General features: G+C 57.5%; 55 protein-coding genes (1 of these 55 running past the window's edge). 32 read left to right on the top strand and 23 right to left on the bottom strand.

Annotated elements, in window-relative coordinates:
- The 9 genes from CWM61_RS14695 to CWM61_RS14735 all read left to right on the top strand — a co-directional run.
- Positions 1–956: phage tail protein (locus CWM61_RS14695; protein WP_100631453.1), on the top strand; the 956-nt coding region annotated here is incomplete at its 5' end.
- Between the two features lie 148 nt (positions 957–1,104).
- On the top strand, positions 1,105–2,277 hold the full coding sequence (locus CWM61_RS14700) for a phage tail sheath protein (RefSeq protein WP_100631454.1): 1,173 nt from the start codon (positions 1,105–1,107) through the stop codon (positions 2,275–2,277).
- A gap of 9 nt (positions 2,278–2,286) precedes the next feature.
- Positions 2,287–2,802 carry a phage major tail tube protein gene (locus CWM61_RS14705; protein WP_100631455.1) on the top strand — a complete coding sequence of 172 codons (516 nt, stop codon included), beginning with the start codon at positions 2,287–2,289 and terminating at the stop codon, positions 2,800–2,802.
- Positions 2,803–2,854: 52 nt separating this feature from the next.
- Positions 2,855–3,154: a phage tail assembly protein gene (locus CWM61_RS14710; RefSeq protein ID WP_100631456.1), complete on the top strand. Its 300-nt coding sequence runs from the start codon at positions 2,855–2,857 to the stop codon at positions 3,152–3,154.
- Between the two features lie 14 nt (positions 3,155–3,168).
- Complete coding sequence (locus CWM61_RS14715) at positions 3,169–3,288, top strand: GpE family phage tail protein (RefSeq protein ID WP_002896220.1); 120 nt, start codon at positions 3,169–3,171, stop codon at positions 3,286–3,288.
- Complete coding sequence (locus CWM61_RS14720) at positions 3,281–5,911, top strand: phage tail tape measure protein (RefSeq protein WP_100631457.1); 2,631 nt, start codon at positions 3,281–3,283, stop codon at positions 5,909–5,911. The genes CWM61_RS14715 and CWM61_RS14720 overlap by 8 nt, the downstream gene beginning before the upstream one ends.
- The gene (locus CWM61_RS14725) at positions 5,908–6,393 is read left to right on the top strand and encodes a phage tail protein (RefSeq protein ID WP_100631458.1); all 486 of its coding nucleotides are present in this window, start codon (positions 5,908–5,910) and stop codon (positions 6,391–6,393) included. The genes CWM61_RS14720 and CWM61_RS14725 overlap by 4 nt, the downstream gene beginning before the upstream one ends.
- Before the next feature lie 5 nt (positions 6,394–6,398).
- Complete coding sequence (locus tag CWM61_RS14730) at positions 6,399–7,484, top strand: phage late control D family protein (RefSeq protein WP_413773465.1); 1,086 nt, start codon at positions 6,399–6,401, stop codon at positions 7,482–7,484.
- Between the two features lie 87 nt (positions 7,485–7,571).
- On the top strand, positions 7,572–7,790 hold the full coding sequence (locus CWM61_RS14735) for an ogr/Delta-like zinc finger family protein (protein ID WP_004223962.1): 219 nt from the start codon (positions 7,572–7,574) through the stop codon (positions 7,788–7,790).
- A gap of 220 nt (positions 7,791–8,010) precedes the next feature.
- Here CWM61_RS14735 and CWM61_RS14740 read toward each other — a convergent pair whose 3' ends face one another.
- On the bottom strand, positions 8,011–9,696 hold the full coding sequence (locus CWM61_RS14740) for an aspartate:alanine antiporter (protein WP_008805810.1): 1,686 nt from the start codon (positions 9,694–9,696) through the stop codon (positions 8,011–8,013).
- A 267-nt stretch (positions 9,697–9,963) separates the two neighbouring features.
- Between CWM61_RS14740 and ybjM the strand changes: the two genes are divergently transcribed.
- The gene (gene ybjM, locus CWM61_RS14745; RefSeq protein WP_008805811.1) at positions 9,964–10,347 is read left to right on the top strand and encodes an inner membrane protein YbjM; all 384 of its coding nucleotides are present in this window, start codon (positions 9,964–9,966) and stop codon (positions 10,345–10,347) included.
- Positions 10,348–10,353: 6 nt separating this feature from the next.
- Here ybjM and CWM61_RS14750 read toward each other — a convergent pair whose 3' ends face one another.
- A complete protein-coding gene (locus tag CWM61_RS14750; RefSeq protein WP_002896352.1) occupies positions 10,354–10,617 on the bottom strand; it encodes a GrxA family glutaredoxin in 264 nt (87 codons plus the stop codon).
- A 202-nt stretch (positions 10,618–10,819) separates the two neighbouring features.
- Here CWM61_RS14750 and CWM61_RS14755 point away from each other — a divergent pair, with 202 nt between their 5' ends.
- From CWM61_RS14755 to CWM61_RS14810, 12 genes are all read left to right on the top strand, one after another.
- The gene (locus CWM61_RS14755) at positions 10,820–11,107 is read left to right on the top strand and encodes a YbjC family protein (RefSeq protein ID WP_074386444.1); all 288 of its coding nucleotides are present in this window, start codon (positions 10,820–10,822) and stop codon (positions 11,105–11,107) included.
- Positions 11,091–11,813, top strand: coding sequence for a nitroreductase NfsA (nfsA, locus tag CWM61_RS14760; protein WP_074386443.1), 723 nt, complete (start codon positions 11,091–11,093; stop codon positions 11,811–11,813). The genes CWM61_RS14755 and nfsA overlap by 17 nt, the downstream gene beginning before the upstream one ends.
- Positions 11,814–11,927: 114 nt before the next feature.
- Positions 11,928–12,830 (top strand): 30S ribosomal protein S6--L-glutamate ligase, encoded by a 903-nt coding sequence (gene rimK, locus CWM61_RS14765; protein ID WP_061155214.1) that lies wholly within the window; start codon positions 11,928–11,930, stop codon positions 12,828–12,830.
- Between the two features lie 88 nt (positions 12,831–12,918).
- Positions 12,919–13,398, top strand: a complete 480-nt coding sequence (locus CWM61_RS14770) for a YbjN domain-containing protein (RefSeq protein ID WP_061155213.1) — start codon at positions 12,919–12,921, stop codon at positions 13,396–13,398.
- Positions 13,399–13,746: 348 nt separating this feature from the next.
- Positions 13,747–14,859 (top strand): spermidine/putrescine ABC transporter substrate-binding protein PotF, encoded by a 1,113-nt coding sequence (gene potF / locus CWM61_RS14775; RefSeq protein WP_074386442.1) that lies wholly within the window; start codon positions 13,747–13,749, stop codon positions 14,857–14,859.
- Between the two features lie 163 nt (positions 14,860–15,022).
- The gene (potG, locus tag CWM61_RS14780) at positions 15,023–16,156 is read left to right on the top strand and encodes a putrescine ABC transporter ATP-binding subunit PotG (RefSeq protein ID WP_074386615.1); all 1,134 of its coding nucleotides are present in this window, start codon (positions 15,023–15,025) and stop codon (positions 16,154–16,156) included.
- Between the two features lie 10 nt (positions 16,157–16,166).
- On the top strand, positions 16,167–17,120 hold the full coding sequence (gene potH / locus CWM61_RS14785) for a putrescine ABC transporter permease PotH (RefSeq protein WP_061155211.1): 954 nt from the start codon (positions 16,167–16,169) through the stop codon (positions 17,118–17,120).
- On the top strand, positions 17,117–17,962 hold the full coding sequence (gene potI / locus CWM61_RS14790) for a putrescine ABC transporter permease PotI (RefSeq protein ID WP_002896372.1): 846 nt from the start codon (positions 17,117–17,119) through the stop codon (positions 17,960–17,962). Before potH ends, potI begins: the two co-directional genes overlap by 4 nt.
- Before the next feature lie 57 nt (positions 17,963–18,019).
- Positions 18,020–18,508, top strand: a complete 489-nt coding sequence (locus tag CWM61_RS14795) for a YbjO family protein (RefSeq protein WP_008805817.1) — start codon at positions 18,020–18,022, stop codon at positions 18,506–18,508.
- 41 nt (positions 18,509–18,549) lie between these two features.
- Complete coding sequence (gene rlmC / locus CWM61_RS14800; RefSeq protein WP_100631460.1) at positions 18,550–19,677, top strand: 23S rRNA (uracil(747)-C(5))-methyltransferase RlmC; 1,128 nt, start codon at positions 18,550–18,552, stop codon at positions 19,675–19,677.
- Between the two features lie 78 nt (positions 19,678–19,755).
- Positions 19,756–20,472 carry a response regulator transcription factor gene (locus CWM61_RS14805; RefSeq protein WP_025712995.1) on the top strand — a complete coding sequence of 239 codons (717 nt, stop codon included), beginning with the start codon at positions 19,756–19,758 and terminating at the stop codon, positions 20,470–20,472.
- Positions 20,469–21,941 carry an ATP-binding protein gene (locus CWM61_RS14810; protein ID WP_061155208.1) on the top strand — a complete coding sequence of 491 codons (1,473 nt, stop codon included), beginning with the start codon at positions 20,469–20,471 and terminating at the stop codon, positions 21,939–21,941. Before CWM61_RS14805 ends, CWM61_RS14810 begins: the two co-directional genes overlap by 4 nt.
- Positions 21,942–22,024: 83 nt before the next feature.
- On the opposite strand, the gene artJ is transcribed toward CWM61_RS14810, so the two are convergent.
- From artJ to yahO, 7 genes are all read right to left on the bottom strand, one after another.
- On the bottom strand, positions 22,025–22,756 hold the full coding sequence (gene artJ / locus CWM61_RS14815) for an arginine ABC transporter substrate-binding protein ArtJ (protein WP_100631461.1): 732 nt from the start codon (positions 22,754–22,756) through the stop codon (positions 22,025–22,027).
- Between the two features lie 183 nt (positions 22,757–22,939).
- Positions 22,940–23,608: an arginine ABC transporter permease ArtM gene (artM, locus tag CWM61_RS14820; RefSeq protein ID WP_008805822.1), complete on the bottom strand. Its 669-nt coding sequence runs from the start codon at positions 23,606–23,608 to the stop codon at positions 22,940–22,942.
- Entirely contained in the window at positions 23,608–24,324 is a 717-nt protein-coding gene (artQ, locus tag CWM61_RS14825; RefSeq protein ID WP_023288989.1) for an arginine ABC transporter permease ArtQ, read from the bottom strand. Before artQ ends, artM begins: the two co-directional genes overlap by 1 nt.
- Positions 24,325–24,330: 6 nt before the next feature.
- Entirely contained in the window at positions 24,331–25,062 is a 732-nt protein-coding gene (gene artI, locus CWM61_RS14830) for an arginine ABC transporter substrate-binding protein ArtI (RefSeq protein WP_002896390.1), read from the bottom strand.
- A gap of 20 nt (positions 25,063–25,082) precedes the next feature.
- Positions 25,083–25,811, bottom strand: coding sequence for an arginine ABC transporter ATP-binding protein ArtP (artP, locus tag CWM61_RS14835; RefSeq protein WP_012968630.1), 729 nt, complete (start codon positions 25,809–25,811; stop codon positions 25,083–25,085).
- Between the two features lie 226 nt (positions 25,812–26,037).
- Positions 26,038–26,553 carry a lipoprotein gene (locus CWM61_RS14840; protein WP_025712993.1) on the bottom strand — a complete coding sequence of 172 codons (516 nt, stop codon included), beginning with the start codon at positions 26,551–26,553 and terminating at the stop codon, positions 26,038–26,040.
- Positions 26,554–26,806: 253 nt separating this feature from the next.
- The gene (gene yahO / locus CWM61_RS14845; protein ID WP_008805825.1) at positions 26,807–27,079 is read right to left on the bottom strand and encodes a DUF1471 family periplasmic protein YahO; all 273 of its coding nucleotides are present in this window, start codon (positions 27,077–27,079) and stop codon (positions 26,807–26,809) included.
- 361 nt (positions 27,080–27,440) lie between these two features.
- On the opposite strand from yahO, the gene CWM61_RS14850 reads away from it, so the two are divergent.
- Positions 27,441–28,580 (top strand): GGDEF domain-containing protein, encoded by a 1,140-nt coding sequence (locus CWM61_RS14850; RefSeq protein ID WP_100631462.1) that lies wholly within the window; start codon positions 27,441–27,443, stop codon positions 28,578–28,580.
- A 31-nt stretch (positions 28,581–28,611) separates the two neighbouring features.
- Positions 28,612–29,442 carry an N-acetylmuramoyl-L-alanine amidase gene (locus CWM61_RS14855; protein WP_100631463.1) on the top strand — a complete coding sequence of 277 codons (831 nt, stop codon included), beginning with the start codon at positions 28,612–28,614 and terminating at the stop codon, positions 29,440–29,442.
- On the opposite strand, the gene CWM61_RS14860 is transcribed toward CWM61_RS14855, so the two are convergent.
- From CWM61_RS14860 to poxB, 4 genes are all read right to left on the bottom strand, one after another.
- Entirely contained in the window at positions 29,439–30,452 is a 1,014-nt protein-coding gene (locus CWM61_RS14860; protein WP_008805828.1) for an NAD-dependent epimerase/dehydratase family protein, read from the bottom strand. The two genes, CWM61_RS14855 and CWM61_RS14860, sit on opposite strands and share 4 nt — an antisense overlap.
- 87 nt (positions 30,453–30,539) lie before the next feature.
- Complete coding sequence (locus tag CWM61_RS14865; RefSeq protein WP_100631464.1) at positions 30,540–31,982, bottom strand: SDR family oxidoreductase; 1,443 nt, start codon at positions 31,980–31,982, stop codon at positions 30,540–30,542.
- A 10-nt stretch (positions 31,983–31,992) separates the two neighbouring features.
- Complete coding sequence (ltaE, locus tag CWM61_RS14870) at positions 31,993–32,994, bottom strand: low-specificity L-threonine aldolase (protein WP_100631465.1); 1,002 nt, start codon at positions 32,992–32,994, stop codon at positions 31,993–31,995.
- Positions 32,995–33,032: 38 nt separating this feature from the next.
- Positions 33,033–34,751 carry a ubiquinone-dependent pyruvate dehydrogenase gene (poxB, locus tag CWM61_RS14875; protein ID WP_100631534.1) on the bottom strand — a complete coding sequence of 573 codons (1,719 nt, stop codon included), beginning with the start codon at positions 34,749–34,751 and terminating at the stop codon, positions 33,033–33,035.
- A gap of 151 nt (positions 34,752–34,902) precedes the next feature.
- Here poxB and CWM61_RS14880 point away from each other — a divergent pair, with 151 nt between their 5' ends.
- Positions 34,903–35,337 carry a DoxX family protein gene (locus CWM61_RS14880; protein WP_074386433.1) on the top strand — a complete coding sequence of 145 codons (435 nt, stop codon included), beginning with the start codon at positions 34,903–34,905 and terminating at the stop codon, positions 35,335–35,337.
- 207 nt (positions 35,338–35,544) lie between these two features.
- On the opposite strand, the gene hcr is transcribed toward CWM61_RS14880, so the two are convergent.
- The 4 genes from hcr to aqpZ form a co-directional block, all read right to left on the bottom strand.
- Positions 35,545–36,513: an NADH oxidoreductase gene (gene hcr, locus CWM61_RS14890; RefSeq protein WP_074386432.1), complete on the bottom strand. Its 969-nt coding sequence runs from the start codon at positions 36,511–36,513 to the stop codon at positions 35,545–35,547.
- A 10-nt stretch (positions 36,514–36,523) separates the two neighbouring features.
- Positions 36,524–38,176 carry a hydroxylamine reductase gene (gene hcp, locus CWM61_RS14895; RefSeq protein ID WP_100631535.1) on the bottom strand — a complete coding sequence of 551 codons (1,653 nt, stop codon included), beginning with the start codon at positions 38,174–38,176 and terminating at the stop codon, positions 36,524–36,526.
- A gap of 143 nt (positions 38,177–38,319) precedes the next feature.
- Positions 38,320–39,219, bottom strand: coding sequence for a lysine exporter LysO family protein (locus tag CWM61_RS14900; RefSeq protein WP_100631466.1), 900 nt, complete (start codon positions 39,217–39,219; stop codon positions 38,320–38,322).
- A gap of 115 nt (positions 39,220–39,334) precedes the next feature.
- Positions 39,335–40,030, bottom strand: a complete 696-nt coding sequence (gene aqpZ / locus CWM61_RS14905; RefSeq protein ID WP_002896434.1) for an aquaporin Z — start codon at positions 40,028–40,030, stop codon at positions 39,335–39,337.
- A gap of 419 nt (positions 40,031–40,449) precedes the next feature.
- Here aqpZ and CWM61_RS14910 point away from each other — a divergent pair, with 419 nt between their 5' ends.
- The 3 genes from CWM61_RS14910 to macB all read left to right on the top strand — a co-directional run bounded on the left by CWM61_RS14910 (position 40,450) and on the right by macB (position 45,298).
- On the top strand, positions 40,450–42,108 hold the full coding sequence (locus CWM61_RS14910; protein WP_100631467.1) for an ATP-dependent endonuclease: 1,659 nt from the start codon (positions 40,450–40,452) through the stop codon (positions 42,106–42,108).
- Positions 42,109–42,245: 137 nt separating this feature from the next.
- Positions 42,246–43,361: a macrolide transporter subunit MacA gene (gene macA, locus CWM61_RS14915; protein WP_061155198.1), complete on the top strand. Its 1,116-nt coding sequence runs from the start codon at positions 42,246–42,248 to the stop codon at positions 43,359–43,361.
- On the top strand, positions 43,358–45,298 hold the full coding sequence (gene macB / locus CWM61_RS14920) for a macrolide ABC transporter ATP-binding protein/permease MacB (RefSeq protein WP_061155197.1): 1,941 nt from the start codon (positions 43,358–43,360) through the stop codon (positions 45,296–45,298). The genes macA and macB overlap by 4 nt, the downstream gene beginning before the upstream one ends.
- Before the next feature lie 75 nt (positions 45,299–45,373).
- Here the strand turns inward: macB and cspD are convergent, their stop codons facing one another.
- Positions 45,374–45,595: a cold shock-like protein CspD gene (gene cspD, locus CWM61_RS14925; RefSeq protein ID WP_002896516.1), complete on the bottom strand. Its 222-nt coding sequence runs from the start codon at positions 45,593–45,595 to the stop codon at positions 45,374–45,376.
- A gap of 325 nt (positions 45,596–45,920) precedes the next feature.
- Between cspD and clpS the strand changes: the two genes are divergently transcribed.
- Together clpS and clpA are read left to right on the top strand one after the other, a co-directional pair.
- Positions 45,921–46,238 (top strand): ATP-dependent Clp protease adapter ClpS, encoded by a 318-nt coding sequence (clpS, locus tag CWM61_RS14930; RefSeq protein WP_002896520.1) that lies wholly within the window; start codon positions 45,921–45,923, stop codon positions 46,236–46,238.
- 30 nt (positions 46,239–46,268) lie between these two features.
- Positions 46,269–48,548, top strand: coding sequence for an ATP-dependent Clp protease ATP-binding subunit ClpA (gene clpA, locus CWM61_RS14935; RefSeq protein WP_061155196.1), 2,280 nt, complete (start codon positions 46,269–46,271; stop codon positions 48,546–48,548).
- Between the two features lie 118 nt (positions 48,549–48,666).
- Here the strand turns inward: clpA and infA are convergent, their stop codons facing one another.
- The 5 genes from infA to trxB form a co-directional block, all read right to left on the bottom strand.
- The gene (gene infA / locus CWM61_RS14940) at positions 48,667–48,885 is read right to left on the bottom strand and encodes a translation initiation factor IF-1 (protein ID WP_001040187.1); all 219 of its coding nucleotides are present in this window, start codon (positions 48,883–48,885) and stop codon (positions 48,667–48,669) included.
- Positions 48,886–49,236: 351 nt separating this feature from the next.
- Entirely contained in the window at positions 49,237–49,941 is a 705-nt protein-coding gene (aat, locus tag CWM61_RS14945; protein WP_074386429.1) for a leucyl/phenylalanyl-tRNA--protein transferase, read from the bottom strand.
- Between the two features lie 39 nt (positions 49,942–49,980).
- Positions 49,981–51,702, bottom strand: a complete 1,722-nt coding sequence (gene cydC / locus CWM61_RS14950) for a heme ABC transporter ATP-binding protein/permease CydC (protein WP_100631468.1) — start codon at positions 51,700–51,702, stop codon at positions 49,981–49,983.
- Positions 51,703–53,469: a heme ABC transporter permease/ATP-binding protein CydD gene (gene cydD / locus CWM61_RS14955; RefSeq protein ID WP_100631469.1), complete on the bottom strand. Its 1,767-nt coding sequence runs from the start codon at positions 53,467–53,469 to the stop codon at positions 51,703–51,705.
- Between the two features lie 114 nt (positions 53,470–53,583).
- The gene (gene trxB, locus CWM61_RS14960; protein ID WP_012542328.1) at positions 53,584–54,552 is read right to left on the bottom strand and encodes a thioredoxin-disulfide reductase; all 969 of its coding nucleotides are present in this window, start codon (positions 54,550–54,552) and stop codon (positions 53,584–53,586) included.
- 532 nt (positions 54,553–55,084) lie between these two features.
- Between trxB and lrp the strand changes: the two genes are divergently transcribed.
- Positions 55,085–55,579, top strand: a complete 495-nt coding sequence (gene lrp / locus CWM61_RS14965; protein ID WP_000228469.1) for a leucine-responsive transcriptional regulator Lrp — start codon at positions 55,085–55,087, stop codon at positions 55,577–55,579.
- A 135-nt stretch (positions 55,580–55,714) separates the two neighbouring features.
- Positions 55,715–57,671, top strand: the beginning of a protein-coding gene (ftsK, locus tag CWM61_RS14970; RefSeq protein WP_100631470.1) for a DNA translocase FtsK. The gene runs 2,231 nt beyond the window's last position; 1,957 of the gene's 4,188 nt are visible here — the first part of the coding sequence; it begins with the start codon at positions 55,715–55,717; its stop codon lies beyond the right edge, outside the window.

Below are 57,671 nucleotides of genomic sequence, written 5' to 3' on the forward strand. Positions count from 1 at the left end.
CGGTGCCGTCCCCGGACCAGACCGCCCTGATTAACGAGCAGTACCGCGCACCGTTGAACCGCCTGGTCATCGCCGACCAGGCGGCAAATGTTATCCGCGCCGAAATGATAATGCCGCCGCAGGCCGGGGGCTTCTGGATACGTGAGGCCGCACTCTTTGACGAGACCGGCATCTGCCTGGCGGTGGCGAACCTGCCTGAATCCTACAAGCCGCTTCTGGCGGAAGGGTCGGGACGTTTCCAGGTGATTAACATCTGGCTGATGGTAAGCCAGACTGCCGATGTGCAGATGATTGCGGACCCGTCAGTGATTCTGGCGACGGTGGAAGAGGTCCTCCGGGCGGGGAACAACGCCAAAGATTATGCCGATGACATAGTTTCCACTCTGGAGAATGAGACGCGGGAGGCCATCACCTCAGCGGTCAGCACCGCTATCCGTGATTTCTGGGAAGCGGAAAACCCCGTCGGCACGGTCCGGTTTTACAGCCAGCATGTGGACCCGAATGAGCGCTACCCGTGGTCAACGTGGACGTATACCGGTGAGAACAGAACCCTCCGCGTGGCAAAAGCGGACGGCTCCAATGTCGGCACTAGCGGCGGCAGCGATACGGTCACCCTGCAGCGAGCGAATCTTCCCGCCGTGCAGATTGATGTAAGCGGCTCAGCCTCTGAGGTGGAGGAGCAAAAGCTGAGAACCGGCAAAGGCGGCGGGCATAAGCACAAAGGCGGGATGGCGGGGCCAGGTGAGGCCTGGGACAGTAATTATATTGTGGGCTCCGATAATGACAGCCGCAGGACGCGAAACTATACCTCTGACGAAGGCGAGCACGACCACGAATACACGGTACCAGGTCACGGTCACTCAGTCAGCGGCAAAACCGATAACCTCGGCGAGGGTAAATCGCTCAGCGTGGTGGAGGCTCACACTCTGCTGATGTGCTGGAGCCGCGTTTCCTGATGGACAGGTAAAACCCCGAACAAATCAGCCCCGTAACGGGGCTTTTTTTCTGCCTGCGGTTGTATCAACCACGGTACAACTGGCATCAACGGCTTGCGGTGAATGATTTCCATACCATGGGTGAACCCCTAAACAGGAGATTCATTCCATGGCGCAAGACTATCATCACGGCGTGCGCGTTGTAGAAGTTAACGACGGCACCCGCTCTATCACGACGGTGAGTACTGCGATCGTGGGCATGGTGTGCACCGGCGATGATGCCGATGCCTCCATGTTCCCGCTCAATAAGCCGGTACTGCTTACCGATGTACTGACTGCCAGCGGTAAAGCGGGCGAGTCCGGCACGCTGGCCCGCTCACTGGACGCTATCGCAGACCAGGCAAAACCCGTCACCGTAGTGGTGCGCGTTGCCCAGGGCGAAACCGAAGCGGAAACATCCGCAAACATCATCGGCGGCGTGACCGCGGACGGCAAGAAAACCGGCATGAAGGCGTTACTTTCGGCGCAGTCGCAGCTGGGCGTGAAGCCGCGCATTCTCGGCGTGCCGGGACATGATACGCAGGCCGTATCCACTGAGCTGCTGAGCGTGGCGCAGAGTCTGCGGGCCTTTGCCTATATGTCGGCATACGGCTGTAAGACGGTGGAGGATGCGATCGCCTACCGCGACAACTTCAGCCAGCGTGAAGGGATGCTTATCTGGCCTGACTTCATCAACTTTGACACGGTGCTGCAGGCGGATGCGACCGCCTACGCCACCGCCCGCGCCCTGGGATTGCGCGCCAAAATCGACGAGCAGACCGGCTGGCACAAAACCCTGTCTAACGTGGGCGTCAACGGCGTAACAGGCTTATCTGCGGATGTGTTCTGGGACCTGCAGGACCCGGCAACCGATGCCGGGCTGCTGAACCAAAACGACGTCACCACGTTGATCCGCAAGGATGGTTTCCGCTTCTGGGGTTCCCGCTGCCTCAGTGATGATCCGCTGTTCCAGTTTGAAAACTACACCCGCACCGCGCAGGTACTGGCTGACACCATGGCGGAGGGCCATATGTGGGCGGTGGATATGCCGCTTAACCCGTCGCTGGCCCGCGACATTATCGAAGGTATCCGCGCCAAAATGCGCAGCCTGGTGAATCAGGGCTACCTCATCGGCGGCGATTGCTGGATTGATGACAGCGTTAACGACAAAGACACCCTGAAGGCCGGGAAGCTCTGGATCGATTACGACTACACGCCAGTGCCGCCACTGGAAAACCTGATGCTGCGCCAGCGCATCACTGACCGTTACCTGGTGGATTTCACCACCCGCGTAAGCGCATAAGGGGGACTCATGGCCTTACCACGCAAACTAAAACACCTGAACATCTTCAACGCCGGTAACAGCTGGATGGGCATTGCTGAATCCGTCACCCTGCCGAAATTTTCCCGCAAGTTAGAGAACTATCGCGGTGGCGGTATGCCCGGTTCCGTCGGTATCGATCTGGGGCTGGATGATGGCGCTATGGACACGGAAATGACCATCGGCGGCACTGAAGCGCTGTTGTTCAAACAGATGGGCAAGGCCACGGTGGACGGGGTGCAGATGCGCTTCACAGGCTCTATCCAGCGAGATGACACCGGCGAGGTGCAGGCCGTTGAGCTGGTTGTACGCGGACGCCATAAAGAGGTGGATTCCGGCGAGTGGAAAACCGGCGAGAGCAATACCACCAAAGTCAGCAGCACCAACTCCTATGCGAAGCTGACCATTAACGGCGAAGTGCTTTATGAGGTCGATGTGATCAACATGATTGAAATTGTTGATGGCGTTGACCTGATGGAAGAGCACCGCAACGCCATCGGCCTTTAATGCATCACTGGCGCGGGCTGCCGCGCCAGCCACCCCATAACAGGAAGCGAACATGAGTGCAAAAACAGAAGCAACGGTGAAGCTGGATAGCCCGATTAAGCGCGGTGATACCACGATTACGGAAATTGTGCTGCGTAAACCGCAATCCGGCGCGCTGCGCGGCACGCGCCTGCAGGCGGTGATGGAGATGGACGTGGCCTCAATGATGACCGTGATCCCCCGCATCTCCACACCAACGCTGACCCCGCAGGAAATGTCCGACCTTGACCCGGCGGACCTTTCCGCAATGTCGATCGAGGTTGTCCTTTTTTTGTTGCCGAAGTCGGCGTTTGCCGATTTGCCGACAGCCTGACGGTCGATGACCTGGTGGCGGATATCGCCACGATCTTTCACTGGCCGCCGTCCGTCACTGACGTTATGCCGCTCACGGAAGTGCTGGAGTGGCGGCACAGAGCGATAATGCGAAGCGGGGCCAGCGATGAGTGATAAAAACCTGCGTCTGCAGGTGGTTCTGAATGCGGTTGATAAACTCACCCGCCCTTTAAAAATGGCGCAGGCTGGCTCTAAGGAGCTGGCCTCCGCTGTCCGGCAGACCCGCGAACAGCTGAAACGGCTGAACGATGCAGGGGGCCAGTTAAAATCCTTCGATCAACTGTCACAGAGCCTGAGCCGGACCAGTAACGAACTGGACCAGGCGCGGCTGCGTGCGCAGATGATGACCCGCGAAATGTCAGCCCTGGAATCCCCCACGAAAAAGCAGACGCAGGCGCTTGAAACGCAATGGCGGGCGGTGTCACGTCTGGAGCAAAAGCAGGGGCAGGAAACGCGGCAGATGGCGGCAGCCAGGGCTGAACTGTACCGCCTCGGCATCTCAGCGGGCGGCGGTGCCCGTGAAACGGCACGCATTACCCGCGAAACAGATCGCTATAACAAGCAGCTGGCAGAGCAGGAGCGGCGCTTGCGGGACGTGGGCGAGCGCCAGCGCAAGCTGAATGCGGTCAGGGCCAAAGCGGAGAAGATGCGCGACGTGCGTAATAGCCTAGCGGGGAACGGGGCCGGGATGATGGCCGCAGGCGTGACAACGGGCGCGACGTTGCTGGCCCCCATTCGCGCCTACTCGGAATCAGAGAACGCGGCTAACCAGCTGGCAGGCTCCATGATGGGGCCGGGCGGAAAGGTGGCGCCGGAGTTTGAGAAGCTTAACAAGCTGGCGATCGCCCTGGGCGACCGGCTGCCCGGCACCACGGCAGACTTTCAAAACATGATGACCATGTTACGTCGTCAGGGCATGTCGGCGCAGGTTATCCTGGGCGGGCTGGGTGAGTCGGCCGCTTACCTCGGCGTGCAACTTCAGATGGCCCCGACAGATGCAGCAGAGTTTGCCGCGAAACTGCAGGACGCCACGCAGACCACCGAAAAAGACATGATGAGCTTGATGGATCTTATCCAGCGTGGTTTTTATGCTGGCGTAGACCCAGGCAATATGCTGCAGGGGTTTTCAAAAATCAGCGCCGCGATGGACATTATCAAGCAGCAAGGGCTGGATGCCGCAAAAACCTTCGCGCCGCTGCTGGTTATGGCTGACCAGGCGTCAATGCCGGGGGAATCTGCAGGCAACGCCTATCGCAAGATTTTCCAAGCCACGCTGAACAATAAAAAAATCAGTAAGGCAAATGATGAGCTGGCTGGAACGGGGATAAAACTAAGTTTTCAGAACAGTAAAGGCCAGTTTGCGGGGCTGGAAAACCTGTATAAGCAACTGGATAAGCTGAATCAAATCACTGACGATGGAAAAAAACAGGCTGTCAAAGCAGCCCTTTTTGGTGATGACGCGGAAACCCTGCAGGCACTGAACATCATGATCACAAAAGGGATAGCGGGCTATCGCGAAACCGTGACAAAACTGGAGAACCAGGCAACCCTTCGCGAGCGCGTCGAGGCGTCCCTTAATACCCTGGGCAACAAATGGGAGGCCGCTGGCGGCTCCTTTACCAACGCCATGGCGAGCATCGGTGAAACCGTCGCGCCGGTACTGAAAAATATTGCGGACTGGCTGGGTAATCTGGCGTCCGCGCTGGATGGTTTTGTTAAACGGCATCCGCAATTGACGGCGGCGCTGTTTAAGATTGCGGCCGTGTTTGCCGTCGTTGCGACCGCTGCGGGTGTGTTGTCGCTGGCGCTGGCGTCCATTTTGGGGCCGATGGCGATAGTCCGTGTGATTGCTGGGGTTCTGGGAATTAAATTTGCCTCTGCTTTTGGTCTGATTAAGCAAGTCATAGGCGGTGCAGGCCAGGCGATCCTGTGGCTGGGCAGGTTGATGATGGCTAACCCCATTCTGGCGATAATAGGCCTGATTGCGATGGGAGCCATTTATATCTGGCAGAACTGGGAAACACTGGGGCCAAAATTCACCGCAATGTGGGACGCCATCTCGTCAGGGGTATCCAAGGTATGGGATGTGATTAAGCGGACCATAAGCAGCAAATGGGACGAAATTCTGAGTGATGTTGCCGCGCTGCCCGCGAAGTTTAAAGCGGTGGGCGGCGCGATCATTGACGGCATCCTGAGCGGTATCAATGAGAAGTGGGAAATGCTCAAGAGCAAGCTGGCATCGGTGAAAAGCTACCTGCCGGACTGGATGACCGGCGGAGACAAATCGCCAGGCGTACCCCAGCAGAAAGGCACTGGCGGATTCTTTGCGGGGATGTATGACAGTGGCGGCTATATTCCACGCGGGCAGGTGGGCATTGCTGGCGAGAATGGCCCGGAGCTGATTAACGGTCCGGCCTATGTGACCAGCCGCCGGAGGACGGCGGCGCTGGCGTCCGTTGTGGCCGGAATGATGGGGGGAGCTATGCCCGCAGAGGTCGCGCCGCTTCATCCAATGAGTCTGCCAGCAGCATCATATCGCCCTGCAGCAGAGAAACCGGCAGGCACGCGGCCGGTATTCCAGTTTGAAACCCAGGCACAAATCATTATCCAGGCGCAGCCGGGACAGAGTCCGCAGGATATTGCGCGGGAGGTCGCGCGGCAGCTCGATGAGCGCGAGCGCCGCATGAGGGCTAAGGCCCGCAGCAACTTCAGCGATCAAGGGGGGTATGATTCATGATGATGGTTCTGGGTTTGTTTGTGTTTCAGCTGCGCACGGTTCCCTATCAGCAACTGCAGTATCAGCGAAACTGGCGGCACGTGACCAACAACCGCGTTAATCGCCGTCCGACAACGCAGTTTCTGGGGCCAGATAACGATCAGCTGACGCTCTCCGGCGTCCTCATGCCGGAAGTGACCGGCGGCCGGTTGTCGTTGCTGGCGCTGGAGCTGATGGCGGAGCAGGGAAAGGCCTGGCCGCTAATCGAGGGCGGCGGGACTATCTACGGTATGTACGTGATTGAAAACCTGAGCCAGACGAAAACGGAATTTTTCGCCAGCGGTGAAGCAAGAAAAATAGAGTTTTCGCTGGGGCTGAAGCGTGTTGATGAGTCACTGTCCGAAATGTTCGGCAGCTTGAGCGACCAGCTTAGCAGCCTGCAGGATTCCGCATCGGCAGCGGTAGGGAATATCAGGACCATGGTAGGAGGGGTGCTGCAGTGAGCGAGATGACTGATTTACTCAACCTCAGCAAAACCCCGGCCTTTCGCATCGTGATAGAAGGCAAGGATGCAACGCAGACGCTGGATAAGCGCCTGCTGGGTATGACGTTGACCGACAACCGCGGATTTGAAGCCGACCAGCTCGATCTGGAGCTGGACGACGCCGACGGACTGGTAATTATGCCGCGTCGTGGCGCGGTGATTTCCCTGGCTCTGGGGTGGAAAGGCGAGCCGCTGTTTTCAAAAGGGAATTTTACCGTTGATGAGATAGAGCACAGCGGTAGCCCGGACCGACTGACAATCCGTGCCCGTAGCGCAGACTTCAGGGAGACGCTGAATGTACGGCGTGAAAAGTCGTGGCATAAAACGACGGTGGGCGAGGTGGTGAAGGAGATTGCCGTGCGGCACAGCCTGAAGGTTGCCATCTGTAAAGATGTAGCGGCGCAGGTTTTGGATCACCTGGACCAGACCAATGAAAGCGACGCCAGCTTTTTGATGAAGCTGGCGCGGCAGTACGGCGCGATTGCATCGGTGAAGGATAGTAACCTGCTGTTTATCCGGCAGGGGCAGGGGAAAACGGCCAGCGGTAAAGCGCTGCCGGTCATCACTATTACCCGCCGGGATGGTGACAGTCACCGCTTCAGCCTGGCGGACAGGGGAGCGTATACCGGGGTGATTGCTCACTGGCTGCATACGCGCGAACCGGAGAAAAAAGAAACCACCAAAGTGAAGCGCCGCCGGAAGACGACAAAACCAAAAGAGCCAGAAGCAAAGCAGGGGGATTACCTGATTGGGACGGATGAGAACGTGCTGGTTCTGAACCGGACCTATGCGAACCGCAGTAATGCGGAGCGTGCAGCAAAAATGAACTGGGAGCGGCTGCAGCGTGGTGTGGCGTCATTTTCCCTGCAGCTGGCACAAGGCCGCGCGGATCTCTATACGGAAATGCCCGTGAAGGTCACCGGCTTTAAACAACCCATTGATGATGTCAGCTGGACCATCACCACGTTAACGCACACGGTAAACCCGGATAGCGGATTTACAACCAGCATCGAGCTGGAAGTGAAAATTGATGATTTAGTAATGGACTGAGGTTTTCAAAAGAGAACTTAAAGTTCACAAAATGAAATAATGTTGTATCATTATTGCGATTTCAGCAAAAATGGCGGGGACGTAAAAATGATGATTTGCCCATTATGTGGAAGTGCAGCTCATACTCGCAGCAGTTTCCAGGTCTCTTCAATGACCAAAGAACGTTACAACCAGTGCCAGAATATCAACTGCAGCCATACGTTCGTAACGCATGAGACTTTTGTTCGCTCAATTTCTACACCTAAAGAGGCCCATCCTGTGCAGCCTCACCCCACAAATTCAGGCCAGGCTGCGCTGGCTCTTTGAGGCTGTCGCCACTTTGTCGCCATGACTTAAAAAGAGGGTTTGTAATTCAATGATTTTAAAGGCCGTAAAATTCAGGCAACAAAAAACCCATCAACCTTGAACCGAAGTGGCGGGGTTGATGGGCTCCACAAAATGGGGACATCAAAGAAAAGCAGTGGCATTACTTATGACTGATGCCCTGAGAAAAAGTTCTGCCTGTGACGGCTTTTTTCTCAAAAATTTATTGTAGCCCTGGCCAGATGATCACGATGAGCGTCCCGGCAAGGGTAAGCAGCACGTTGGCAATGGCGTAGGTGCCTGCGTAGCCGAGCGCCGGAATGTTGCTGCGCGCGGTATCGCTGATGATCTCCATTGCCGGGGCGCAGGTGCGGGCGCCCATCATGGCGCCAAACAGCATCGCCCGGTTCATGCGCAGCACATAGGCGCCGAACAGGAAGCAGATCACTACCGGCAACAGGCTGACAATAAGCCCTGCCGCCAGCATCTGACCGCCGACGGCGCCCAGACCGTTATTGATCCCGGCCCCGGCGCTGAGTCCGACCCCGGCCATAAACACCATCAGGCCAAACTCTTTCACCATGTTCAGCGCTCCCTGCGGGATATAGCCGAAGGTTGGGTGGTTGGCGCGCAGGAAGCCAAGCATAATGCCGGCAAACAGCAGGCCGGCGGCGTTGCCGATGCCGAAGCTAAAAGAGCTGAACTGGAAGGTGATCATGCCGATCATCAGGCCGACGATAAAGAAGGCGCAGAAGGCCAGCAGGTCGGTCACCTGGCTGTGAATGGAGATAAAGCCGATGCGGTCGGCTACGGTTTTTACGCGACGGGCATCGCCGCTGACCTGCAGCACGTCGCCTTTGTTCAGCACCACGTTATCGTCGATAGGCATTTCAATCTGGCTGCGAATAACCCGGTTTAAGAAGCAGCCGTGGTCGGTGAGCTTCAGCTGCGCCAGGCGGCGGCCGACGGCGTTGTGGTTTTTGACCACAATCTCTTCGGTGACGATGCGCATGTCGAGCAGATCGCGGTCAAATACCTCTTTGCCGTTACGGAAGCTCGGGTCGAGGCGGGCGTGCGCGTCCGGATAGCCCACCAGCGCAATATCGTCGCCCATCTGCAGCACCGCGTCGCCGTCCGGGTTGGCCAGAATGCCGTTGCGGCGGATGCGTTCGATATAGCAGCCGGTCTGGCGATAAATACCCAGTTCGCGCAGATTTTTGCCATCCGCCCAGGCCACCAGCTCCGGGCCAACGCGGTAGGCGCGGATCACCGGCAGGTACACTTTACGTTTTGAATCGGTATCGAGGCCGCGCTCGCGGGCGATTTGCTGGGCGCTGGTCTGCAGATCCTGATGCTGCAGCTTGGGCATATAGCGGGCGCCGACGATCAGACTCACCAGGCCGACCAGGTAGGTCAGGGCATAGCCGAGGCTCAGATGGTCAAGCGACTGCGCCAGCTGATCGCTGGGCAGGCCGAAATGGCGCAGGGTGTCGCCCGCGCCCACCAGCACCGGGGTGGAGGTCATGGCGCCCGCCAGCATACCGGCGGTAAGACCAATATCCCAGCCGAACACTTTGCCCAGCACGGTGGCGATCAGCATCGCGCTGCCGACCATCACCAGCGCCAGCATCAGGTAGTTTTTGCCGTCGCGGAAAAAAATGGAAAAAAAGTTGGGCCCGGCTTCCACGCCGACGCAAAAAATAAATAGCATAAAGCCGAGATTAAGGGCATCAGTGTTAATCGCGAAATGCTGTTGACCTAATAAGAGAGAAACGACTAAAACGCCAATGGAATTACCAAGTTGTACTGAGCCGAGACGCAGTTTTCCCAAGCATAGTCCTAATGCAAGTACAACGAATAATAACAGGATGTAATTCCCGTTTAACAAATCTGCGACGTTTATATTCACGAAAGCCAACTTCTCATTTACTAGTAAGTTGTTGAAGGAAATGGTTATTTGGTCTAAGGTTGCTCAGGCGTTCGCGTTGTGGCGAACCTATTCTGGCACCCTGTTATAACCAGCAAAAATATAACCGCTAGTTTAATCCTTCCTGGATGCGGCGGCTAGTGACAATCGTTTTTAGGCTGGTAGGGGAGTTATTGGCATGGATTGCCGAAATGCTTTATCTGACTGGGCGACGTGGACGTGAGTTAGAGGCAACATCAGGAGGATACGGTGAAATCTGAGCGTAGTTGGGCCGGTATTATCTGCGGCTTCGTTCTGTTCATTGTGGTGTGCTTATCGCTGCTATTACATATGAAAGGGGCCTTTCGCGCCAGCGGCAACCCGGAGCTGGGCCTGCTCTTCTTTTTGCTGCCAGGGGCGGCAGCGAGCTGCCTCTCTCCCGGACAGCGGGTACTGCGTCCTTTGCTGGGTGCGATGCTGGCGGCGCCGGTCTGTATGGTGACGATGCGGCTGTTCTTCGTGACGCACAGAACGTTCTGGCAGGAGATGGCGTGGGTACTGAGCGCGGTGTTCTGGTGCGCGCTCGGGGCGTTGTGCTTTTTGTTTATCTGCGCCTGGCTTGATACCTGGCGCAGTCACTCATCGAGCAAATAAATTGGCTCAGGCAAACAGACCGAGGTTCTCTTTCGCCCAGGCTTCGAAATCGGTGCAACCGCCGATGTGTTTCTGGTCGACGAAAATCTGCGGTACGGTTTCAACCGGTTTGCCGACGGTTTTTTCCAGGTCAGCTTTGCTGATGCCTTCGGCGTGAATATCCACGTAACGGTAGTTAAAGTCATCACGCTCGTTGGTCAGTTTTTCTGCCAGCTCTTTGGCGCGAACGCAGTAAGGGCAGCCTGGACGACCAAAAATAACGGTAAACATTGCTTCTCTCCTTAAACCTCAGCCGGATGGCGAATGGCGCTTATGATGCCTGCATTGACCGGGGAGGGAAAGAAGGTTCTACCTTTTGCTTCGATGGTTTACGGCTATGTTTGATAAATGTCGTACTATCAAAACCCGTATACTGACCCGGCGGCGCAGTGGGATTGTCTGATGCGCCGCGCTTATCAACCGGAGAGGCGTGATGCGAAAATTTGCCCCGTTGCCGAAAAGCATTCTGCTGGTTGAGATCCTCGGGATGGGGCTGTTAACCCTTGCCTGGCTCTCGCTTAACCAGTATGTCCAGCTGCCTGAGCCCATTGCCAGTCCGACTGCGGCGCTGGTGATGATCTTTGCCGGGATTATGCTGATGATCCCTGCCGCCATCGCTGTCATGTGGCGAGTGGCGCAGATCGTGGCCCCGCAGTTAACGCACTCTCCAAAGCCTGAATCCTTGTCTGACAGAGAAAAACGCAATGACGCCGACCATTGAGCTGCTGCGCAGCCATCGTTCCATCCGCCACTTCACCGATGCGCCCGTGAGCGACGAACAGCGCGCAGAGATTATCGCCAGCGCGCAAGCGGCATCTACCTCGAGTTTTTTACAGTGCACCTCCATCATCCGTATTACTGACCCAGCGCTGCGTGCGCAACTGGTCCCGCTGACCGGCGGCCAGCAGCACGTCGCCCAGGCGGCGGAGTTTTGGGTCTTCTGCGCCGACTTTAACCGCCACCTGCAGATTTGCCCACAGGCGCAGCTGGGGCTGGCGGAACAGCTGCTGATCGGCGTCGTCGATACGGCGCTGCTGGCGCAAAACGCGCTGATTGCCGCCGAGTCCCTCGGGCTGGGTGGCGTCTATATCGGCGGACTGCGCAACAACATTGAGGCGGTGACGGCGCTGCTGGCGCTGCCGCAGCACGTCCTGCCTCTGTTCGGTCTTTGCCTTGGCTGGCCGGCGGATAACCCGGACATCAAGCCGCGGATGCCGGCCGCCATGCTGGTGCATGAGAACCACTATCAGCCGCTGGATAACGCGCTGCTGGCGGACTATGACGAACAGCTGGCGCACTATTATCTGTCGCGCGGCAGCAACGCCCGCCGCGATACCTGGAGCGATCATATCCGTCGCACTATCGTGAAAGAGAGTCGTCCGTTTATTCTCGACTATCTGCATAAGCAGGGGTGGGCAACACGCTGATTACGTGTACACTGCTGCTCCGGCCAGGCGGTATCCGCCGCTGGCCGCAGGAAAGGTGAAAGTGTGTTCGATAGCTGAGGCCCGCCAGAGCGGGTCTTTTCGCAGAGGTGCAGGATGAAAATTGCCATATTATCCCGGGATGGAACGCTTTATTCATGTCGACGCCTGCGCGAAGCGGCGCAACAGCGCGGGCATCAGGTCGAGATCCTCGATCCGCTTTCCTGCTATATGAACGTCAGTCCGGTGGCGTCGTCCATCCACTACAAAGGGCGTCAGCTACCGCATTTTGATGCGGTGATCCCGCGGATTGGCTCGGCGATCACCTACTATGGCACCGCGGCTTTGCGTCAGTTTGAGCTATTGGGAAGCTATCCGCTGAATGAGTCGGTCGCCATCACCCGCGCTCGCGATAAGCTGCGCTCGCTGCAGCTGCTGGCGCGCCAGGGCATCGATCTGCCGCTGACCGGCATCGCTCACTCCCCCGATGACACCAGCGACCTGATCGCCATGGTGGGTGGGGCACCACTGGTGGTGAAGCTGGTGGAAGGCACCCAGGGGATCGGCGTGGTGCTGGCGGAGACCCGTCAGGCGGCGGAGAGCGTGATCGACGCCTTTCGCGGGCTGAATGCGCATATTTTGGTGCAGGAATATATTGCCGAGGCGAAAGGCTGCGATATTCGCTGCCTGGTGGTCGGCAATGAGGTGGTAGCGGCGATCGAACGGCGGGCAAAAGAGGGCGACTTTCGTTCTAACCTGCACCGCGGCGGCATGGCCACGGTGGCGCAGATTAGCGACGAGGAGCGGGCGATTGCCATCAAGGCGACGCAAACCCTTGGGCTCGACGTCGCCGGCGTCGATATTTTACGCGCCACCCGCGGGCCGCTGGTCATGGAAGTGAATGCTTCGCCAGGGCTGGAAGGGGTAGAAACCACCACCGGCGTGGACATAGCCAGCAAGATGATCGCCTGGATCGAGCGCCAGGCGACGCCGGAATTCTGTTTGAAAATAGGCGGCTAGCCGCCGGATGCAAGTCTGTCATGGTATGCGGCGCTTTTTTTGCGTAAGCTATGGCGTCGTTTTTCCATTGTAAGAGGTCACAGGCACTATGGATTCACTGGTCGTTCCAGGTCTGGATACGCTACGTCGCTGGCTGGATGAGATCGGCATCAGCTTTTTTGAGTGCGATTCCTGTCAGGCATTGCACCTGCCGCATATGCAGAATTTCGACGGTATTTTTGATGCCAAAATTGACCTGGTGGACAACGTGGTGCTCTTTTCCGCCCTCGCGGAGGTGAAGCCGTCTGCCCTGCTGGCGCTGTCGGCGGATCTCTCGGCCATCAACGCCAGCTCGTTAACCGTGAAGGCCTTTATCGATATTCAGGACGATAACTTACCCAAGCTGGTGGTCTGCCAGTCGTTGTCTATCGGTCCAGGAGTGACCATGGATCAGTTCGCCTGGTTCTTCCGCCAAAGTGAAGAGCAGATCTCGATGGTGATCCTCGAAGCCGGCGCTAATCAGCTGCTGTACAAAGGTGAAGAGGAAGAGCCCGCGGCGGAAAACGTGCAATACCATTTTCTTCACTAAAGCCGCCTAAAATTAGCGCAGCCACTACCGCAGCGGCTGCGTATTACCCGCTTTTATTCTGCGTTTAACCTTCTCTTAAAGCATTATTCACCGCCATTCAGGCCGTTTTGGCTTATCACGTAGACCGTTATTGCATAAAAATTTGATAAAAGGCGTTTTTTTACCTGGGCTATAGCCTCTTATTCTGGCTACAGTTATTCTGGCGATGCTTCCAGTTGCGAGCAACCACTCCGGGAGAGATCCGCTCTCCTTTTCTCAGGCAATGAAAAAATATGCATGATTCTTGCATGCGTTGAAATGCGTATATTTGAGCCCGTAAATTAACGGGCGTTGAGAAGGATAAGAGATATGACCGCCTTTGGTAAAAAATGGTTAACAGGTCTGGTTACGGGTGCGCTGATGGCCGTCTCTGCCGGTTCGCTCGCCGCCGAACAAAAAACCCTGCATGTTTATAACTGGTCTGATTATATTGCGCCGGACACGGTAGCGAATTTCGAAAAAGAGACCGGGATTAAAGTCGTGTATGACGTTTTTGATTCCAACGAAGTACTGGAAGGCAAATTAATGGCCGGCAGCACCGGTTTCGACCTGGTGGTACCGTCGGCAAGCTTCCTTGAGCGCCAGCTGGCGGCGGGCGTGTTCCAGCCGCTGGATAAGAGCAAGCTGCCCAACTGGAAGAACCTTGACCCCGAAGTGCTGAAGCTGGTCGCCAAGCATGACCCGGAGAATAAATACGCGGTGCCTTATCTGTGGGCAACGACGGGTATTGGCTACAACGTGGATAAGGTGAAAGCGGTCCTCGGCAAAGATGCGCCGGTAGACAGCTGGGATCTGGTGCTGAAGCCGGAGAACCTCGAAAAACTGAAAAGCTGCGGCGTCTCCTTCCTCGACGCGCCGGAAGAGATTTTCGCCACCGTGCTGAACTACCTTGGCAAGGATCCGAACAGCAGCAAAGCGGATGATTACACCGGCCCGGCCACCGATCTGCTGTTGAAGCTGCGGCCGAACATTCGCTACTTCCACTCTTCGCAATATATTAACGATCTTGCCAACGGCGATATCTGCGTGGCGATCGGCTGGGCAGGGGATGTCTGGCAGGCGGCCAACCGCGCGAAAGAGGCGAAAAATGGCGTCAACGTCTCCTACTTTATTCCGAAAGAAGGCGCGCTGGCGTTCTTTGATGTCTTTGCCATGCCGGCCGACGCCAAGAATAAAGATGAAGCCTATCAGTTCCTTAACTATCTGATGCGCCCGGATGTGATCGCTAAAATCAGCGACCAGGTGTTCTACGCCAACGGCAACAAGGCCTCCACACCGCTGGTCAGCGAGGCTATCCGTAACAACCCGGCGATTTATCCGCCAGCGGATGTGTTCGCCAAACTGTTCACGCTGAAGGTGCAGGATCCGAAGATTGACCGCGTGCGCACCCGCGCATGGACCAAAGTGAAGAGCGGCAAATAATCTCTGACGGCCCGTCGAACACGGGCCGAATCAGATCTGCACTCGCCGGGAAATGGCAGCGCGCCCGGCGAGCAGAAGCACCAGGATGGTGCAATTGCACTGTTAAGCACGAAGTATGGCACCGGACCATATGGTGATCGTTTTTTTGCCGGAGAGCACCCGATTGAACGACGTAATGCCCCGCCCACAGGCGAAAGCCCCCAAAGCGCTGACCCCGCTACTGGAAATCCGTAACTTAACCAAGTCGTTTGATGGCCAGCACGCGGTCGACGACGTCAGTCTCACTATCTACAAAGGCGAAATTTTTGCTCTGCTGGGTGCATCAGGCTGCGGGAAGTCGACGCTGCTGCGCATGCTGGCGGGCTTTGAACAACCGACCGCCGGGCAGATTATGCTCGACGGCGTGGATCTGGCGCGCGTGCCGCCCTATCAGCGGCCTATCAATATGATGTTCCAGTCCTACGCCCTGTTTCCCCATATGACCGTTGAGCAGAATATCGCCTTCGGCCTGAAGCAGGATCGCCTGCCCAGAGCGGAAATCACCGCCCGGGTGCAGGAGATGTTGGCCCTGGTACATATGCAGGAGTATGCCAAACGCAAGCCGCACCAGCTCTCTGGCGGCCAGCGCCAGCGTGTCGCGCTGGCGCGTAGCCTGGCGAAACGGCCGAAGCTGCTGCTGCTCGATGAGCCGATGGGCGCGCTGGACAAAAAGCTGCGCGATCGCATGCAGCTTGAGGTGGTGGATATCCTTGAACGCGTTGGCGTGACCTGCGTAATGGTGACCCACGACCAGGAAGAGGCGATGACCATGGCGGGCCGTATCGCCATCATGAACCGCGGCAAGTTTGTGCAGATTGGCGAACCGGAAGAGATTTACGAGCACCCGACCACCCGCTACAGCGCTGAGTTCATTGGCTCGGTAAACGTCTTTGAAGGCCTGGTGAAGGAGCGTCTGGAGGATGGCCTGGTGTTGAGTTCGCCAGGACTGGTGCACCCGCTAAAGGTCGACCCCGACGCGTCGGTGGTGGACAACGTGCCGGTCTGGGTGGCGCTGCGCCCGGAGAAGATCATGCTGTGCGAAGAACCACCAGCGGACGGCTACAATTTTGCCGTCGGCGAAGTGATACATATCGCCTATCTGGGGGATCTCTCTATCTATCATGTGCGCCTGCAAAGCGGGCAGATGATCAGTGCCCAGCTGCAGAATGAACACCGCCATCGGAAAGGGACGCCCACCTGGGGTGATGAGGTGCGTTTATGCTGGGATGCTGACAGCTGCGTAGTGCTGACGGTGTAAGGAGAGGGCGATGAGTACCGTTGAATCCCCGTCAGGGGAGAAAAAACCGGGCGGTTTCGCATTGTGGGTGGCACGCCTGCAGATGGCGCATGGCCGCAAGCTGGTGATTGCGCTGCCCTATCTGTGGCTGATCCTGTTGTTTATGCTGCCGTTCCTGATCGTGTTCAAGATAAGCCTTGCCGAGATGGCGCGGGCGATCCCTCCCTACACCGAACTGATGGAGTGGGCGGATGGCCAGCTGACGCTGACCCTCAACTTTGCCAACTTCCTGCAGTTGACCGACGATCCGCTCTATTTTGAAGCTTATCTCCAGTCGCTGCAGGTGGCGGGCATATCGACGATCTGCTGCCTGCTGCTGGGCTATCCGCTGGCCTGGGCGGTGGCGCACAGCAAGCCGTCGACGCGCAATATTCTGCTACTGCTGGTGATCCTTCCGTCGTGGACGTCATTCTTAATCCGCGTCTATGCCTGGATGGGGCTGCTGAAAAGCAACGGCGTGTTGAATAACTTCCTGCTGTGGTTAGGGGTTATCGATCAGCCGCTGGAGATCCTGCACACCAACCTGGCGGTGTATATCGGTATCGTGTATGCCTACCTGCCGTTTATGGTGCTGCCGATCTACACCGCGCTGACCCGCATCGACTATTCGCTGGTGGAGGCCTCGCTGGATCTCGGCGCCCGGCCGCTGAAGACCTTCTTCCAGGTGATCGTCCCGCTCACCAAAGGCGGCATTATCGCCGGCTCCATGCTGGTGTTTATCCCGGCGGTGGGGGAGTTCGTGATCCCGGAACTGCTGGGTGGCCCCGATAGCATTATGATTGGCCGCGTGCTGTGGCAGGAGTTCTTTAACAACCGCGACTGGCCGGTCGCCTCGGCGGTGGCGATTGTCATGCTGCTGCTGCTGATCGTGCCGATCATGTGGTTCCACAAGCACCAGCAAAAACAGATGGGAGAGCAGGGATGAACGACTTGCCGGTAGTACGCTCGCCGTGGCGCATTCTGATCCTCGTGCTCGGGTTCACCTTCCTCTATGCCCCGATGCTGATGCTGGTGATCTACTCGTTCAACAGCTCGAAACTGGTGACGGTCTGGGCCGGGTGGTCGACGCGCTGGTATAGCGAATTGTTCCACGATGATGCGATGATGAGCGCGGTAGGGCTGAGCCTGACCATCGCCGCCTGCGCGGCGACGGCGGCGGCGATCCTCGGTACCATCGCCGCGGTGGTGATGGTGCGCTTTGGACGCTTTCGCGGGTCTAACGGCTTCGCATTTATGATCACCGCGCCGCTGGTCATGCCGGACGTGATCACCGGTCTCTCGCTGCTGCTGCTGTTCGTGGCGCTAGGGCATGCCATTGGCTGGCCGTCGGACCGCGGGATGTTAACCATCTGGCTGGCGCACGTCACCTTCTGTACCGCCTACGTGGCGGTGGTGATCTCCTCGCGTTTGCGCGAGCTGGACCACTCGATCGAAGAGGCGGCGATGGATCTGGGCGCCGCGCCGCTGAAGGTCTTTTTCGTCATCACGCTGCCGATGATTATGCCAGCGGTGATCTCCGGCTGGCTGCTGGCGTTCACGCTGTCGCTGGATGACCTGGTGATCGCCAGCTTTGTCTCCGGTCCCGGGGCCACGACGTTACCGATGCTGGTCTTCTCCAGCGTGCGTATGGGGGTCAACCCGGAGATTAACGCCCTGGCGACGCTCATCCTTGGCGTGGTCGGTATTGTTGGTTTTATCGCCTGGTATTTGATGGCCCGCGCAGAAAAGCAGCGAGTGCGCGATATCCAGCGTGCAAGACAAGGCTGAACCACCTAAAATCGGTACAGCAGCCTCCGGTCGGCGCCACCCTGTGGCGCCGTTTTCATGGAAGACATTACGTTGGGATTGTTTACGAAAACTCGCTCATCGCATGCCCGCCTTAACGTCCCTGCGCTGGTGCAGGTGGCGGCCTTTGCTATTATTTTGATCCGCGCTCTGGACCTGCTGATGATCCTCAATCTGTTGGGTCTGCAGGGGCTGAACGAATTCATACACCGCAGCGTCCAGACCTGGAACCTGACGCTGGTCTTCCTCGGCAGCCTGGCGCTGGTATTTGTCGAAATCTGGTGCGCCTTCTCGCTGGTGAAAGGGCGCAACTGGGCGCGCTGGGTCTATCTGCTGACGCAGATTATCGCCGCCGGCTACCTGTGGGCGGCGTCGCTGGGCTACGGGTATCCGGAACTGTTCAGCATTCCCGGCGAATCGAAACGGGAGATTTTCCACTCGCTGGTGATGCAAAAACTGCCGGATCTGCTGGTTCTGACGCTGCTGTTTGTGCCGGCGAACTGCCGTCGGTTTTTCCGCCTGCAATAACGGTGATACAATCCCCGCCCCTGGATTTTTGAAGGTCAATTATGCATTGCGCACTCTACGAAGCCGGCCGCTGCCGCTCCTGTCAATGGCTGGAGCGGCCGGTCCCGCAACAGCTCGCCGATAAAATGGCCGATCTGCGCACGCTGCTGGCGGCGATCCCGGTCGCTGCCTGGGGCGAGCCGGTCAGCGGGCCAGAGACGGCCTTTCGTAACAAGGCCAAGATGGTGGTCAGCGGCAGCGTTGAGCGTCCGCTGCTGGGGATGCTGCATCGCGATGGCACCCCGGTGGATCTCACCGACTGCCCGCTCTATCCTTCATCGTTTGCGCCGGTGTTTGCCGTCCTGAAGCCCTTTATCGCCCGCGCCGGGTTAACCCCCTATAACGTCGCGCGCAAGCGCGGGGAGCTGAAATATCTGCTGCTAACCGCCAGCCAGCAGGGGGAGATGATGCTGCGCTTCGTACTGCGCTCAGAGGCCAAGCTGGCTCAGCTGCGCGCCGCGCTGCCGTGGCTGCAGGCGCAGCTCCCGCAGCTCAAGGTGATCACGGCGAATATCCAGCCGGTGCATATGGCAATCATGGAAGGCGAGCAGGAGATCTTCTTCACCGAACAGCAGGCGCTGGGGGAGGTCTTTAACGAGGTGCCGCTGTGGATCCGCCCGCAAAGTTTCTTTCAGACCAACCCGGCGGTAGCCAGTCGGCTGTATGCCACCGCCCGCGACTGGGTGCGCGCGCTGCCGGTCCAGCATATGTGGGATCTGTTTTGCGGCGTCGGGGGATTTGGCCTGCACTGCGCGACGCCGGCGATGCGCCTGACCGGTATCGAGATTGCCCCGGAAGCGATCGCCTGCGCCAGACAGTCAGCCGCGCAGCTGGGGCTCAGCAATCTGCATTTTCAGGCGCTGGACTCGACGCAGTTCGCCACTCATGAAGCGGATATCCCGCAGCTGGTGTTGGTCAACCCGCCGCGCCGCGGCATTGGCGCCGAACTGTGCGACTATTTAAGCCGCATGGCGCCGCCCTATATCATCTATTCCAGCTGTAACGCTCGCACCATGGCGACCGATATTGCCCGTCTTCGCGGCTATCGCGTCGAGCGGGTCCAGCTGTTTGATATGTTCCCTCACACCGCGCACTACGAAGTGCTGACCCTGCTGGTCCGCGAAGTTTAAACAAAATGTGAAGGCTTTGCGCCGCTGAAATCAGGTAAGCTTGGCGCTGCATGTTTTGTTATTGGTGGGGGGAATCTAATGGCCAAAACCATTCTGCTGGTGGAAGATGACGAGGATATTGCCACGCTGCTGCGGCTCAATCTTCAGGATGAGGGCTATCAGATTGTGCATGAAGCCGACGGCGACCAGGCCCTTGTCCAGCTGGAAAAACAGGTCTGGGATGCGGTGATCCTTGATTTGATGCTGCCTGGCGTCGATGGCCTGGAGATCTGCCGGCGTATCCGTCAGATGACCCGTTACCTGCCGGTGATTATCATCAGCGCTCGCACCAGCGAAATGCACCGCGTGCTGGGCCTGGAGATGGGCGCCGATGATTATCTGGCGAAGCCCTTTTCACTGCTGGAGCTTATCGCCCGCGTCAAAGCGCTGTTTCGTCGCCAGGAGGCGATGGGGCAGAACCTGCTGATGGACGCCGGGCGCCTGTCCTGCCATGGCCTGAGCATCGATCCGCTGTCGCGCGAAGTGAAGCTGCGCGGCGAGGTGGTGGACCTGACGCCGCGCGAATTCGATCTGCTCTATTACTTCGCCCGCCATCCCGGTGAGGTGTTTTCGCGGCTGGCGCTGCTGGAGCAGGTCTGGGGATATCAGCACGAGGGCTATGAGCACACGGTTAATACCCATATCAACCGCCTGCGCAGCAAAATCGAACGTGACCCGGCGGAGCCGGACATTATTCTTACCGTCTGGGGTAAAGGCTATAAGTTCGCCCCGGTGTCGCAAGAGGCCGCCCCGTGATCCGCCGCTTAAGCCTCAGCCAGCGGCTGGCGCTGGTGGTGGTCTCCCTGTTGCTACTGTGCGCGGCGGCAGTGTGCGCCGTTCAGTTACACAGCAGCGCGCAGTATGGCAACGCCATGGTGCAGCGCCTCTCCGCCGGGCTGGCTCAGCAGATTGTGGCCCGCGAGCCGCTGGTGGACGCCCACGGCGAGGTCAACCGACAAACCCTGAAGTCGTTGTTTGACCGCCTGATGACCTTTAACCCCAGCGTGGAGCTCTATCTGCTGTCGCCGGATGGCGACCTGCTGGCCGATGCGGCGCCGCCGGGACATATCCAGCGCCAGCGTATCGATATGGCGCCGGTGCAGGCTTTTCTCACCGGCAGTGCGTCGCCGGTGTATGGCGACGATCCGCGTAGTCTCGACGGACGAAAAGTCTTCAGCGCCGCCCCGCTGCGCGTCGACGGGCAGTTGCGCGGCTACCTGTATATCATTTTGCAGGGAGAGACGTTTAATCAGCTGGCGGCCGACGCCTGGCAAAAAACGCTGTGGAGCATTGTTCTGTGGACGCTGCTGCTGGTGGCCCTGTTTGGCCTTCTGGCAGGGGGGCTGGCATGGTTCTGGGTCACCCGGCCGGTCCGCCTGCTCACCGCCCAGGTCGTGGCGAGCGGTCAGGACAGCATCAGCGCTATCAAAACCCTGGCGGCCCGCACGCCGGAGCCGCAGCCAGGTAACGAGGTGGCGATGCTCGAGAATCGTTTTATTGACCTCGCGCAGCAGATAGCCGGCCAGTGGGATCGGCTGGCCGACAACGACCGCCAGCGCCGCGAATTTGTGGCCAATATCTCCCACGATTTGCGCACGCCGCTGACATCGCTGCTGGGGTATCTGGAAACGCTGACCCTGAAGGACGAATGGCTGACTGCCGAGGAGCGCAGGCAATATCTCACCATCGCCCTGCGTCAGGGCAACAAAGTGCGCCATCTCTCGCAGCAGCTGTTTGAGCTGGCGCGACTGGAGCACGGGGGCATTAAGCCACAGCGCGAGCGTTTCGCGATGGGGGAGCTGATCTCCGATGTCGCACAGAAGTTTGAATTAACTGCCCGCACGCGCGAGGTGAACCTGCATATTGATGTGCCGGGACCGCTGCCGCTGATTAACGCCGATGTGTCGATGATTGAGAGGGTGGTGACCAACCTGCTCGATAACGCGATGCGGCATACTCCCGTCGGCGGGGAGATCCGTCTGGCGGTCTGGCAGGAGGATCAACAGCTCCAGGTGGAAGTGGCAGACAACGGAACGGGCGTCGATGCCGCGCTGCGCGACGATCTGTTCCAGCGGCCATCGGCGTTGTCTACCCAGGCATCGCGGGAGGATCGCGGCGGGTTAGGGCTGCTGATTGTGAAACGAATGTTGGAGCTACACGGAGGCGGTATCAGACTGGTGGAGTCGGTAAGCGGGGCGCGGTTCAGGTTCTTCGTGCCACTTTGAGATATTGCCGGATGGCGGATACGCCTTACCCGGCTACGGGGAAAGAGTAGGCCGGGTAAGCGTAGCGCCACCCGGCAAAAAAGTTACTCCGGGAACCACTGGTTGCTGATTTTCTGGTAGGTACCGTCGGCCTTAATCGCTTTCAGCGCGGTGTTCAGTTTCTCCAGCAGCGCCTTATTATCCGGGCGCACAGCAATGCCGAGTCCGGTGCCGAAGTATTGCGGATCCGTCACTTTCGGCGTGGCTGCGCCCAGCTGCGGGTTGGTTTTCAGCCACTCGTTGACCACCGCCGTGTCGCCGAACACGCCGTCGATACGGCCATTTTTCAGATCGATAATCGCATTCTGGTAGCTGTCATAGGCGACGGTCTTCACCTCAGGATGTTTATCCTGCAGATATTTCTGGTGAGTAGTGCCGTTTTCCATGCCAATCCGTTTGCCTTTCAGGTCATCGAAGGAATGGAACGCGTCTTTTTTGGCGATCACCAGCGCGGAGTTGGCGTAGTACGGGTCGGTGAAGGCCACCTGCTTGCTCCGTTCCGGCGTAATATCCATTCCGGAAATCACCGCATCATATTTCTTGAACTTCAGTGCCGGGATCAGGCTGTCAAACGCGTGGTTGGTAAAGGTACATTCTGCCTGCATTTGTTTGCACAGCGCTTTGGCCAGGTCGAGATCGAAACCGACAATCTGATTATTGGCATCCATCGATTCAAACGGCGGATAGGTTGCGGACACGCCGAAGCTGATTTTCTCTGCGGCGGCAGCGCCGAAGGTGAACGTGGTGAGCAGTGCAGCCAGAACTAACTTTTTCATCGTGGAACTCCCGTCTGTCAATCTTATGATTATTCGCCGTGTCTGCGGCATAGAGTGACAATGCCATTAAATGAATTTATATGCAATAAAAATGATTAAGTATTTTTAATGGCATAAAAAAAGACGGACAGGTGTTAGACTTGTCCGTCTTGTTGTCTGCTTTTTATGCAATATGCTCAGTCGCTAGTTACGTCGCTCGAAGGCCAGCGCTTTACGTTCCACCAGGCGCATCAGCAGCGTCAGCAGTCCGTTGACGATGAGATAGATAATCCCGGCGGCGCCGAACACCATCACGTCGTAGGTGCGTCCGTACAGCAGCTGGCCATGGCCCATCACTTCCATCAGGGTGATGGTATAGGCCAGAGAGGTACTCTTGAAAACCAGCACCACTTCGTTGGAATAGGACGACAGCGCACGCTTAAAGGCATAGGGCAGCAGGATCGCCAGGGTATCCTTTTTACTCATCCCCAGCGCGCTGCAGGACTGCCATTGCCCGTCGGGGATCGCCCGGATGGCGCCATAAAACAGCTGAGTGGTGTAGGCGGCGCTGTTAAGCGACAGGGCGATCAGGGCGCACAGCCACGGTTCGGAGATAAGATGCCACAGCCACGGATAATCCTGCAGCGAAGGAAACTGTCCGGGGCCGTAGTAAATCAGGAAGATCTGCACCAGCAGCGGCGTACCGGTAAACAGGGTGATATAGCCGCGGACTATCCACACCAGCCCCGGCGTTTTCAGCGTCAGGATTATGGTAAAAATCAGCGACAGGATCAGCGCCACGATAATCGACGCCACGGTCAGCGTCAGGCTGGTATGAAGCCCTTTCAGCAGTTCGGGTAAGTAGTCGAGCATCAGCCTGGTCTCCGTTCGAAGCGCGTCGCACGCTGGTCAATCCGCTTAAGGATGTATTGACTCAACAGGGTGATGACGAGATAGATTGCCGCCGCAATGATATACCAGTTAAAGGGTTCCTGAGTGCGAGTGGCGATGCTTTTGGTCTGCAGCATCAGATCGTTGACGCTGATCAGGCTCACCAGCGCGGTGTCCTTCAGCAGCACTAGCCACTGGTTACCGAGACCGGGAAGGGCATGGCGCCACATCTGCGGCATCACCAGGCGGAAGAAAATCGCGGCTTTCGACAGGCCCAGCGCCTGGCCGGACTCCCACTGCCCTTGCGGAACCGCTTTCAGCGCGCCGCGCAGCGTTTGCGAGGCGTAGGCGGCATACAGCAGCGACAGGGCGATCGCCCCGCAGAGGAACGGACTGACGTCAAAGTTCTCAATCTGCATCTGCACCGGGATCTGCGTGAACCCGAGCGGGATGGTGAAACCGTCAGAGAGCGTCAGCAGCAGCTGGGAAGAGCCGAAATAGATAAACAGCACCACCAGAATTTCCGGTAGTCCGCGCAGAATGGTCACAATGCCGGTTGCAAGCCAGGCTACCGGACGCCATTTCACTGACTCCAGTACCGCAAAGAGCATCGCCAGGACCAGGCCGATGGCGAGCGCGCAAACGGCAAGGCCGACGGTCATCCCGGCGGCGCTTGCTAATGGAAAAATTTCGTTCATTCAGTCTTACTTCTGGAACCATTTGTTATAGATGGTCTGGTAAGTGCCGTCTTTCTTCACTTTTTCCAGCGCAGCGTTAAATTTCTGCTGCAGATCGGTGTTGCCCTGACGCACGGCAATGCCCAGCCCGGTGCCGAAATAGGCTTTGTCGGTCACTTTGTCGCCCACGGCCGCCAGCTTCGGATTGCTCTTCAGCCATTCGGTGACCACGGCGGTATCACCAAAGACTGCGTCAATACGACCGTTCTGCAGGTCCAGCTTCGCATTCTGGTAGCTGTCGTAAGGAACGGTAGTAATTTCCGGATGTTTATCGGTGATGAATTTCTGGTGGGTGGTGCCGTTCTGCACGCCCACTTTTTTGCCCTTCAGCTGGTCAATGCTGGTGAACTTACCCTGCTGACCGACGAACAGCGCCGAGTTGTCATAATACGGGGTAGAGAACAGCACCTGCTTTTCACGCTCCGGCGTGATGTCCATCCCGGCCATGACCGCGTCGAAACGGCGGAATTTCAGTCCCGGGATCAGGCTGTCAAAGGCCTGGTTGGTAAAGGTACAGGTGGCATCGATCTCTTTACACAGCGCGTTCGCCAGATCGACATCGAAACCGACGATCTGGTTGTTGGCGTCCACCAGCTCAAACGGAGGGTAGGAGGCCTCGGTGGCGAAACGAATGGTCTGCGCGGCGGAAGCGGAGAGGCTCATGCCTGCGAGCAGGGCGGCAATCAGTACTTTTTTCATCGTCATTTCCCCGAAAAACATCAATGTGAAAGATAGTTTTTAAACGCGTCAGTTTGCGGATGCGTGAAGCAGGAGGCATCCCCTTGCTCGACGATATGGCCATTTTCCATATACACCACCCGACTGGCCGTCTTGCGCGCCACTTCAACTTCGTGGGTGACGATAACCTGGGTGATGCCGGTTTCAGCCAGCTCGCGGATAATGCTGACGATTTGAGCCGTGATTTCCGGATCGAGCGCCGCGGTAGGCTCATCGAACAGCAGGACCTGCGGCTCCATCATCAGCGCGCGGGCGATAGCCACACGCTGCTGCTGGCCGCCGGATAAATGCAGCGGATAGCGATCGCTGTAAGGCTTCAGACGCAGGCGTTCCAGCAGCTTCTCTGCACGAGCCAGCGCCTGATCCTTGCTTAACCCCAGTACGCGACAGGGGGCTTCGATCAGGTTTTGCTGCACCGTCAGGTGCGGCCACAGGTTGTACTGCTGAAAGACCATGCCGACGTTCTGACGCAGCTCGCGAATCGCTTTATCGGACGGCGCTTTGGTGAAGTCGAATTGGTTGCCGGCGATGGATAACGAACCGGAACGCGGCATCTCCAGCAGGTTGAGTACGCGCAGCAGCGAGCTCTTCCCGGCACCGCTGGGGCCGAGCAGCACCAGCGTTTCCCCCTGCGGGCAATCCAGCGTGATGTCGAACAGCGCCTGGTGCGCGCCGTAGAAGCAATTAATGCCGTTTAGTTTAATACTCATCTGGGCAGTCTGATACGAATAGCTATTGAGGCCGCAAATACTACCTTTGGCAGAATAGTTATGCAATATTTATGCGTTAAAAGTTAAATCTAAACCACGTTTAGCTTTAAAGTTAGCACAAAATATGGCCTGGTGGGTGAGGGGGGCGCAAATGTCGGCATTCCCGGGGCGAATACCGACATTTTACCGGGGTTATCGTTTCAGCGACGTGGCTTCAACTCCGGAATCAGCGTTTCTCCAGACTCTGTCGCAAGGAACCCGCTGGTGCGTGGCTGTTATTGCCGAGATAGCGAACGTCATCGACGGCCCAGCACTGGCCTTCCTGGATCATCAGCACTTCATCTTTCCAGCTTTGGGTGCCCTGTTTCAGTTCGACGCGTAGCGGAATATTGCGCGCATCACGGTTCGGGATGGTGGAGGCGCTGGCAACGACGGCGCTGTCCGCCGGGGTGCTGCTGCTGGAGAACGGGTTAGCCTGTAACAGTTTGCTGTTGGCCGGATCCTGGCGGGCGTCGTTGAGTAACTGCGCCAGCCCGTCGCTCAGATAGGGGCGCAGTGCTGCCGGATCCTGAGTGCGGTTCTGGATCTGGGTGTCATAGAATTTTTGCGCTACGTCGTCAGGGCCGCCTTCAACGCAGGGGCCGCTGCGAGTGCCATTATCTTTATAGGCCGGGGTGACGGTCGTACAGGCGCTGAGCGCCAGCGCGCAAGGGAGAAGTACAGCAAGAAGTTTGTAGCGCATGATGATTTCCTTATAAGCAAACTACGTTTTCAGTTTCCGTTAAAGCATAGCGTATAGCGTGCGGATTGTACTTGACGCAAAGAGCTAAGACCTTGATGTGACTACGGCCTTAGGGCAGGAAATCGACAATGAGCATCACAGAGTGATATTAAGGCAGGAAAGACCAGGCGTCGTTTAAAAATAAACAGACTTTTTGAGCAAACAAGAAACATTACCCGGCAATATGATAATGTTTCTTGAGATATAAGATTAATTACTTCTTCTTATAGATGTTAGCGGAGACGTGCAGTTTTTTATCGGTATTACCGGAGGAGAGCACGATAACGTCCGCGCCTTTTTCATCGGCCTTTTTAATCAGTTCTTCTCGGGCATCGCTCGGCGCAGTCTGGCCAGTAGAGGAAATGGTGCCGATTTTGGTATATTGCGTATGGACCTTATTAAAGGCTTCTTTCGTTAAAATCTCAGCGGAGAAGGCGTTCGCCGTTAAAAACAATGCTGCACCTGCCACTAAAGCTGCATATTTCATATTTTTAAACTCCATTGTTTATTTTGCTATCATCATGCTCTTGTTTTAACTGACCAATGAGCGGTTTCAGATTGTACTAACGCCGTTTTTTTTTCAAGTGCCATACTGCAATTTTATGACGTTTAGGTAACTATTTTTTAAACAAAAGATGACGTGGTTCTCATTGATAATTCTTGCTTTTTTTTGCCGGATGAACATAGGGGCGGCGCCAGACCTTTTTCCACTGTTGTTAGCTGAAAATTAGCTGAGGCGCCGGCAGGAGAAGGGGGCGGGGCGCTGACAGACATTCCCGGGAACATGGTTTATCATAAAGAAGAGCAGGGGCTACGCCCATGGTCATGCAGGTCACCAGGGAGACAAGATGTTAACGAATAAGCGAGAGAGTACGCGGGAGCAGCGAGCCGCGTTGTGGGCCACCCGAGATAATGTCCAGAGACATGCGCTGTCGATGAGTATGCCCTGGCTGGCCTTCGTCAACATCGCTTTCGCGTTAATGATTTTCTTCCGTAATTTCATCTTCACTTATTTTGATCAGAAGTTACTGACGCACCAGGCGGTTATTCCTTATATTGAAGTGGCGCTGATTGCGGTCATTATTATTTCGACTATTTTAGCGGTCATCGCCGTCACGCCACGGCTGGCGCAGGGGCGATATACGCTGAATGTTATTACCGGGCTGCTGCTGGCGCTCAGCCTGTGCTGGTCCCTGAGTAATTACTGTTTTATCTTTTTCTGGACCTTGCCCTTCGCCTGGCCACTGCTGGTGATTTTAATGACCACCGGCCTCACCGCGCTGTATCACCACTGGCCCGGAATTATCGCCTTTATGCTACCGATGTGGGTGACCGCCTTGCTGGCAGGGGTGCAGATTCACTATGACGCTGAAGTACGATTTTTGACCTTGTGGGCTATTTTTACGGCGATTTTGCTTTATGGGCGGCGTATTCTGCAGCGCTGGTATGACGAAGCCTGGGATACGCATCAGGAAAATATGCAGCTTATCCATCGGCTGGAAAGTATCGCCAACCAGGATGCCTTAACCGGAACGGCCAACCGCCGGGCACTGAATGCTTTTCTGGCGCAGCTCTGGGAGCAAAAAGCGCCGTTAGCGCTGATGATGATCGATGTTGATTACTTTAAGCGCTATAACGACCATTACGGTCATCAGGCCGGCGATGACTGCTTATTGTCTGTCGCGCAGGTGCTTAAAATGGCGGTGCGGGCTGAGGACGATCTGGTGGCCCGCTACGGCGGCGAGGAGTTTGTGGTGGCGCTGCCCGGGGTTTCCTTAGCGCACGCCACCGCCATTGCCGAGCGCATTCAGCAGAAAATCCACGACGCGGCCCTACCGCATGAAGCCTCAGCAGTGGCGGAGGTAGTGACCGTCAGTATGGGGATCGTGGCTTCCGATGGTACGGTCCCGGTGGAGGCGCTCATCGCCCGGGCGGACAGTGCGTTGTACCAGGCTAAAAATAAAGGACGTAATCAATGGTCTTATTAACCCGGCTCCACTGCCGGGCGAGGGAGAAGGGATGAAACGGATTGCGCGGATCGCCCTGCTGGCGCTGCTGCTAACCGGCTGTGCCGGGGAAAAGGGAATTATCGATCGCGATGGATACCAGCTGGACACTCGCTATCCGGCGCAGGCGGCCTATCCGCGAATAAAAGTGCTGGTGATCCACTATACGGCAGACAATTTTGATGTTTCTCTGGCGACGTTGACCGATAAAGAGGTCAGCTCCCACTATTTAATCCCCGAGCAGCCGCCGCGTTATCATCATAAACCGCGGATCTGGCAGTTGGTGCCGGAAGAGGATTTAGCCTGGCACGCCGGGGTGAGCTACTGGCGCGGCAGTACGCGTATCAATGATACGTCCATCGGCATTGAGCTGGAGAACCGCGGCTGGCAGAAGACGGCGGGCGTCAAAAGCTTTACCCCCTTCCATCCGGAACAGATAGCGGCCCTGATCCCGCTGGCGCGCGATATTATCACCCGCTACCACATCGCGCCGCAGAACGTGGTGGCCCATGCCGATATCGCGCCGCAGCGTAAAGACGATCCGGGGCCGCTGTTTCCCTGGCAACAGCTGGCGCAGCAGGGGATTGGCGCCTGGCCTGACGAGCAGCGAGTGGCCTTTTATCTGAACGGACGGCCGGCCAGCGATCCCGTTGACCCAGAGGTGGTGCTGGATTTACTGGCGCGCTACGGCTATCAGGTGACGCCGGAGATGACCCCCGCGCAGAAGAAGCGGGTGATTATCGCCTTCCAGATGCACTTCCGTCCGCAGCGCTGGGATGGCGTAGCGGATGCGCAAACTGAAGCGATAGCCGAGGCGCTGTTAGAAAAATATGGCCAGGGTTAGCGGTGAAGTTTACCGTGGTCGCGTAGCCAGGCGGCGGTACGCACAATGCCGTCGTCAAGCGTCACCACCGGCTGATAGCCCAGTTCATCCTGCGCGCGGGTGATGTCGAGCGTAAAATCAAAGTTAAGTTTGGAAACGCCGTAGTGGGTAAAGGCGGGCTCTTTGGCTGTTTTATCACCAAAACGTTCCATGCTGCGGGCAATAATATCCAGCATCGGGTAGGGAACTGAGCGGATCCGGCACTTGATGCCCAGCTCGTCGATCAGTTTCTGCACGATGCTTCGCAAGGTGCGCGGTTCGCCGTTGCTGATATTCCACGCGCGGGCGGAAGGAAGATGATCGCAGGCCGACTGGCTCGCCAGCCACATCGCATGCACGGCGTTTTCATAATAGGTCATGTCGACCAGCGCGCTGCCGCCCCGCGGCAACAGGACGCTGCCATAATGCTGCATCATTTGCGCCAGCCGGGGAATAAAGACTTTGTCGTGCGGCCCGAACAGGCTCTGCGGGCGCAGAATAGTAAAACGGGTATGCGGGTTGGCCTGCGCCAGCAGGTTGATCACCTCCTCGCTGGCCGCTTTGCTGCGGGCAAACTCGTTGGCGAAGCGGTGCGGGCGGAAATCTTCCTGGATATCGCGATGGTGGTGATAATCGAAATAGAGCGATGGCGAAGAGATATGGACGAAATTGCGTACCCCCCATGCTACAGACCATTCGCCCAGGCGACGGGTGGCGCGGACGTTAGCGAGATCGAAAGCCTGCTGGGTGCCCCAGGGCGATGTAAAACTCGAGCAGTGCCACAGGGTATCGATACCGGCGAGCATCACTTTAGCCTGCGAAGAGACCAGCTCGGTTAAATCTGCCGGGATGAATTCCGCCCCCATTTTGCTCAGAAGCTTACCCATCGCTTCGTTGCGCCCGGTGGCTCGCACGCTGATGCCCTTATTGCGCAGATATTCCACTGCGTTGCGGCCTAATCCGCTGGTCGCACCGGTAACCAGTACCTTCATATCACTCAACTGTCCCAGAAAAGAATTTCGTGCGCATTTTTCCGTGATTCTCCCGACTATGCAATGAGAATCATGAAAGAATAATACTTATCCTTCGTCTATGCCTGAGATTTGTTCGGCCAGCCGGGCGATGCGTTGCGCCATACCGCGGAAAATAAACAGATGCGCCGGGATCATCAGCAGCCAGTAGACCAGTCCGGGCATACCGTGCGGGTGCCACCAGGCGCGCACGTCCAGTTCACGACGCTCGCCTTTATCGTTAATCGTAAAGCTTAACCGGCCCAGGCCCGGCGCTTTCATGCCGAATAATAAGGTTAGCTGTTTTTCTTCCTCCACGATAATCACCTTCCAGCTGTCGACCGTATCGCCGGTTTGCAAATAGTCGCGCTGTGGCCGCCCTTTAGCTAAGCGGTGGCCGACCAGCAGGTCCATCGCACCGCGGGTTTTCCACAGGATATTGCCGAAAAAATATCCCTCTTTACCGCCGATTTGGTTAACGACTTGCCACAGCGCCTTGCGGCTCGCCTGGGTGGTCACGGTACAGCCAGCCTGCTTCGGAAAGTAGCCGTACTCCGGGCGCCAGCGGGCGAAGGCCTGCGCGTCGTAGCCCCAGTCGCTGGAGTTTACCAGCCGCTCTTCGTCTTTCAGCGTGAGGCGGACTGCCTGATCGAAGGGGATCAGCGTTTGCGGGATCAGCGCGCGCAGGGCGCGGTCGTCGGCAATCAGATCGTGCTTCAGCCCCTGGATCAGCGCCTTGGCGATGGTTGGCGGGACCGAGGTGATAACGTTAAGAAACCACACCGAGATCCAGCGCGTCGGCAAGGGGATGGGAATGAGAGGGCGATGTTTGCCGCTGACGGCCATAAAGCGAATGAACTGCTGCTGATAGCTTAAGACCTCCGGACCGGCGGCTTCAAAGACGCGGTGTTCGCGGGACGGATGGTTCAGCAGCTCAACCAGGTCAACGAGCAGGTTTTCCAGCGCGACAGGGGTGGTACGCGAGCGTACCCAGCGCGGGGGTGTGAGCACTGGCAGGTTATAAACCATGTCGCGCATCACCTCGAAGGCGGCAGAGCCGGCGCCGACGATAATCCCGGCCCGCAGTTCGGTCACGGGTACACCCGACTCTCGCAGGACATCGCCGGTTACCTGACGGGCGCGCAGATGGTCAGATTGTTCCTGCACCGGGGCCTGCAGCGAACTGAGGAATATCACCTGGCGCACTGACGACTGACGCAGGGCATCGCGCACATGCGTGGCCACCCGCCGCTCATGGGCGATAAAATCGCCGCCTTCGCCCATGCCGTGGACCAGATAATAAAGGGTATCGATGCCGGCGAGCAGTGCAGGCAGAGCCTGCGGCTGATTAAGATCGACTGACCGACAGGTGACGCCGGGCAAATCGAGCTTTTGCAGTCGGTCGATATGGCGTGCCGCCGCCAGCACTGAATAACCCCGCGCGCTTAACTCGCGCACCAAATGCTGGCCAATATAGCCGCTGGCGCCGAGCACCAGAACAGATTGCGACACGCCTGACTCCTTAGCGCTGTAAAAAAGCCTGCCAGTGAGCGACCACCTCGCTCAGCTGCTGACGATTGACATCCAGGTGAGTGACCAAACGGACGATTGGCGAGGCGTTGATCAACACGCCGCGCGACTGCATAAACTCGCCGAGCGCCGGGGCCTGCGCTTCGCCGACGCGCACAAACAGCATGTTGGTATCGTGGCGGGTGACGTCGGCGCCGATGGCGCGCAGCTGCTCCGCCATCCACGCGGCGTTGTCATGATCCTCCTGCAAGCGCTGCACGTTATTTTTCAGCGCGTACAGCCCGGCAGCAGCCAGAATGCCCGCCTGGCGCATGCCGCCGCCGACCATTTTCCGCCAGCGGACGGCACGGCGAATGTACGCCTCGCTGCCGAGCAGCAGCGAGCCTACCGGAGCGCCAAGCCCCTTTGACAGGCAGATGGTGAAGGAGTCGCAGTACTGGGCGATATCACGCAGTTCGCAGCCGTAGGCCACCACGGCGTTAAAGATGCGCGCGCCGTCGACGTGCAGCGCCAGGTCGCGCTGGCGGGTAAATGCCCAGGCTTCCTGCAAATAGTCGCGCGGCAGCACCTTACCGTTATGGGTATTTTCCAGGCTGAGCAGACGGGTGGGGGCGAAATGAATATCGTCGGGTTTGATTTTCGCCGCCACTTTCTCCAGCGGCAGCGAACCATCCGCTGCGGCGTCAATCGGCTGTGGCTGAATACTGCCGAGTACCGCCGCGCCGCCGGCTTCGTACAGATAGTTATGTGCCCCCTGGCCGACGATATACTCTTCGCCGCGCTGGCAGTGGCTGAGCAGACCAACGAGGTTGGCCTGGGTGCCGGTGGGCAGAAACAGCGCCGCCTCTTTGCCGGCGAGATCGGCGGCATAGCGCTGAAGTTCATTGACGGTAGGGTCGTCGCCATACACATCGTCCCCGACCGGGGCGGCCATCATGGCTTCCAGCATGGCACGCCCGGGGCGGGTAACGGTATCACTGCGCAGATCGATCACGGCTTTTCCTTGTTCTGGTTCAGAGTATGGCTTCTGTTTTACCTGAGCCAGTTGGTTTTCGCCAGTTCGATGACTTCATCGCCGCGCCCGCTGATGATCGCCCGCAGCATATACAGGCTAAAACCTTTCGCTTGTTCCAGCTTGATCTGCGGCGGGATCGCCAGTTCCTCTTTAGCGACGACGACATCGACCAGCACCGGGCCGTCGGTGCGAAAAGCGGTCTGTAGCGCTTCATCCACCTCGGAGGCTTTTTCAACGCGTATACCTTTGATACCGCAGGCCTCGGCGATGCGGGCGAAGTTGGTATCGTGGAGCTCCGTACCGTCGGTGAGATAGCCCCCAGCCTTCATCTCCATCGCCACGAAGCCCAGCACGCTGTTGTTAAAGATGACAATTTTCACCGGCAGCTTCATCTGCGCCAGCGACAGAAAATCGCCCATCAGCATGCTGAACCCGCCGTCGCCGCACATGGCCACTACCTGCCGCTCCGGCGCAGTGGCCTGGACGCCGATGGCCTGCGGCATGGCGTTGGCCATTGAGCCGTGGTTGAACGAGCCCAGCAGACGACGTTTGCCGTTCATTTTGAGGTAGCGTGCTGCCCAGACGGTCGGGGTACCGACATCGCAGGTGAAAATGGCGTCTTCATCGGCAAAATGACTGATCTGCTGCGCCAGATACTGCGGGTGAATGGCTTTATCACTGGGTTTAGCCAGATCGTCGAGGCCTTTTCGCGCGTCGCGATAGTGCTCCAGCGCCTTATCCAGGAAGTGGCGATCGGTCTTCTCTTCCAGCAGCGGCAGTAGCGCTTTCAAGGTCGATTTAATATCGCCCACCAGCGCCATATCGACCTTACTGTGCGCGCCGATGCTGCCGGGGTTGATGTCGATCTGAATAATTTTGGCGTCGGTTGGATAGAAGGCGCGATAGGGGAACTGGGTGCCCAGCAGGATCAGGGTATCGGCATTCATCATGGTGTGGAAGCCAGAGGAGAAGCCAATCAGCCCGGTCATGCCGACATCGTACGGATTGTCGTACTCCACGTGCTCTTTGCCGCGCAGGGCGTGGACGATGGGGGCTTTAATTTTGGCCGCGAACTCCACCAGCTCCTGGTGAGCGCCGGCGCAGCCGCTGCCGCACATGAGCGCGATATTGCTGGAGTAGCGAATAAGCTGCGCCAGCTTGCGCAGTTCTTCTTCCGCCGGAGTGACCGTTGGCAACGGCGCATGATACCAGTGGCTGCTGGCGCTCTCCGGGGCGGCCTTCAGCGCCACGTCGCCGGGCAGCACCACCACCGAGACGCCGCGGTTAATCACCGCTTTACGCATGGCGATGGCCAGCACCTGCGGCATTTGTTCCGGGGTGGAGACCAGCTCGCAGTAGTGGCTGCATTCGCGGAACAGTTCCTGAGGATGGGTCTCCTGAAAATAGCCGCTGCCGATTTCGCTGGAGGGGATGTGGGCGGCAATGGCCAGCACCGGCACATGGTTACGATGACAGTCAAACAGACCGTTAATCAGATGCAGGTTGCCCGGCCCGCAGGAGCCGGCGCAGACCGCCAGTTCGCCGGTCAGTTGCGCCTCGGCGCCAGCGGCGAAAGCAGCGACCTCTTCGTGCCGGGTGGGCATCCAGTCAATGGTGCCCATGCGGTTCAGACTATCGCTCAATCCATTGAGGGAATCTCCGGTGACGCCCCAGATACGTTTCACGCCAGCCTGTTCCAGCGTTTTGGCAATGTATGCGGCCACGGTTTGTTTCATGATCTCCATCTCCTTTTTGTGATAACGCCTTCAAGCTTAGATGAAACTGCAGGTTACGTTGCTGATTGCCCCTTATTTTTTGCTGGTTTTATTGCTGAAAAATTGTGCATACTCTGGGACCACACAGGGTGTAAAACAGGAAGCACATCATATGGTTAAGGGAATGTTAAACGCAGTAAATAAAACGCTGTCGCATGAAGACGCCGGTAAACTCTTGTTACGACTCGCCGTCGGCGGGTTAATGCTGTTTCACGGTCTGCACAAGCTGCTGGACGGCGTGGGCGGGATCAGCGGCATGCTGGTGGCGAAGGGGTTGCCGGGGTTTATCGCCTACGGTGTGCTGGTGGGGGAAGTGGTCGCTCCTTGCTTGTTAATTCTCGGCGTCCTGACCCGTCCGGCGGCGCTGGTGCTGGCGTTCACCATGGTGGTGGCGTGGCTGATGGTCGGTCTCGGCAAGACGTTTGCGCTTGATGCGGTGGGGGCGTGGGCGATCGAGAACCTGGTCTATTTCTTTGTTGGCGCGCTGGCTATTGCGCTACTCGGCGCGGGGCGTTATTCGCTGGCCGGTCAGTCGGCCTGGCGGTAAAAATGCCTCATTCGTCCTGGGGCGTAAAGTCGATACTGTTGTCGGTTTGCAACTTTTTCAGTCCGAGAAAGCGTTTATCTCATGTCGCCTGAGCGTTTATTGTCGCCAGGGATTTTCCCGGAGGCGGCGCATTGCGCCTTCTCCGGGCTATCCAATCGCACAGCGCTGTAGCCCCGGTAAGCGGTAGCGCCACCGGGGATTTTGACCTCAGGCCAGCACCAGATCGCTCTGCGGATGGCAGGAGCAGGCCAGCACATAGCCGTCGGCGATTTCGGCGTCAGTGAGCGTCATGGTGCTGGTGACGCTGTACTTCCCGGAAACCACTTTCGTTTTACAGCAACCGCAGACGCCGGCGCGGCAGGCGACGGTCACCGGCACCTTATTACTCTCAAGCGCATCAAGCAGTGTGGTGCCCACCGGCGCGTAAAACTCGCGCGCTGGCTGCAGTTTGGTAAATTTCAGGCCACTGGTCGCGGCCTCCGCCACTGGGGTGAAGAACTTCTCCTTAAAGAAGCGGGTGACGCCCAGAGCGGCAACATCCTGCTCGACCTTCTCCATATAAGGCGCCGGGCCGCAGGTCATCACGGTGCGGCTGGCTAAATCCGGCACGCTCTGCAGCAGCTCCCGGGTCAGACGGCCGGCGACAAAGCCATGAGTGGCATGATGCTCCGCCACCAGGGTGACTGGATACTGGCGCCACTCCTCGGCAAAGATCACATCCTCCGGCGAACGCACGTTATAGATCACCTGCACGTCGGCCTGCGGTCGATACTTCGCCAGCCAGCGGCGCATCGACATTATTGGCGTTACGCCGCAGCCGGCGGCCAGCAGCAGGAATTTATCTTCCGCTTTATCGTCGCAGGTAAACTCGCCCATCGCATCGGACAGCCAAAGGTAATCGCCGCGTTTGACTTCGCGGGTCAACCATTGCGAACCCGCGCCCTCGTCAATACGGCGAACGGTCAGCGTAATGTACTCGCTGACCCCCGGCGTGGAGGAAAGGGTATAGGCGCGCAGTGTTTCCGCCGAGTTATGCACGCTGACCAGGGCGTACTGGCCGGCGCGGTACGGATAGTAATCGTGGCACAGCAGCGAAAGGGTCCACACGTCCGGGGTTTCCTGGTGAATGTGGTGAACCTGCATCCGCCACGGGCACTGGGAGGTTGGCATGGTCATCAGGGACTCCTTATGCGCTCAGCAGCTGCTGCATATCTTGTTCTACGGTGGTCACCGAACGCAGACCAAACTTCTCATTGAGGACCGCCAGCAGATCCGGAGTGAAGAAGCCAGGCGCTGTCGGGCCGGTGACGATGTTTTTCACCCCCAGCGACAGTAGCGTCAGCAGAATGACGATCGCTTTTTGTTCAAACCAGGAGAGCACCAGCGACAGCGGTAGATCGTTAACGCCGCAGCCCAGTTTTTCCGCCAGCGTCACTGCCAGAATAATTGCCGAGTAGGCATCGTTGCACTGACCGGCGTCGACCAGACGCGGCAGGCCTTCGATATCACCGAAGTCCAGCTTGTTGAAGCGATATTTACCGCAGGCCAGCGTCAGGATCAGGCAGTCGTCCGGCACACTGGTGGCGAAATCAGTGAAGTAGTTACGTTCGCCGCGGGCGCCATCGCAGCCGCCGACGAGGAAGATGTGGCGCAGTTTTTCACGGCTGACCAGATCGATTAGCGTATCCGCTGCGCCAAGCAGCGTCTGACGGCCAAAGCCGACGGTGATCAGATGCGGGATTTCGCTGTACGGGAAGCCCGCCATCTGCTGCGCCTGGGTGATAACCGGGGAGAAGTCTTCGCCTTCCAGATGGTTCACGCCCGGCCAGCCGACGATGCTGCGGGTCCAGATACGATCGTCGTAGGCGCCGACGGTGGGGTCGATGATGCAGTTCGAGGTCATCACGATAGGGCCTGGGAAGCGGGCGAATTCCACCTGCTGGTTCTGCCAGCCGCTGCCGTAGTTGCCGATCAGATGTTTGAATTTACGCAGCTCCGGATAGCCGTGTGCCGGCAGCATTTCGCCGTGGGTATAGACGTTGACGCCGGTGCCTTCCGTCTGCTCCAGCAGGTTGTAGAGATCTTTCAGGTCGTGGCCGGAGATCAGGATGCACTTCCCTTCGGTGGCTTTAACGTTGACCTGAGTCGGCGTCGGGTGGCCGTATTTGGTGGTTTCACCGGCGTCAAGGATGCTCATCACCTGGAAGTTCATCTGGCCGATCTCCATCGAACATTCGAGCAGCGCGTTCATATCCGCAGGCCAGGTTCCCAGCCATGCCATGATTTTATGGTACTGGGCATAAATCGCGTTGTCGTACTGGCCGAGTACATGGGCGTGCTCCATATAGGCCGCCGCGCCTTTCAGACCGTACAGGCACAGCAGGCGCAGGCCGAGGATATTCTCGCCGATGGCGGCTTTATCTTTATTTGGGGCATAGTCTGCCGCCTGACGCTGCAGGTCACCCAGATCGTCGCTGACCAGGTGTAGATCGGCTACCGGGTTATCAACCGCGGCGCTGGCGTCGAGATTCAGGCACTGTGCTTTCAGCGCCTCACGCAGGGCAATCGCCTGACGGGCATAGCCGACGATACGCGGAGAATCGAAGTTGACGTTGGTCAGGGTGGAGAAGAAGGCGCGGGGGGCAAAGCTGTCGACCTCATGATCGATAATGCCATATTCGCGGGCCTTGAGCGCCCAGGCGGACAGGCCTTGCAGTGATGCAATCAGCAGATCCTGCAGATCGGAGGTTTCCGCTGTTTTACCGCACATCCCCTGCGCGTAAGAGCAGCCGTTGCCGGCTGGGGTACGAATGGTTTGTTCACATTGCACACAAAACATGGTCACACCTTTAAAGTTATATTTAATATACATGTTTAAGATTATGCCGCATGGCACAAGGTGAAAAGGCATTTCTGATACAACTTAAAGGGAGATTGATTTAGCGCAAATTTGGCGGCAGGAAGTCTGCCGCCAGCGCGTACTCAGGCGGTAAAAAAGGCGATCAGGATCGGGACCAGCAGGCTAAGCAGAAAACCGTGCACGATGGCGGCAGGGACGATCTCGACTCCGCCGGAACGCTGGAGCACCGGTAAGGTGAAGTCCATCGAGGTGGCGCCGCACAGCCCCAGCGCTGTGGAGCGGCTGCGGCGAACAAGGCCTGGAATTAACATAATAGCCAGCAGCTCGCGACACAGATCGTTAAAGAACGCCGCGCTGCCGATCACCGGGCCAAAGGATTCGGTGAGTAAAATACCGGAGAGCGAGTACCAGCCGAAACCGCTCGCCATCGCCAGACCGGTCTTTAACGGCAGACCGAGAATAAAGGCGTTAAGTATCCCGCCGAGTAATGAACTGGCCATAACCACCACGGCGACGATCATTCCCCGACGGTTAAGGACTATTTGTCGCAGACTCATTCCATTATTGCGTAATTGAATACCGACGAGGAACAGGAGAAAGATCAGCGTATATTCGCTGGCTTCGGTCGCGTGCTGTAAAAAAGACAGGCCGGTCAGGCCGAGCAGAAAACCGAGCACGACCACGCCGCACAGCTGCAGCGATTCCAGGGCCATGGCCAGGCGCGAGGGTAATTTCTCCTGCCGATGCTGGCTGCGCCATGGCATTTTACTTTCCAGCCACAGCAGGGCGGCAATATTACACAGTAAAATGATGACCACGCTCACCGCGGCGTAATGCAATATGGCCAGCAGGTTGCTGGCCAGATTGTCGAGGAACGCCAGGCTGATCCCCATAAAAAAAATGATGACATAGACAATCCAGCTGAGCATCCGGTTAATCAGTTTTAGCGCGGAGGGTTGACGAAGTGGCACCAGATAGCCGACAACCAGCGGCAACAGAATGATGAAGAGTCCCGAGAACATGAACGATGCAGCCCTTGCATAATGAGAATAGCGCCCATGACACTACCCAAATCACCGGGCCGAGTAAAGCTGTCACCAGAAAGAAAAAGCCCGGAAACCCGGGCTTTACAAAGGATTAATCGCGTTTTTCCAGCAGGGTGCGATACAGCACGCCGCCGAGGATCCCGCCGACGATCGGCATGACCCAGAACAGCCACAGCTGCTGTAGCGCCCAGCCGCCCTGGAAAATCGCTACCGCGGTGCTGCGCGCCGGGTTGACCGAGGTGTTGGTGACCGGAATGCTGATCAAATGGATGAGGGTCAGCGCCAGGCCGATAGCGATCGGCGCAAAGCCCGCCGGTGCGTGTTTATCGGTCGCGCCATGGATTACCAGCAGGAAGCCGCAGGTCAGGACAATTTCAATGACGATAGCCGACAGCATGGAGAAACCGCCCGGGGAGTGTTCGCCATAGCCATTGGAGGCAAAGCCGCTGGCGGCGGCATCAAAGCCGGCTTTACCGCTGGCCACCACGTACAGCACCGCCGCGGCAATAATGCCGCCGACCACCTGAGCGATAATATAGCCAATGACCTCTTTCGCCGGGAAACGGCCGCCGGCCCACAGACCCAAGGTCACTGCCGGGTTGAAATGCCCCCCGGAAATATGGCCAACCGCAAACGCCATGGTTAATACTGTTAAGCCAAATGCCAACGCGACGCCGGCAAAACCAATGCCGAGCTCAGGGAATGCTGCGGCAAGCACGGCGCTACCGCAGCCACCAAATACAAGCCAGAAGGTGCCGAAGCATTCGGCTGCTAATTTTCTGAACATAACCACCTCAATTAAAATGTATACGCGCACGAGCGGACCGTGCCGGTCTTTATTTATCGTGATAAGGGATGACGATAAAAATAAAGCGGCGTTATTCTAGAGATAACCGCCATCCCAGAGCCAGTTAAATATATTGATGTTATTTGATTTAGGGCAAGGTGAGTGGATTCCTTTTGCCAGTTTAGCCTTTCCTTTATCCGTGGAAGATTATCAATAGTGTAGAACATAACGCCTGAAATAAAACTATTTTGTTTGATGAATAATCAACAGCCGTTAATAGGCGATAAGTGAGTAATTTTATGAATATATTTAATCTGCTGAATATGATGCGCCGATGCGATTAAGCAGAGTGTCATCTTGCCGCTGCCCTCGCTATACTGTTGATTACTGAAGGAGAGTGGTGGTTTAGCGGAGGGGATATGCTTCTTGAGCGCGTAGAAATCGTCGGTTTTCGCGGTATCAATCGTTTGTCGTTGATGCTGGAGCAAAATAACGTCCTGATCGGGGAGAACGCGTGGGGGAAGTCCAGTCTGCTTGATGCACTAACCCTGCTTTTGTCCCCTGAGTTCGATCTTTATCACTTTGTCCGCGATGACTTCTGGTTTCCCCCGGGTGACATCCAGGGGCGCGAGCACCATTTGCATATTATCCTGACCTTCCGCGAAAGCGAACCGGGCCGCCATCGGGTCCGGCGTTTTCGTCCGCTTCAGCGCTGCTGGGTACCTTGTGACGATGGTTATCATCGGGTGTTCTACCGCCTGGAAGGCGAGCTCGCCGATGACGACACTGTGATGACCCTGCGGAGCTTTATCGATGGCGAAGGCGAAGCGCTGGCGGTTGAGGATATTGATGATCTGGCCAGACACCTGGTGCGTCTGATGCCGGTGCTGCGCCTGCGCGACGCGCGCTTTATGCGGCGCATCCATAACGGAACGGTACCGCATTCGCCGCAGATAGAGATCACCGCCCGCCAGCTGGATTTTCTCTCCCGGGAACTGGTCAGTCATCCGCAAAATTTATCGGACGGTCAGATCCGCGAGGGGTTGTCGGCCATGGTGCAGCTGCTGGAGCATTACTTTGCCGAGCAAAGCAGCGCCCAGACGCGACATCGTCTGATGCGGCGGCGCTCCCATGATGAGCAGCGCAGCTGGCGTTACCTGGATATTATCAACCGGATGATCGACAAACCCGGCGGGCGCAGCCATCGGGTGATCCTGCTGGGGCTGTTTTCCACCCTGCTACAGGCGAAAGGGACGGTGCGCCTCGATCGCGATGCGCGGCCGCTGTTGCTGATTGAAGATCCGGAGACGCGTCTGCATCCGATTATGCTCTCCGTCGCCTGGCATCTGCTGAATTTACTGCCGCTGCAGCGCGTGACCACCACCAACTCCGGGGAGCTGTTGTCCCTGACGCCGGTGGAGCAGGTCTGTCGACTGGTTCGTGAGTCGTCGAGGGTGTCGGCATGGCGGCTGGGACCCGGCGGAATGAATGCCGAAGATAGCCGGCGTATCGCCTTTCATATTCGCTTCAACCGCGCCTCATCGCTCTTCGCCCGCTGTTGGCTGCTGGTGGAGGGGGAGACGGAGACCTGGGTTATCAACGAACTGGCCCGCCAGTGTGGTCATCATTTTGATGCCGAGGGGGTGAAGGTGATCGAATTTGCCCAGTCTGGCCTTAAACCCCTGATCAAATTTGCCCGCCGGATGGGGATCCAGTGGCACGTACTGGTGGATGGCGATGAGGCAGGGAAAAAATATGCCGCCACCGTGCTCGGTCTGCTGAATAACGATCGCGAGCTGGAGCGCGACCATCTGACGAGCCTGCCAGCGATGGATATGGAACACTTTATGTATCGTCAGGGATTTGATGACGTTTATCACCGGGTGGCGCAGATCCCGGATAATGTCCCCATGAACATGCGGCGGGTGATCACCAAGGCCATCCATCGTTCATCCAAGCCCGATTTGGCGATTGAGGTGGCGATGGAGGCTGGCCGACGCGGGGTGGACGCGGTGCCGACGCTGCTGAAGAAAATGTTCTCGCGGGTACTGTGGCTGGCTCGTGGTCGCGCAGATTAACCTGCGGCGTAGGGCTGGCGTAAAGCTCTCCGGTAGCTAAACAAAACGTAAGCGACGTTAAAAATGGGTGTTCTGTTGCCGACGGGTTTGGATAGAATCACCGTCTGGAGCGGCAGGGAAACAGCAGGAATCGGATGATGAAAGTGAAGGGAAAACGCAGGACAATCTGGTGGTTGTTAGCGATCGTTGTGCTGGGTCTGGCCGTCTGGGGATGGCGGATCCTGAATGCGCCGCTGCCGCACTACCAGACGCTGGTGGTGCGCAAAGGTGACCTCCAGCAGAGCGTGCTGGCCACCGGTAAGCTGGATGCCCTGCGGAAAGTTGACGTCGGCGCCCAGGTCAGCGGGCAGTTGAAAACGCTGCACGTCAACATCGGCGATAAGGTCAAAAAGGACCAGTTGCTGGGGGTTATCGATCCGGAGCAGGCGCAAAACCAAATTAAAGAGGTTGAAGCGACGCTGATGGAACTGCGTGCCCAGCTCAATCAGGCGCGCGCGGAGAGCAAACTGGCGCAGGTGACTCTGGCCCGTCAGCAGCAGCTGGCGCAGCGCCAGCTGGTCTCGCGACAGGACCTTGATACCGCAGCCACCGACCTGGCGGTGAAACAAGCGCAAATCGGTACCATTGAAGCGCAAATCAAGCGTAACCAGGCGACGCTCGACACGGCGAAGACCAACCTCGACTACACGCGGATCCTGGCGCCGATGGCTGGCGAAGTGACGCAAATTACCACCCTGCAGGGACAGACGGTGATCGCCGCCCAGCAGGCGCCGAACATTCTGACGCTGGCGGATCTCAGCACCATGCTGGTCAAAGCGCAGGTCTCTGAAGCGGATGTCATCCACCTCAGACCGGGGCAAAAGGCGTGGTTTACTGTGCTGGGGGATCCGCTGACTCGCTATGAAGGCACGCTGAAAGACATTCTGCCGACGCCGGAAAAAGTCAATGACGCCATCTTCTACTATGCCCGCTTCGAGGTGCCGAATCCGCAGGGGATCCTGCGTCTCGACATGACCGCGCAGGTGCATATCCAACTGGCCGAGGTGAAAAACGTGATTACCATCCCGCTGAGCGCCCTGGGTGACGCGGTGGGTGATAACCGCTATCACGTCCGGCTGTTGCGCACCGGCGAGGTAAAAGAGCGTGAGGTTGCCATTGGCGCCCGCAACGATACCGACGTCGCGGTGGTGCAGGGGCTGGATGAGGGAGATGAAGTGATCGTCGGCGAGAGCGCGAGCGGGGCGGCAAAATGACGGCGCTGCTTGAGCTGCGTGATATTCGTCGCAGCTACCCTTCCGGCGACGGCAGCGTTGAGGTACTGAAGGGGATCACCCTCAGCATCAATGCGGGGGAGATGGTGGCGATCGTGGGTGCCTCCGGCTCGGGTAAATCGACGCTGATGAATATTCTCGGCTGTCTCGACAAACCGACCAGCGGCACCTACCGGGTGGCGGGAACCGATATCGCGCAGCTGAATGGCGATGCGCTGGCCCGGCTGCGGCGGGAACACTTTGGTTTTATCTTTCAACGCTACCACTTGCTGTCGCATCTTACCGCCGCGCAGAACGTTGAAGTGCCCGCGGTGTATGCCGGCAGTGAGCGGCGGGCACGCCTGGCGCGCGCCCATGATCTGCTGGTGCGTCTGGGGCTGGGCGATCGGGCTGACTATCAGCCGTCGCAACTGTCCGGCGGCCAGCAGCAGCGGGTGAGTATCGCCCGTGCGCTGATGAACGGTGGGGAAGTGATTCTGGCGGATGAACCGACCGGTGCGCTGGACAGCCATTCTGGCGAAGAGGTGATGGCGATCCTGCATCAGCTCAAAGCTCAGGGCCATACGGTCATCATTGTCACCCACGATCCGCAGGTCGCAGCCCAGGCGGAGCGGATCATCGAGATCCGCGATGGCGAGATCGTCCGCAATCCACCCGGCAGCCGCCAGGGCGGTGGGCTGCGCGCCCGTCAGCAGGCGGAACCCTCGGCGTGGCGTCAGTTTACCAGTGGCTTTCGCGAAGCGCTGGTGATGGCGTGGCGAGCGATGGCGGCGAATAAAATGCGCACCCTGCTGACCATGCTCGGCATTATTATCGGTATTGCGTCGGTGGTATCAATCGTGGTGGTCGGTGATGCCGCCAAGCAGATGGTGCTGGCGGATATTCGCGCCATCGGCACCAATACCATCGATGTCTATCCCGGAAAGGATTTTGGCGATGACGACCCGCGTTATCAGCAGGCGCTGAAATATGACGATTTGCTGGCGATCCAGAAACAGCCATGGGTGCGTTCCGCCACGCCGGCGGTATCGAAAAGCCTGCGCCTGCGCGCCAACAATATTGACGTTGCCGCCAGCGCGGAAGGGGTCGGGCCGCAGTACTTTAATGTTTACGGCATGACCTTCAGCGAAGGCAATACCTTTAATGAACTGCAGCTCAATAGTCGGGCGCAGGTGGTGGTGCTCGACAGCAATACCCGTCGCCAGCTGTTTCCCAATAAAGCGAAAGTGGTGGGCGAGGTGATTCTGGTGGGTAATATGCCGGCCACGGTGATCGGCGTCGCGGATGAAAAACAGTCAATGTTTGGCAGCAGTAAAATTCTCCGCGTCTGGTTGCCTTACACCACCATGGCAGGAAGAGTGATGGGCCAGTCGTGGCTGAACTCCATTACGGTACGCGTTCATGAAGGTTATGACAGTGAAACCGCAGAGAAACAGCTGCTGCGGCTGCTGGAGCTGCGGCATGGAAAAAAAGATGTATTCACCTGGAATATGGATAGCATCTTGAAAACCGCAGAAAGGACCACACATACCTTACAGCTGTTCCTGACATTGGTAGCGGTGATCGCCCTGGTGGTTGGCGGTATTGGCGTAATGAATATCATGCTGGTGTCGGTGACCGAACGGACGCGGGAAATCGGCATCCGCATGGCGGTTGGCGCGCGGGCCAGCGATGTACTGCAGCAGTTTCTCATCGAAGCGGTGCTGGTTTGCCTGGTCGGTGGTGCGCTGGGGGTCACGTTGTCGCTGATGATCGCGTTTATTCTGCAGCTGTTTCTGCCCGGCTGGGAGATCGGTTTTTCCCCGCTGGCGCTGGTGACGGCTTTTCTCTGTTCGACGTTGACCGGGGTGCTGTTTGGTTGGCTGCCTGCGCGCAACGCGGCACGGCTCGATCCGGTGGATGCGCTGGCACGCGAGTAGAAAGAATAGAAATAAAAATGCCAGTCAGAAGGACTGGCATTTTATTAGCAGGATGTACACAATGAAGCAAAAGAGTTATGCAGCCGTTTCCGCTTCCACAGGGACGATCACGCTGGCGTGGTTGCCTTTTGGCCCCTGGTGAACATCAAACCGAACGGCTTGTCCGGCTTTTAGCGTTCTGTAACCATCCATCTGGATGGTGGAGTAATGGGCGAAAATGTCTTCGCCGCCGCCCTCAGGGCAGATAAAACCGAACCCTTTGGCATTGTTGAACCACTTAACAGTACCCATTTCCATACTTCGACATCCTTCGTAAATCTTTATAAGTAAGATGGAATGAACCGGTGGTGGAGTGACGAGTTGTTCAATTGCTCGCCAACTCTCGCCACTACAATTTAGAGAAATACGAAAACGCGTCAAGCGATTGAGGAGGGGGAAAGGCGAAAAATGCGTCAAAATTTGAAGCAGTTAACGCTATTGCCGGGGAATGTGACAGCCGTCGCGGATAGAAGCGATAGATGATAGTTATCTATGATCTGTTGTAGATTTGTGATGAGCATAACCTCTGGTCATCGACAGGCCTCCGCCTGTTGGCAACAGCAACCGATGATGAACACTGACGATGAGTAAGAGAGATTGGCTGGACTTCGAGCACCTGGTTGACGACGAAGTTCGTGATGCGATTAAACCGCCATCTATGTATAAAGTGATATTGGTCAATGATGACTACACTCCAATGGAGTTTGTTATTGACGTGTTACAAAAATTCTTTTCTTATGATGTTGAACGTGCAACGCAACTGATGCTCACGGTTCACTATGAAGGTAAGGCGATTTGTGGCGTGTTTACCGCGGAAGTTGCGGAGACCAAAGTCGCTATGGTGAATCAGTACGCGAGGGAGAACGAGCATCCATTGCTGTGTACGCTGGAAAAAGCCTGAATACAGGCATGAAAATTGGGGGAGGTGCCTATGCTCAATCAAGAACTGGAACTCAGTTTAAATATGGCTTTCGCCAGAGCGCGCGAGCACCGTCATGAGTTTATGACCGTCGAGCACTTGCTGCTGGCTCTGCTAAGCAACCCCTCGGCCCGTGAGGCCCTGGAAGCGTGTTCAGTGGACCTGGTGGCATTGCGTCAGGAACTTGAAGCCTTCATCGAACAAACCACACCCGTCCTGCCAGCCACGGAAGAAGAGCGCGACACCCAGCCGACGCTGAGCTTCCAGCGTGTGCTGCAGCGCGCCGTCTTCCACGTGCAATCTTCTGGCCGCAGCGAAGTGACCGGCGCCAACGTGCTGGTGGCCATTTTCAGCGAGCAGGAGTCGCAGGCCGCTTACCTGCTGCGTAAACATGAAGTCAGCCGACTCGATGTGGTGAACTTCATTTCTCATGGTACACGCAAAGACGAGCCGAGCCAGTCTTCCGATAACAGCGGAAGCCAGCCTGGCAATGAAGAGCAAGCCGGCGGGGAGGAACGTATGGAAAACTTCACCACCAACCTCAATCAGCTTGCTCGCGTCGGCGGCATTGATCCCTTGATCGGCCGTGAAAAAGAGCTGGAGCGCGCGATTCAGGTCCTGTGCCGTCGCCGTAAAAATAACCCACTGCTGGTGGGGGAATCCGGCGTCGGTAAAACCGCGATCGCCGAAGGCCTTGCCTGGCGCATTGTGCAGGGCGATGTGCCGGAAGTGATGGCCGACTGCACCATCTACTCGCTCGACATTGGCTCTTTGCTGGCAGGGACCAAATATCGTGGCGATTTTGAAAAACGCTTCAAAGCGTTGCTCAAACAGCTGGAGCAGGATACCAACAGCATCCTGTTTATTGATGAAATCCACACCATTATCGGTGCGGGGGCGGCTTCTGGCGGCCAGGTCGATGCGGCTAACCTGATCAAACCGCTGCTTTCCAGCGGCAAGATCCGGGTGATCGGCTCCACCACCTACCAGGAGTTCAGCAACATCTTTGAGAAAGATCGTGCGCTGGCCCGTCGTTTCCAGAAAATTGATATCACCGAGCCGTCGGTGGAAGAGACGGTGCAGATTATTAATGGCCTGAAGCCGAAGTACGAAGCGCACCATGACGTGCGTTATACCGCCAAAGCGGTGCGTGCGGCGGTTGAGCTGGCGGTAAAATACATTAACGATCGTCATCTGCCGGATAAGGCGATTGACGTCATTGACGAAGCGGGCGCGCGGGCGCGCTTAATGCCGGTCAGCAAGCGTAAGAAAACGGTCAATGTGGCGGATATCGAGTCAGTGGTGGCGCGTATTGCGCGGATCCCTGAGAAGAGTGTCTCCCAGAGCGATCGCGATACGCTGAAAAACCTTGGCGACCGTCTGAAAATGCTGGTCTTTGGTCAGGATAAAGCCATTGAGGCGCTGACCGAAGCCATCAAAATGGCGCGCGCCGGGCTGGGCCATGAGCACAAGCCGGTTGGGTCATTCCTGTTCGCCGGGCCTACCGGGGTCGGGAAAACCGAAGTGACCGTGCAGCTGGCGAAGGCGCTGGGTATTGAGCTGCTGCGTTTTGACATGTCCGAATATATGGAACGTCATACCGTCAGCCGCTTAATCGGGGCGCCTCCGGGTTACGTTGGCTTCGATCAGGGTGGGCTGCTGACCGATGCGGTGATTAAACATCCGCACGCGGTGCTGCTGCTTGATGAGATCGAAAAAGCGCATCCGGATGTGTTCAACCTGCTGCTGCAGGTGATGGATAACGGTACGCTGACTGATAACAACGGGCGTAAAGCGGACTTCCGCAACGTGGTGCTGGTGATGACCACGAACGCCGGGGTGCGGGAAACTGAGCGTAAATCGATTGGCCTTATTCAGCAGGACAACAGTCCGGATGCAATGGATGAGATCAAGAAGATCTTTACGCCGGAGTTTCGCAACCGCCTCGACAACATTATCTGGTTCGATCATCTCTCTACCACGGTGATCCATCAGGTTGTCGACAAGTTTATCGTTGAGCTGCAGGTCCAGCTGGACCAGAAAGGCGTCTCCCTGGAAGTCAGTCAGGAAGCGCGCGACTGGCTGGCGGAGAAAGGCTACGACCGGGCGATGGGCGCTCGTCCAATGGGACGCGTCATTCAGGACAACCTGAAAAAGCCGCTGGCGAACGAGCTGCTGTTCGGCTCGCTGGTCGATGGTGGCCAGGTGACGGTGTCTCTGGACAGCGCGAAGAATGCGTTGATCTACGATTTCCAGAGCGCGCAAAAGCACAAACCGGAAGCCGCCCACTAACGCGATGTCTTCAACGTAAAAACCGGCCCTGGGCCGGTTTTTTTTTGCCGGTGGCAGAAATGAAAAGACCGGGAATTATCCCGGCCTTCAGCATCTGACGCCTTAGGGGCGAAAACAATCAGCGACTACGGAAGACAATGCGGCCTTTGCTCAGGTCGTACGGGGTCAGCTCAACAGTCACTTTGTCGCCCGTCAGAATGCGGATGTAGTTTTTACGCATTTTACCGGAAATATGCGCAGTTACCACGTGACCGTTTTCCAGTTCTACGCGGAACATAGTGTTAGGCAACGTTTCAAGTACGGTGCCCTGCATTTCAATATTGTCTTCTTTGGCCATCTAGTCCTCTGGGGTATCACTACCGTAGTTTTGAACCGGCAAGATAATGCCGAAGTTCATCATGTAAGTAAAGTTTTACGTATCTACCCTGAATAATTCACCTTGCCGGAAAGCGCACAGTCAGCACACCGGCAACAGATATATGACGGGTATGAATCGCCGAAGTAGTTTTGGCGCATTGCCCGGAACACACACGGCTATGCCGCGTGACAGGCGCAAACGTAAAGGGGAGTGACAGAACGATGGGCGTTATCTGACTCTTATTATTCCCAAACGGCGGCGGGGCAACAGGCAGAAGCTACTCTACCGCGCAATTATACCATCCTGACGCAAAATGTGCTGAAAACATTTTTATTGCGCGCCTGGAAATAGCACCCGCGGCACCCAAAATCGCTCGGGCAGGCGGTAGCCGCGTAATACTGACAGGTAGTCAAGATAATCGCGGCGGGGAATATCCATCGCGCCTAATGAGGCGGTATGATTGTTCAGTACCTGGCAGTCGATTAATTTACCACCACTCTGCGCAAAAGCCTGACAGAATACCAGCAGCGCGGTTTTGGAGGCATTTTCTGCCCGGCTGAACATCGATTCACCGCAAAACAGCGCCCCTTGCGCCACGCCGTACATTCCCCCTACCAGAGTATTCCCCTGCCAGACTTCAATGGAGTGGGCATGACCCAGCTCATGTAGCTGGTGATAGGCGCGAACGATACTGCTGGTTATCCAGGTCCCTTCGTCACGTTCGCTGGCGCAGCCTTCAATGACCTCGCCAAAGGCATGATTCAGCGTGACGCGATAAGGCGAACGCTGATGAAAACGCTTCATACTGCGGCTGAGATGAAACTGTTCCGGCCAGAGCACCGCCCGGGGATCGGGCGACCACCAGAGGATCGGGTCGCCAGGAGAAAACCAGGGGAAAATACCGCGCTGATAGGCCATCAGCAGACGCGCCGGGCTTAGATCGCCGCCAAGCGCCAGCAGGCCGTTAGGTTCACGCAGGGCGCCTTCCGGGGAAGGGAAGGCGATAGAATGCCGGGAGAGCTGAACCAGACGCATTTTAACCTCAATACGCATCAGCAAAAATTAGATAATAGCCTACAGACGCTGTTTAAACTGGAAGTACCGGCCCTGTTTAGCGAGCAAATCCGCGTGACTACCTTGCTCAATTATCTGGCCGTTGTCCATGACTATTATCTGATTAAAACGCGCCAGGCCCCGCAGGCGGTGCGTCACCATCAGCACGGTTTTCTCGCGCATTACTTCCGCCAGAAGATGCAGGATCTGGCTTTCGGTGGCCGCATCCAGACCTTCTGTCGGCTCATCGAGCAGCATCAGCGGCGCATCGTGGAGCAGTGCGCGGGCAATCGCCAGCCGGCGCAGTTCGCCGCCGGATAGCTGGCGTCCGCCTTCTCCCAGCCAGCTGTTCAGTCCGCCATCTTCCAGCAGCTTTTCCAGCCCCACTTTCTCGAGGGTTGTGCACAGCGCGGCATCGTCAGCGTCTGGCGCCGCCAGCAGCAGGTTGTCGCGCAGCGTAGCGCTGAACAGGTGCACGCGCTGCGGCACCACGCTCATCGCCAGACGCAGGCTGGCTTCGCTGAGCTGGGACAGCGGCTGGCCGTTGAGCAAAATCTCTCCCTGTGCCGGGTCCCAGGCGCGGGTGAGCAACTGCAACAGCGTTGACTTTCCACAGCCGGTTCGCCCAAGGATGGCGATATGCTCACCGGCGGTAATCTGCAGGGAGATATTCTCCAGGGCGGGGGAGGGCTGTTGCGGATAGCGGAAGGTAACCTGCCTGAAGGTTAAGGCCACCTGCGCAGGCACGCTGGCTTCACTCTCGACGAAGGTGACCTCCGGCTGCTGGTCGGTGATCTGTGAAATCCGCCGTGCGGAGGCGATTACCTGGCCTAAATGCTGGAAAGCGCCGGTCACCGGCGCCAGGGCTTCGAAGGCCGCCAGCGCGCAGAAAACAAACAGCGCGATCAATGCCCCAGGCTGGCTATTACCACCGATGCCAGCGGACGCCAGCCAGAGCATGGCCACCACGGCGATGCCGCCGATTAACAGCATTACCGCCTGCGAAAGCGCGGTCAGCTCGGCCTGACGGCGCTGCGCGTCCTGCCAGCTGAGCTCGGTCTTTTCCATTTGCGCGCGGTAGCGGTCGCTGGCGTTAAACACCATCAGCTCTGCCTGGCCCTGCAGCCAGGCAGTGAGCTGTTGGCGATACTGACCGCGCAGCTGCGTCATACTCTCGCCGGCCGGTTTACCCGCGCGATAGAACAGCGGCGGCATAACCAGCAGAGTGACCAGCATGATACCGCCGAGCGTCAGCGCGAGAGTGACGTCGAGCAGGCTTAATCCGCAGGTGACCACCACAATCACCACCAGCGCGCCGACCAGCGGTGAAATCACCCGCAGGTAGAGATGATCCAGGGTATCGACATCGGCCACCACACGGTTGAGCAGTTCACCCTGGCGAAAGCGCGCCAGCCCCGCCGGAGAGAGGGGCAGCAGTTTGCTGAAGGTGAAGACGCGCAGGTGCTGCAGCACGCGGAAGGTCGCGTCATGGCTAACCAGACGCTCAAAGTAGCGCCCGGCGGTACGGATAATCGCTGCGCCGCGGACGCCCGCGGCAGGCAGCATATAGTTAAAACTGTAGATCCCGGCGACACCCACCACCGCTGAGGCGGAGAGGAACCAGCCGGAGAGCGTCAGCAGGCCGATGCTGGCCAGCAGGGTCACGATGGCCAGCACGACGCCGAGCAGCAGCATCCATTTATGGCGTTTATAGAGCGCCAGATAGGGTAAAAGTGCGCGCATTTAAATCTCCTCCCGACGATGGGCCAGCAGCGCCGAGAAGGCCCCACTGGCGCGGGCCAGCGTGGCGTAGTCGCCTTGCTCGATAATCTGTCCGTCCTGCATGACCCAGACGGCATCCCAGTCAGCAAGTCCCTCGAGCTGGTGGGTAACCAGCAGCGTGGTTTGCTCGGTGGAGGCATGGGTCAGGGCCTGCATCACCCGTTGTTCGCTATGGGCGTCGAGGCTGGCGGCGGGTTCATCCAGCAACAGCAGGCGGCAGGGCACCAACAGTGCGCGAGCAACAGCGATACGCTGCGCCTGACCTACCGACAGACTACCCGCCTGATCGCCCACGGCGGTATGGATCCCGTCCGGCAACAGGGCGATAAACTCACTGACCCAGGCTTTATCCAGCGCCAGCCGAAGCTGGGCATCGCTGGCTTCCGGCCACGCCAGCAGCACATTCTCCCGTAGCGTAGCGGCAGGTAGCTGGGGATTCTGTCCCACCCAGCTTAACAGGCGGCGCCAGCGTTCGGCGTCCAGTTCGCGCAGCTCTGCGCCGTTGACCTTCAGCGAGCCCTCGTAGGGCAAAAAGCCGAGCAGTGTGTTCAGCAGCGAACTTTTCCCGGAGCCGCTCTGACCCACCAGCACAACGCGTGCGCCAGCAGGCAGTGAAAAGTTAAGCGGTCCGGCCAGGACTTTACCTTCCGGAGACTTGATCACCAGGTCGCGCGCTTCCACGCCAATCAGATCGTTATCATTTAAGGTTTTTTCGCCGCGCTCCAGCTGGGTCAATGGGGTTTCCATAAACGTTTTCAGGCTGTCTGCGGCGCCCACGGCCTGAGCTTTGGCATGGTAGAAGGTGCCCAGGTCACGTAATGGCTGGAAAAATTCCGGCGCGAGGATCAGCGTCAGGAAGCCTGCCATCAGCGTGACGCCCGCGCCATAGTGGCCGAAGTTCAGCTCGCCAAGGTAAGAGAAGCCAAAATAGACCGCCACCAGCGCAATGGAGAGGGAGGTGAAAAACTCCAGCACCCCGGAGGAGAGGAAGGCCAGACGCAGGACTTCCATGGTGCGTTGGCGAAAATCCTGCGAGGCGTCGCGAATATTATCGATTTCTGCCTGACCGCGGTGAAAAATACGCAGGGTTTCCATGCCGCGCAGGCGGTCGAGGAAATGGCCGCTGAGGCGGGCCAGCGCCTGGAAGTTACGCCGGTTGGCATCGGCGGCGCCCATCCCAACCAGCGCCATAAAAAGCGGGATCAGCGGGGCTGTGCCGAGGAGGATCAACGCGGCGGCCCAGTTAATCGGGAAAATAGTGATAACGATCAGCAGCGGTACGCAGGCCGCCAGCGTCATCTGGGGCAGGTAGCGCGCATAATAATCGTGCATATCATCGATCTGCTCAAGGATAAGCGTTGCCCAACTGCCGGCCGGTTTGCCCTGGATCCAGGCCGGGCCCGCTTGCTGGAGGCGGTCGAGAACCTGACGGCGAATTTCATAGCGGATATGCTGCCCGGCCTGAAAACCGACCCGCTCACGCAGCCAGACTACCCAGGCGCGCAGCACAAAGACCAGTACCAGCAGCGTCAGCGGCAGCAGCAGGGCGGTTGCCGGAATATTTTCCATCACCATCCGGTGCAGGATCCGCGCCAGGAACCAGGCCTGCGCCACGATCAGCAGACCACTTACCACGCCAAGCAGGCGGGAAATCATCAACCAGCGACGGGAGATAATACTTTGCTGTTTTAACCAGCGGGTTAACTCTTGTTGACGGGTTTTATTCATTGCGCGCTTTGCAGGTATCGTTATGGGAATATTGGGCACGGCAATGTTACATCGCGGCAAAAATAAAGGCGACTTTTCGTCGCCTTCTTTACCTTTGTTACTGACTTGTAAAGATTATTTGCAAGCGTCGGCCAAACCGTCCAGGTAACGCTCGGCGTCCAGCGCCGCCATGCAGCCGGTGCCAGCGGAGGTGATCGCCTGACGATAGATATGGTCCATGACATCGCCAGCGGCAAATACGCCCGGGATACTGGTTTGCGTGGCGTTGCCGTGGATCCCGGACTGCACTTTGATATAGCCGTTTTCCAGTTCCAGCTGACCTTCAAAGATGGCGGTGTTCGGGCTGTGGCCGATGGCGACGAACAGGCCTGCCACTTCCAGGGACTCAACGTTGTCGCTGTTTTTGGTATCACGCAGGCGCAGGCCGCTGACGCCCATCTGGTCGCCGGTCACCTCTTCGAGGGTGCGGTCGGTATGCAGCACGATGTTGCCGCTCGCCACTTTATCCATCAGACGCTTGATGAGGATTTTTTCCGCGCGGAAGGCGTCGCGACGGTGGATCAGATGCACCTCAGAGGCGATATTGGACAGATACAGGGCCTCTTCAACCGCCGTGTTACCGCCGCCGATCACCGCCACTTTCTGGTTACGATAGAAGAATCCGTCACAGGTCGCACAGGCTGAAACGCCACGGCCTTTAAACGCCTCTTCCGATGGCAGACCGAGGTAGCGCGCCGATGCGCCGGTGGCAATGATCAGCGCATCACAGGTGTACTCACCGCTATCGCCTGTCAGACGGAACGGACGGTTTTGCAGATCGACGCGGCTGATATGGTCGAAAATAATTTCCGTTTCAAATTTCGCGGCATGTTCGTGCATGCGCTCCATCAACAGCGGGCCGGTGAGATCGTTAGGATCGCCAGGCCAGTTTTCCACTTCCGTCGTGGTGGTCAGCTGACCGCCTTTTTCCATCCCGGTGATCAGCACCGGCTGCAGATTGGCGCGTGCGGCATAGACCGCCGCGGTGTATCCCGCAGGTCCAGAACCAAGGATAAGCAGTTTACTGTGTTTGGCTGTGCCCATGAGATCCCCATATTAATTGGCATACATTGGGCAGAGATTGTAGGGAATTTGTTGTCGTAAAAAAAGAGCACAGCGATTTTGTTAACGATGTGTGCAATAGAAGACGCCGATGAATTGGCGATTTTACCGGCAAAGAATATAACTATTTCTACTGTCAGCGGGACAATTATAAGACGAAAAAATGAGAATCAACCAGGGGGGATGATGAATATCTGGCATCTTGTACTAAAAATCGATGTTTTGCTTTGACAATCCCCTGTGCTTTTGCGAAAACATTCATGGAAGAAGAAAAGCAGTATTTAGCGTGCGGCGAATTTTCATGCACGCAAATGCCATTTTTATCCGGGTTAACGAAATCTACGCATGGTGTGGACAGACGCCATGCGTGATGTCGGTGACTGCCGTCAGGCAACGGGCTTCTCACGTACCCCTGGGTTACCCATTGTCGTACGGGTAATAACAGGATGGGCTCTGGCAGTGAAGGCACAGAGCCGGAACAGGAGTAGGGAAGGAATACAGAGAGACAATAATAATGGTAGATAGCAAGAAGCGCCCTGGCAAAGATCTCGACCGCATTGATCGTAACATCCTGAATGAATTGCAAAAAGATGGGCGAATTTCTAACGTCGAGCTTTCTAAACGGGTGGGACTTTCTCCGACGCCTTGCCTTGAGCGCGTGCGTCGTCTTGAAAGACAGGGTTTTATTCAGGGCTATACGGCGCTGCTCAACCCGCATTATCTGGATGCATCACTTCTGGTATTTGTTGAGATTACTCTGAATCGTGGCGCGCCGGATGTGTTTGAGCAATTTAACGCCGCAGTGCAAAAACTTGAAGAAATTCAAGAGTGTCATCTGGTTTCCGGTGATTTCGACTATCTGTTGAAAACCCGCGTACCGGATATGTCAGCGTATCGTAAATTACTGGGCGAGACCTTGCTGCGCCTGCCGGGCGTAAACGACACCCGTACCTACGTGGTGATGGAAGAAGTCAAGCAAAGTAATCGTCTGGTTATTAAGACGCGCTAACACGGAACAGGTGCAAAATCGACGTAGTTTGATTACACTCCTGTTAATCCATACAGCAACAGTGCCGGGGAGACCCGGCGCTGTTGTCCGTTTTAGCAGCAGGCAGGAAACAGCCTGATACCTGGAGAGCCTTTCTTGAGCCAGGAATACACCGAAGACAAAGAAGTCAAACTAACCAAACTCAGCAGCGGGCGCCGACTCCTTGAGGCGATGCTCATCCTTTGCTCCCTCTTCGCCATCTGGCTGATGGCAGCACTACTGAGCTTTAATCCCTCGGATCCAAGCTGGTCGCAGACGGCATGGCATGAGCCTATTCATAATTTAGGCGGCGCCCCCGGTGCGTGGCTTGCCGATACCCTCTTTTTCATTTTTGGCGTCATGGCCTACACCATCCCGGTGATCATCATCGGTGGATGCTGGTTTGCCTGGCGGCATCAGGAAAACGACGAATACATTGATTATTTCGCCGTTTCCCTGCGCCTCATTGGCGCGTTAGCCCTGATCCTGACCTCCTGTGGTCTGGCAGCTATTAACGCCGATGATATCTGGTACTTCGCCTCGGGCGGAGTGATCGGCAGCCTGCTGAGTACCACGCTGCAACCGCTGCTGCACAGCAGCGGCGGCACTATTGCCCTGTTGTGCATCTGGGCGGCCGGTCTGACGTTGTTCACCGGCTGGTCGTGGGTCAGCATTGCGGAAAAATTGGGTGGTGGCATCCTGTCGGTGCTGACCTTTGCCAGCAACCGTACCCGTCGGGATGATACCTGGGTCGATGAAGGCGAATACGAAGACGACGATGAAGAGTACGACGATGAAGACGAAGCGGCAAACCCGCAGGAGTCGCGTCGTGCCCGTATCTTACGCAGCGCGCTGGCGCGGCGTAAGCGTCTGGCCGAGAAGTTTACCAACCCCATGGGACGTAAAACAGACGCGGCGCTTTTCTCCGGCAAACGGATGGATGACGGGGAAGAGGCGGTGCAATACAGCGCCAGCGGAGCGCCTGTCGCCGCTGACGATGTCCTGTTTTCCGGCGCCAGCGCCGCGCGTCCCGCAGAGGATGATGTGTTGTTCTCCGGTGCCAGCGCCGCGCGCCCTGGAGATTTCGACCCTTACGATCCGTTGCTGAATGGTCATAGTATCGCTGAGCCCGTGGGCGCAGCGGCGGCGGCCACTGCCGCGCCACAGGCGTGGGCTGAATCCGCGGCTGGCCATCAGGGCGTTGCGCCTGCTTATCAGCCGGAAGCTGGTTACCCGCCGCAGGCGTACCAGCCAGAACCGGTACCGTATCAGCAGCCGGCTTACGATCCACACGCCGGTCAGCCGACGCCACAGGCGTACCAGCCTGAGCCGGCACCGTATCAGCAGCCTGCTTATGCTCCTCATGCCGGTCAGCCGGCGCCGCAGGCGTATCAGCCAGAGCCCGCGCCGCATCAGCAGCCGGCTTACGATCCGCATGCCGGGCATCCTGCGCCGCAGGCGTATCAGCCAGAGCCGGCGCCGTATCAGCAGCCGGCATACGATCCGTATGGCGGGCAACCTGCTCCACAGGCGTATCAGCCAGAGCCGGCGCCATATCAGCAGCCGGCATACGATCCGTATGGCGGGCAACCTGCTCCGCAGGCGTATCAGCCTGAGCCGGCGCCGTATCAACAGCCTGCTTATGCTCCTCATGCCGGTCAGCCAGCGCCGCAGGCGTATCAGCCTGAGCCGGCACCGTATCAGCAGCCGACTTACGATCCGCATGGCGGTCAACCTGCACCGCAGGCGTATCAGCCTGAGCCAGCAGCGTATCAGCCGCAAAGTGCGCCAGTTCCGTCACCGGAGCCAGAACCAGAGGTTGCGCCGGAAGAGGTGAAACGTCCACCGCTCTATTACTTCGAAGAAGTCGAAGAGAAGCGGGCACGTGAACGTGAGCTGCTGGCCTCCTGGTATCAGCCTATTCCGGAGCCGGAAAGCCCGATCGCCACTAAACCGCTGATGCCGCCAGCCGCCCCGTCCAAACCGCCAGTGGAGACAACGGTGGTCTCTGCGGTCGCGGCAGGGGTGCATCAGGCAACGGCCGCCAGCGGCGGCGCGGCGGCAGCAACTGCCG

It is taken from the genome of Klebsiella sp. K-Nf6 (genome assembly GCF_002806655.1).
Lineage (GTDB): Bacteria > Pseudomonadota > Gammaproteobacteria > Enterobacterales > Enterobacteriaceae > Klebsiella > Klebsiella variicola.

Coding starts and splice junctions, on each gene's coding strand:
- CWM61_RS14705 (WP_100631455.1), top strand. CDS start 2,287: ATGGCCTTACCACGCAAACTAAAACACCTGAACATCTTCAACGCCGGT.
- potH (WP_061155211.1), top strand. CDS start 16,167: ATGAGTACCGTTGAATCCCCGTCAGGGGAGAAAAAACCGGGCGGTTTC.
- trxB (WP_012542328.1), bottom strand. CDS start 54,552: ATGGGCACAGCCAAACACAGTAAACTGCTTATCCTTGGTTCTGGACCT.
- nfsA (WP_074386443.1), top strand. CDS start 11,091: ATGACGCCGACCATTGAGCTGCTGCGCAGCCATCGTTCCATCCGCCAC.
- CWM61_RS14750 (WP_002896352.1), bottom strand. CDS start 10,617: ATGTTTACCGTTATTTTTGGTCGTCCAGGCTGCCCTTACTGCGTTCGC.
- artI (WP_002896390.1), bottom strand. CDS start 25,062: ATGAAAAAAGTACTGATTGCCGCCCTGCTCGCAGGCATGAGCCTCTCC.
- poxB (WP_100631534.1), bottom strand. CDS start 34,751: ATGAAACAAACCGTGGCCGCATACATTGCCAAAACGCTGGAACAGGCT.
- artM (WP_008805822.1), bottom strand. CDS start 23,608: ATGCTCGACTACTTACCCGAACTGCTGAAAGGGCTTCATACCAGCCTG.
- hcp (WP_100631535.1), bottom strand. CDS start 38,176: ATGTTTTGTGTGCAATGTGAACAAACCATTCGTACCCCAGCCGGCAAC.
- CWM61_RS14900 (WP_100631466.1), bottom strand. CDS start 39,219: ATGTTCTCGGGACTCTTCATCATTCTGTTGCCGCTGGTTGTCGGCTAT.
- artQ (WP_023288989.1), bottom strand. CDS start 24,324: ATGAACGAAATTTTTCCATTAGCAAGCGCCGCCGGGATGACCGTCGGC.
- potF (WP_074386442.1), top strand. CDS start 13,747: ATGACCGCCTTTGGTAAAAAATGGTTAACAGGTCTGGTTACGGGTGCG.
- CWM61_RS14795 (WP_008805817.1), top strand. CDS start 18,020: ATGGAAGACATTACGTTGGGATTGTTTACGAAAACTCGCTCATCGCAT.
- cydD (WP_100631469.1), bottom strand. CDS start 53,469: ATGAATAAAACCCGTCAACAAGAGTTAACCCGCTGGTTAAAACAGCAA.
- macA (WP_061155198.1), top strand. CDS start 42,246: ATGAAAGTGAAGGGAAAACGCAGGACAATCTGGTGGTTGTTAGCGATC.
- rlmC (WP_100631460.1), top strand. CDS start 18,550: ATGCATTGCGCACTCTACGAAGCCGGCCGCTGCCGCTCCTGTCAATGG.
- CWM61_RS14840 (WP_025712993.1), bottom strand. CDS start 26,553: ATGCGCTACAAACTTCTTGCTGTACTTCTCCCTTGCGCGCTGGCGCTC.
- CWM61_RS14725 (WP_100631458.1), top strand. CDS start 5,908: ATGATGATGGTTCTGGGTTTGTTTGTGTTTCAGCTGCGCACGGTTCCC.
- CWM61_RS14855 (WP_100631463.1), top strand. CDS start 28,612: ATGAAACGGATTGCGCGGATCGCCCTGCTGGCGCTGCTGCTAACCGGC.
- CWM61_RS14735 (WP_004223962.1), top strand. CDS start 7,572: ATGATGATTTGCCCATTATGTGGAAGTGCAGCTCATACTCGCAGCAGT.
- CWM61_RS14700 (WP_100631454.1), top strand. CDS start 1,105: ATGGCGCAAGACTATCATCACGGCGTGCGCGTTGTAGAAGTTAACGAC.
- CWM61_RS14710 (WP_100631456.1), top strand. CDS start 2,855: ATGAGTGCAAAAACAGAAGCAACGGTGAAGCTGGATAGCCCGATTAAG.
- CWM61_RS14730 (WP_413773465.1), top strand. CDS start 6,399: ATGACTGATTTACTCAACCTCAGCAAAACCCCGGCCTTTCGCATCGTG.
- aat (WP_074386429.1), bottom strand. CDS start 49,941: ATGCGTCTGGTTCAGCTCTCCCGGCATTCTATCGCCTTCCCTTCCCCG.
- lrp (WP_000228469.1), top strand. CDS start 55,085: ATGGTAGATAGCAAGAAGCGCCCTGGCAAAGATCTCGACCGCATTGAT.
- CWM61_RS14755 (WP_074386444.1), top strand. CDS start 10,820: ATGCGAAAATTTGCCCCGTTGCCGAAAAGCATTCTGCTGGTTGAGATC.
- CWM61_RS14910 (WP_100631467.1), top strand. CDS start 40,450: ATGCTTCTTGAGCGCGTAGAAATCGTCGGTTTTCGCGGTATCAATCGT.
- infA (WP_001040187.1), bottom strand. CDS start 48,885: ATGGCCAAAGAAGACAATATTGAAATGCAGGGCACCGTACTTGAAACG.
- CWM61_RS14770 (WP_061155213.1), top strand. CDS start 12,919: ATGGATTCACTGGTCGTTCCAGGTCTGGATACGCTACGTCGCTGGCTG.
- clpS (WP_002896520.1), top strand. CDS start 45,921: ATGAGTAAGAGAGATTGGCTGGACTTCGAGCACCTGGTTGACGACGAA.
- potI (WP_002896372.1), top strand. CDS start 17,117: ATGAACGACTTGCCGGTAGTACGCTCGCCGTGGCGCATTCTGATCCTC.
- CWM61_RS14880 (WP_074386433.1), top strand. CDS start 34,903: ATGGTTAAGGGAATGTTAAACGCAGTAAATAAAACGCTGTCGCATGAA.
- CWM61_RS14720 (WP_100631457.1), top strand. CDS start 3,281: ATGAGTGATAAAAACCTGCGTCTGCAGGTGGTTCTGAATGCGGTTGAT.
- CWM61_RS14850 (WP_100631462.1), top strand. CDS start 27,441: ATGTTAACGAATAAGCGAGAGAGTACGCGGGAGCAGCGAGCCGCGTTG.
- aqpZ (WP_002896434.1), bottom strand. CDS start 40,030: ATGTTCAGAAAATTAGCAGCCGAATGCTTCGGCACCTTCTGGCTTGTA.
- artP (WP_012968630.1), bottom strand. CDS start 25,811: ATGAGTATTAAACTAAACGGCATTAATTGCTTCTACGGCGCGCACCAG.
- CWM61_RS14860 (WP_008805828.1), bottom strand. CDS start 30,452: ATGAAGGTACTGGTTACCGGTGCGACCAGCGGATTAGGCCGCAACGCA.
- cspD (WP_002896516.1), bottom strand. CDS start 45,595: ATGGAAATGGGTACTGTTAAGTGGTTCAACAATGCCAAAGGGTTCGGT.
- hcr (WP_074386432.1), bottom strand. CDS start 36,513: ATGACCATGCCAACCTCCCAGTGCCCGTGGCGGATGCAGGTTCACCAC.
- yahO (WP_008805825.1), bottom strand. CDS start 27,079: ATGAAATATGCAGCTTTAGTGGCAGGTGCAGCATTGTTTTTAACGGCG.
- macB (WP_061155197.1), top strand. CDS start 43,358: ATGACGGCGCTGCTTGAGCTGCGTGATATTCGTCGCAGCTACCCTTCC.
- artJ (WP_100631461.1), bottom strand. CDS start 22,756: ATGAAAAAGTTAGTTCTGGCTGCACTGCTCACCACGTTCACCTTCGGC.
- rimK (WP_061155214.1), top strand. CDS start 11,928: ATGAAAATTGCCATATTATCCCGGGATGGAACGCTTTATTCATGTCGA.
- clpA (WP_061155196.1), top strand. CDS start 46,269: ATGCTCAATCAAGAACTGGAACTCAGTTTAAATATGGCTTTCGCCAGA.
- cydC (WP_100631468.1), bottom strand. CDS start 51,702: ATGCGCGCACTTTTACCCTATCTGGCGCTCTATAAACGCCATAAATGG.
- CWM61_RS14805 (WP_025712995.1), top strand. CDS start 19,756: ATGGCCAAAACCATTCTGCTGGTGGAAGATGACGAGGATATTGCCACG.